The 57,671-nt window shown below is 39.8% G+C and carries 32 protein-coding genes (1 of these 32 running past the window's edge); 12 read left to right on the top strand and 20 right to left on the bottom strand.

The features are described from left to right. From I2I13_RS20630 to I2I13_RS20610, 5 genes are all read left to right on the top strand, one after another. Positions 1–2,007 carry the 3' portion of a glycoside hydrolase N-terminal domain-containing protein gene (locus tag I2I13_RS20630; protein WP_195650390.1) on the top strand. It extends 462 nt beyond the left edge of the window, so the window shows 2,007 of its 2,469 coding nt (coding positions 463–2,469); its start codon lies beyond the left edge, outside the window; it ends in the stop codon at positions 2,005–2,007. Between the two features lie 13 nt (positions 2,008–2,020). Then, positions 2,021–3,226 (top strand): glycoside hydrolase family 105 protein, encoded by a 1,206-nt coding sequence (locus tag I2I13_RS20625; protein WP_195650384.1) that lies wholly within the window; start codon positions 2,021–2,023, stop codon positions 3,224–3,226. A gap of 116 nt (positions 3,227–3,342) precedes the next feature. Continuing rightward, the gene (locus I2I13_RS20620) at positions 3,343–4,809 is read left to right on the top strand and encodes a glycoside hydrolase family 140 protein (RefSeq protein WP_195650383.1); all 1,467 of its coding nucleotides are present in this window, start codon (positions 3,343–3,345) and stop codon (positions 4,807–4,809) included. A 114-nt stretch (positions 4,810–4,923) separates the two neighbouring features. Beyond that, on the top strand, positions 4,924–8,790 hold the full coding sequence (locus I2I13_RS20615) for a family 78 glycoside hydrolase catalytic domain (RefSeq protein ID WP_195650382.1): 3,867 nt from the start codon (positions 4,924–4,926) through the stop codon (positions 8,788–8,790). A 112-nt stretch (positions 8,791–8,902) separates the two neighbouring features. Next, positions 8,903–9,790, top strand: a complete 888-nt coding sequence (locus I2I13_RS20610) for an SDR family NAD(P)-dependent oxidoreductase (protein ID WP_195650381.1) — start codon at positions 8,903–8,905, stop codon at positions 9,788–9,790. Between the two features lie 98 nt (positions 9,791–9,888). Here I2I13_RS20610 and I2I13_RS20605 read toward each other — a convergent pair whose 3' ends face one another. The 12 genes from I2I13_RS20605 to I2I13_RS20550 form a co-directional block, all read right to left on the bottom strand. Beyond that, positions 9,889–10,668 carry a patatin-like phospholipase family protein gene (locus I2I13_RS20605; protein ID WP_195650380.1) on the bottom strand — a complete coding sequence of 260 codons (780 nt, stop codon included), beginning with the start codon at positions 10,666–10,668 and terminating at the stop codon, positions 9,889–9,891. A gap of 229 nt (positions 10,669–10,897) precedes the next feature. Beyond that, a complete protein-coding gene (locus I2I13_RS20600) occupies positions 10,898–12,862 on the bottom strand; it encodes a DUF3826 domain-containing protein (protein WP_195650379.1) in 1,965 nt (654 codons plus the stop codon). Between the two features lie 56 nt (positions 12,863–12,918). Then, positions 12,919–14,253: a glycoside hydrolase family 28 protein gene (locus tag I2I13_RS20595; protein ID WP_195650378.1), complete on the bottom strand. Its 1,335-nt coding sequence runs from the start codon at positions 14,251–14,253 to the stop codon at positions 12,919–12,921. Positions 14,254–14,346: 93 nt separating this feature from the next. After that, a complete protein-coding gene (locus tag I2I13_RS20590; RefSeq protein ID WP_195650377.1) occupies positions 14,347–17,169 on the bottom strand; it encodes a glycoside hydrolase family 78 protein in 2,823 nt (940 codons plus the stop codon). Positions 17,170–17,291: 122 nt separating this feature from the next. Continuing rightward, positions 17,292–20,612 (bottom strand): glycosyl hydrolase family 65 protein, encoded by a 3,321-nt coding sequence (locus I2I13_RS20585; RefSeq protein ID WP_195650376.1) that lies wholly within the window; start codon positions 20,610–20,612, stop codon positions 17,292–17,294. 32 nt (positions 20,613–20,644) lie between these two features. After that, complete coding sequence (locus tag I2I13_RS20580) at positions 20,645–21,568, bottom strand: glycoside hydrolase family 43 protein (RefSeq protein WP_195650375.1); 924 nt, start codon at positions 21,566–21,568, stop codon at positions 20,645–20,647. A 205-nt stretch (positions 21,569–21,773) separates the two neighbouring features. Next, a complete protein-coding gene (locus I2I13_RS20575) occupies positions 21,774–22,442 on the bottom strand; it encodes a DUF3826 domain-containing protein (protein ID WP_148366779.1) in 669 nt (222 codons plus the stop codon). A 60-nt stretch (positions 22,443–22,502) separates the two neighbouring features. Next, positions 22,503–24,242, bottom strand: a complete 1,740-nt coding sequence (locus tag I2I13_RS20570) for a thrombospondin type 3 repeat-containing protein (protein ID WP_148366780.1) — start codon at positions 24,240–24,242, stop codon at positions 22,503–22,505. Positions 24,243–24,444: 202 nt separating this feature from the next. Next, complete coding sequence (locus tag I2I13_RS20565) at positions 24,445–26,658, bottom strand: RagB/SusD family nutrient uptake outer membrane protein (RefSeq protein ID WP_195650374.1); 2,214 nt, start codon at positions 26,656–26,658, stop codon at positions 24,445–24,447. A gap of 12 nt (positions 26,659–26,670) precedes the next feature. Further along, positions 26,671–30,057 (bottom strand): TonB-dependent receptor, encoded by a 3,387-nt coding sequence (locus I2I13_RS20560; RefSeq protein WP_195650373.1) that lies wholly within the window; start codon positions 30,055–30,057, stop codon positions 26,671–26,673. Positions 30,058–30,087: 30 nt separating this feature from the next. After that, positions 30,088–31,611 carry a DUF4992 family lipoprotein gene (locus I2I13_RS20555; protein WP_195650372.1) on the bottom strand — a complete coding sequence of 508 codons (1,524 nt, stop codon included), beginning with the start codon at positions 31,609–31,611 and terminating at the stop codon, positions 30,088–30,090. 179 nt (positions 31,612–31,790) lie between these two features. Then, positions 31,791–32,678 carry a sugar phosphate isomerase/epimerase family protein gene (locus tag I2I13_RS20550; RefSeq protein WP_165860939.1) on the bottom strand — a complete coding sequence of 296 codons (888 nt, stop codon included), beginning with the start codon at positions 32,676–32,678 and terminating at the stop codon, positions 31,791–31,793. A gap of 36 nt (positions 32,679–32,714) precedes the next feature. Between I2I13_RS20550 and I2I13_RS20545 the strand changes: the two genes are divergently transcribed. Next, complete coding sequence (locus I2I13_RS20545) at positions 32,715–32,885, top strand: hypothetical protein (protein WP_165860938.1); 171 nt, start codon at positions 32,715–32,717, stop codon at positions 32,883–32,885. Positions 32,886–32,978: 93 nt separating this feature from the next. Here the strand turns inward: I2I13_RS20545 and I2I13_RS20540 are convergent, their stop codons facing one another. The 8 genes from I2I13_RS20540 to I2I13_RS20505 all read right to left on the bottom strand — a co-directional run bounded on the left by I2I13_RS20540 (position 32,979) and on the right by I2I13_RS20505 (position 47,239). Beyond that, positions 32,979–35,252 (bottom strand): GH92 family glycosyl hydrolase, encoded by a 2,274-nt coding sequence (locus I2I13_RS20540; protein WP_148366784.1) that lies wholly within the window; start codon positions 35,250–35,252, stop codon positions 32,979–32,981. A 7-nt stretch (positions 35,253–35,259) separates the two neighbouring features. Beyond that, positions 35,260–36,228, bottom strand: a complete 969-nt coding sequence (locus tag I2I13_RS20535; RefSeq protein WP_117933585.1) for a 1,4-beta-mannosyl-N-acetylglucosamine phosphorylase — start codon at positions 36,226–36,228, stop codon at positions 35,260–35,262. 20 nt (positions 36,229–36,248) lie between these two features. Beyond that, positions 36,249–37,574: an MFS transporter gene (locus tag I2I13_RS20530; protein ID WP_195650371.1), complete on the bottom strand. Its 1,326-nt coding sequence runs from the start codon at positions 37,572–37,574 to the stop codon at positions 36,249–36,251. Positions 37,575–37,672: 98 nt separating this feature from the next. Next, entirely contained in the window at positions 37,673–39,856 is a 2,184-nt protein-coding gene (locus I2I13_RS20525; protein WP_195650370.1) for a DUF4838 domain-containing protein, read from the bottom strand. A gap of 158 nt (positions 39,857–40,014) precedes the next feature. After that, positions 40,015–41,148: a DUF1735 and LamG domain-containing protein gene (locus tag I2I13_RS20520; protein WP_148366787.1), complete on the bottom strand. Its 1,134-nt coding sequence runs from the start codon at positions 41,146–41,148 to the stop codon at positions 40,015–40,017. A 31-nt stretch (positions 41,149–41,179) separates the two neighbouring features. Beyond that, the gene (locus I2I13_RS20515; RefSeq protein WP_148366788.1) at positions 41,180–42,316 is read right to left on the bottom strand and encodes a glycoside hydrolase family 18; all 1,137 of its coding nucleotides are present in this window, start codon (positions 42,314–42,316) and stop codon (positions 41,180–41,182) included. Between the two features lie 25 nt (positions 42,317–42,341). Then, on the bottom strand, positions 42,342–43,913 hold the full coding sequence (locus I2I13_RS20510) for a SusD/RagB family nutrient-binding outer membrane lipoprotein (RefSeq protein ID WP_195650369.1): 1,572 nt from the start codon (positions 43,911–43,913) through the stop codon (positions 42,342–42,344). 14 nt (positions 43,914–43,927) lie between these two features. Next, positions 43,928–47,239 carry a TonB-dependent receptor gene (locus I2I13_RS20505; RefSeq protein WP_195650368.1) on the bottom strand — a complete coding sequence of 1,104 codons (3,312 nt, stop codon included), beginning with the start codon at positions 47,237–47,239 and terminating at the stop codon, positions 43,928–43,930. Between the two features lie 377 nt (positions 47,240–47,616). On the opposite strand from I2I13_RS20505, the gene I2I13_RS20500 reads away from it, so the two are divergent. The 6 genes from I2I13_RS20500 (at position 47,617) to I2I13_RS20475 (ending at position 57,323) form a co-directional block, all read left to right on the top strand. Beyond that, positions 47,617–48,852, top strand: a complete 1,236-nt coding sequence (locus I2I13_RS20500) for a site-specific integrase (protein ID WP_148366791.1) — start codon at positions 47,617–47,619, stop codon at positions 48,850–48,852. A gap of 764 nt (positions 48,853–49,616) precedes the next feature. Then, positions 49,617–52,418 carry a SusC/RagA family TonB-linked outer membrane protein gene (locus I2I13_RS20495; RefSeq protein WP_229128685.1) on the top strand — a complete coding sequence of 934 codons (2,802 nt, stop codon included), beginning with the start codon at positions 49,617–49,619 and terminating at the stop codon, positions 52,416–52,418. Between the two features lie 17 nt (positions 52,419–52,435). Continuing rightward, a complete protein-coding gene (locus I2I13_RS20490; protein ID WP_148366793.1) occupies positions 52,436–53,986 on the top strand; it encodes a SusD/RagB family nutrient-binding outer membrane lipoprotein in 1,551 nt (516 codons plus the stop codon). Positions 53,987–54,013: 27 nt separating this feature from the next. Continuing rightward, positions 54,014–55,147: a glycoside hydrolase family 18 gene (locus I2I13_RS20485; protein ID WP_195650367.1), complete on the top strand. Its 1,134-nt coding sequence runs from the start codon at positions 54,014–54,016 to the stop codon at positions 55,145–55,147. An 8-nt stretch (positions 55,148–55,155) separates the two neighbouring features. Continuing rightward, positions 55,156–56,346, top strand: a complete 1,191-nt coding sequence (locus I2I13_RS20480) for a DUF1735 and LamG domain-containing protein (RefSeq protein WP_148366795.1) — start codon at positions 55,156–55,158, stop codon at positions 56,344–56,346. A 23-nt stretch (positions 56,347–56,369) separates the two neighbouring features. Beyond that, complete coding sequence (locus I2I13_RS20475) at positions 56,370–57,323, top strand: DUF4999 domain-containing protein (RefSeq protein WP_195650366.1); 954 nt, start codon at positions 56,370–56,372, stop codon at positions 57,321–57,323. Positions 57,324–57,671: the final 348 nt, after the last annotated feature.

Genomic DNA, 57,671 nt, shown 5'->3' with positions numbered 1-57,671 from the left:
GTGCGTTATGAAGTAGACGGAGTGCAATATCAACGCGAAACGATTACTTCATTTACCGATCAGGTAGTAATGGTGCGCCTGACAGCCAATCGTCCCGGACAAATTACATTTAACGCTCAACTGACTTCGCCTCACCAGGACGTAATGATCGCTTCTGAAGCAGGAAACTGCGTAACTCTTTCAGGAGTATCCTCCTTGCATGAGGGGTTGAAAGGGAAAGTGGAATTTCAAGGCAGATTGACTGCTAAAAATAAAGGTGGAGAAATAGCTTGTGCCGATGGGATACTTTCTGTTGAGAAAGCCGACGAAGCAATCATCTATGTATCTATTGCGACTAATTTCAATAATTATCAAGACATTACCGGTAATCAAGTAGAACGGGCAAAAAACTATTTGGAGAAGGCAATGGTTCATCCATTCATCGAATCGAAAAAGAGCCACGTTGATTTCTACCGGCAATACCTGACACGCGTTTCTCTCGATTTAGGAAAAGACCAATATGCAAATGTGCCAACCGATAAGCGTGTGGAAAATTTCAAGAACACCAATGATGCTCATCTGGTTGCCACTTATTTCCAATTCGGACGTTATCTGTTGATCTGTTCTTCCCAACCGGGAGGACAGCCCGCCAACCTGCAAGGAATCTGGAATGATAAATTATTCCCTTCCTGGGACAGTAAATATACCTGTAACATCAATTTGGAAATGAATTACTGGCCTTCAGAAGTAACGAATCTAAGTGAGTTGAATGAACCGTTATTCCGCTTGATAAAAGAGGTTAGCAATACAGGAAAAGAGACGGCTAAGGTTATGTATGGAGCCAACGGATGGGTATTACATCATAACACGGATATATGGCGCATCACAGGGGCGGTTGATAAAGCTCCTTCAGGTATGTGGCCCAGTGGTGGTGCATGGCTTTGCCGGCATCTCTGGGAACGTTATCTATACACCGGAGATATTGAGTTCCTGCGTTCTGTTTACCCGATACTGAAAGAGTCCGGACGTTTCTTTGATGAAATCATGGTGAAAGAGCCGGTACACAACTGGTTGGTAGTCTGCCCCAGTAATTCACCGGAGAATGTACATTCGGGGAGTGACGGAAAAGCCACTACAGCTGCCGGATGCACCATGGACAACCAATTGGTCTTCGATCTTTGGACAGCAATTATATCTGCTTCTCAAATACTGGACACAGATCAGGAATTTGCCACTCACCTGGCCCAACGTCTCAAAGAAATGGCTCCTATGCAAGTAGGACATTGGGGACAATTACAGGAGTGGATGTTCGACTGGGATGACCCGAAAGATGTACACCGCCACATTTCTCATTTATACGGACTATTCCCCAGCAATCAGATTTCTCCTTATCGTACTCCTGAATTATTCGATGCAGCACGTACTTCTCTGATTCATCGCGGCGACCCGTCGACCGGATGGAGCATGGGATGGAAAGTTTGCCTCTGGGCTCGCTTGCTTGATGGTGACCACGCTTACAAACTGATTACAGATCAGTTGACTCTTGTGCGCAATGAGAAGAAAAAAGGAGGCACCTACCCTAACCTGTTCGACGCGCATCCACCATTCCAGATCGATGGAAACTTCGGTTGTGCCGCAGGTATTGCAGAAATGTTGATGCAAAGTTACGATGGTTTTATTTATCTGCTTCCTGCACTTCCTACCGTCTGGCAGGAAGGTTCTATCAAAGGAATTATTGCACGTGGAAGTTTCGAACTTGATTTGAGCTGGAAAAACGGGAAAGTAAGCCGTCTGGTTGTGAAATCTCATAAGGGAGGTAACTGTCGCTTACGTTCACTCAACCCATTAACAGGCAAGGGTCTGAAGCGTGCCAAAGGTGAAAACCCGAATCCTCTTTATGCCGTTCCCACTATTCCCGAACCATTGATTAACGAAAAGGCAAACCTAAATAAGGTGGAAATTGCAGAGACTTATGTCTATGATCTGCCTACCAAAGCAGGACAAGAATATGTATTGATTGGAAAATAATAACTCGACCGATATGAACAAAAACTTATTAAAACTGATGGTAGCTTGTGGAACGACTTGTTTTCTGGCATGCACAGCACCTCAAAAAGTAGAAACGGAAAAATGGAGTGAACGCATGGCACGCTCCGAAATGAAACGTTTCCCCGAACCCTGGATGATTGAAAAAGCTAAGAAACCACGTTGGGGATATACCCACGGACTAGTAGTGAAATCCATGTTGGAAGAATGGAAACATACCGGAGACAGCACATATTATGATTATGCCAAGATCTATGCGGATAGCTTGATTGATGCCGACGGACGTATCAAAACCATGAAATATCTTTCATTCAATATTGATAACGTCAACGGTGGAAAGATTCTTTTCGATCTTTATGCACAGACCGGAGACGAACGTTATAAAATTGCCATGGATACCTTGCGCAAACAAATGGCAGAGCAGCCCCGTACCAGTGAAGGAGGGTTCTGGCATAAATTGAGATACCCTCATCAAATGTGGCTGGACGGAATCTTTATGGCTTCTCCTTATCTGGTTCAATATGGGGCCACTTTCAACGAACCGGCTTTATTTGACGAAGCAACGAAACAGATTCTTTTAATAAATAGTAAGACTTATGATCCTGCAACAGGATTGTATTATCACGGATGGGATGAAAGCCGGGAACAGAAATGGGCAAATCCAGAAACGGGTTGCTCTCCTAATTTCTGGAGTCGCAGCATCGGATGGTACGGAGCGGCTATCGTAGATGTACTGGACTTCCTGCCACAGGAAACTGCCGGACGCGACAGCATTATACAGATTTTGCAAGGATTGACAAAAACGCTTGTGAAATATCAGGATCCTCAATCCGGAACCTGGTATCAGGTGACCGATCAGGGAGCACGGGAAGGTAATTATCTGGAATCATCTGCTACTGCCTTGTTTGTCTACACTCTCGCCAAAGCTATCAATAAAGGATATCTTGGCAACGAATATATCGAACCGACAAAGAAAGCCTTTGATGGAATGGTAAAGACATTCACCCGTCTTGAAGAAGATGGTAGCTATACAATCACTAACTGCTGTGCAGTGGCAGGATTGGGCGGAGACTCGAAAAGATACCGTGACGGCTCATTTGAATATTATATCAGTGAACCGATCATAGAGAATGATCCGAAATCGGTCGGTTCATTTATTCTGGCTGCCATTGAATATGAGAAAATGACAGAGAAAAAATAATTTTTAGACACGGATTACACGAATTTCACGGCTTTTGAAATATGACTAGCAACAGCGTAATTTGTGTAATCCGTGCCTAATATTCGAAAACAATAAACTAAAAACGATAAAATACAATGAGAAAATTCAAGATTCTTCCTCTCTTATTGCTGTTGCTAACTTTAGTTATCCCGGCAGCGGCACAGAAGAAAACGCAAAAGACGTACATTCCCTGGAACAACGGAAAGCTTGTAGTTTCCGAAGAGGGACGTTACCTGAAACATGAAAACGGTGCTCCTTTCTTTTGGTTAGGCGAAACGGGATGGTTATTACCCGAACGCTTGAACCGGGATGAAGCCGAATATTATCTGGAACAATGTAAACGCCGCGGATATAATGTGATTCAGGTTCAAACATTGAATAATGTTCCGTCTATGAATATCTACGGACAGTATTCGATGATTGACGGATACAACTTCAAAAACATCAATCAAAAAGGTGTATACGGTTACTGGGATCACATGGATTATATTATCCGTACAGCAGCAAAGAAGGGTTTGTATATTGGTATGGTCTGTATTTGGGGAAGTCCTGTGAACCGGGGTGAAATGACTGTTGACCAAGCAAAAGCATACGGTAAGTTTCTGGCAGAACGTTATAAGGACGAACCGAACATTATCTGGTTTATCGGCGGAGACATCCGTGGCGATGTAAAAACCGCCGAATGGGAAGCTCTGGCCACTTCTATCAAAGCTATCGACAAGAATCACCTGATGACATTCCATCCGCGTGGAAGAACAACTTCTGCTACTTGGTTTAACAATGCTCCTTGGTTGGATTTCAATATGTTTCAAAGCGGACACCGCCGCTACGGGCAACGTTTCGGAGACGGTGATTATCCTATTGAAGAAAATACGGAAGAAGATAACTGGCGTTTCGTAGAGCGTAGCTTGGCTATGAAGCCAATGAAACCCGTGATTGACGGTGAACCGATTTACGAAGAAATTCCTCATGGCCTGCATGATGAGAACGAATTGCTCTGGAAAGACTATGATGTACGCCGGTATGCTTACTGGTCGGTATTTGCCGGTTCTTTCGGACATACATACGGTCATAATTCTATCATGCAATTTATCAAACCGGGTGTAGGTGGTGCTTATGGCGCTAAAAAGCCTTGGTATGAAGCACTGGATGATCCGGGTTACAATCAAATGAAGTATCTGAAAAACCTGATGTTGACTTTCCCGTTCTTCGAACGTATACCCGATCAGTCTGTCATCGTAGGACAGAATGGAGAACGTTATGACCGAGCTATCGCTACACGTGGTAATGATTATCTGATGGTATACAACTACACCGGACGTCCGATGGAAGTTGATTTCAATAAGATCAGTGGTGCGAAGAAGAACGCTTGGTGGTTCACTACGAAAGATGGCAAGCTGGAATATATCGGCGAATTTGATAATGGAGTGCACAAATTTCAACATGACAGTGGTTACTGCAGTGGAAACGATCATATCCTGATTGTAGTGGACAGCTGTAAAAACTATATGGAGAAGGACTGGACAGAGTTACCGGATGCACAACAAAAATGGAATAAATAATTATATTATGAGGCACGGATTACACGGATTTCACGGTTGCTTTGCGCAATCATAATTCTAAAAGCCGTGTAATCCGTGTAATCCGTGCCTAAATTTATAGATGAAAACCTACTTATGAATAAAAGAATATTTATATTATTCCTATTTTCCCTTCTGCTCTTTACCGGGTCCATATACGCAGCCATAGGTATCACTGACCTGCGAACAGAACAGTTGAAAAATCCGGCAGGTATCGATGTGCGCCAACCTCGATTGAGTTGGCGCATCGAATCGGATGGACAGAATGTGATACAAACTGCGTATCACATTCTTGTTGCATCTTCCCCAGAGCTATTGGAACAAGGGAAAGGGGATATCTGGGATTCAGGAAAGATTGAATCTGACGCTTCCCAATGGATCGCTTATCAAGGAAAAACGCTAAAGCGTAATGCTCCCTACTATTGGAAAGTGAAAATCGACACCAACAAGGGGACAACAGATTGGAGTACTCCGGCTTTCTGGACTACAGGACTGTTTAATGAAGCAGATTGGCAAGGGCAATGGATTGGTTTGGATAAAGCCGCTCCCGGAGACAGCGAAACACAATGGAGCCGCTTGGCAGCCCGCTATCTCCGCAAAGAATTTGCATTGAAGAAAGAAGTGAAACGTGCCACAGTACACATTGCCGGAATGGGATTGTATGAACTGTTTATCAACGGACAACGTATCGGCAATCAAGTTCTGGCTCCTGCTCCTACCGACTATCGGAAAACGATTCTGTACAACACCTATGATGTCACATCGTTGCTTCAAACAGAGAATGCTATTGGAGTAACTCTCGGAAATGGTCGTTTCTATACGATGCGCCAAAACTATAAACCGTATAAGATACCGACTTTCGGCTATCCTAAACTTCGGTTGAATCTGATTGTGGAATATGCAGACGGCAGCAAAGAAACGATTGCTACAAACACCACTTGGAAATTGACAACTGACGGTCCTATCCGTAGCAATAATGAATACGATGGTGAAGAGTACGACGCCCGTAAAGAGTTAGGAAACTGGACTCAAACCGGGTATGATGATAAAAGCTGGATGCCGGCACAACGTGTGAGCATTCCTTCGGGAACATTGCGTGCGCAAATGATGCCCGGTATGAAAGTCACAGAAACGTTGAAACCTGTTTCCATTAAAAAGCTCGGCAATAAATATATCTTGGATATCGGCCAAAATATGGCGGGTTGGGTACGTTTCCGAATCAAAGGACAGGCTGGGGACAGCATTCGCCTCCGTTTCGCAGAAAGTCTGCAAAGCAATGGTGAACTTTACACCAGAAATTTTAGGGACGCCCGTTCTACAGATGTATATGTTGTCAGTGGACGTGAAACAAAAGATGCTACCTGGGCACCTCGTTTTATCTATCATGGATTTCGCTATGTAGAAGTTAGCGGTTATCCGAATGCGAAGGCTGAAGATTTCGTTGCTGAGGTAGTAGAAGATGAAATGGAGCATACCGGAACTTTCAACTGTTCTGACGAGACTCTGAATAAGATTATCCGTAATGCATTCTGGGGAATCCGGAGTAATTATAAAGGTATGCCGGTAGACTGTCCACAACGAAATGAGCGCCAGCCATGGTTGGGCGACCGTACCATGGGGTGTTGGGGAGAGAGTATGCTTTTCGATAATTATGCAATGTACACCAAATGGACGCGTGACATTCGCGAAGCACAACGTGAAGACGGCTGTATTCCTGATGTGGCTCCGGCATACTGGAATTATTACTCGGATAATGTGACTTGGCCTGCCGCTTTACCTATGGCCTGCGACATGCTTTTCACTAACTTTGGAGACAAACGTCCGATCGAGGAGAATTATCCTGCTATCAAAAAATGGGTATCTCATATCCGCGAATACTACATGACAGAGGAATATATCATCACCAAAGATAAATATGGTGACTGGTGTGTTCCACCCGAATCACTGGAGTTGATTCACAGTAAAGACCCATCCCGCAAGACTGATGGAGATTTGATCGCAACCGCTTATTATCTAAAGGTACTGCAACTGATGCACCGCTTTGCAAGTCTGCAAGGACTGGAAGCTGACGCAAAAGAATGGGAAGATTTGGAACATCGCATGAAAGATGCATTCAACGCCCGTTTCCTACACGTAAAAGAAAGCACCTCACTCGTGCCGGGACATGCCTTATATCCGGATAGTATTTTCTATGGCAACAACACGGTTACTGCCAATATTTTGCCACTTGCCTTCGGACTGGTTCCTAAAAATCAGATCAATGCGGTAGCCCAAAATGCTGTGGCTTCTATTATTACGACCAATAAAGGACATATAAGTACCGGAGTAATCGGCGTACAATGGTTATTGCGTGAATTGAGCCGCCGTGGACATGCCGATGTAGCTTATTTACTGGCTACCAATAAAACATATCCTTCTTGGGGATATATGGTTGAAAAAGGTGCTACCACTATTTGGGAATTATGGAACGGTGATACAGCCAATCCTGAAATGAACAGCGGTAATCATGTAATGCTTTTAGGCGATTTATTACCTTGGTGTTTCAATAATCTGGCAGGTATTCGTGCAGACCGCTGGAAGTCCGGTTATAAACATATCGTTTTCCAACCGGCTTTTGAAATCCAGGAGTTAAGCAATGTGGATGCATCATACATGAGCATCTACGGGAAAATAACCAGTCGGTGGGCAAAGACTCCTGCTCATTTGGAATGGGACATCGAGCTTCCTGCCAATACAACAGGTGAAGTGCACCTACCGGATGGACGGAAGGAAAAGATCGGATCGGGAAAATATCACTTCAGTGTAGACATCCCCACCCGGAATACGGCTATTCTAAGTGATGAATTCCTGTACGAGAAAGCTTCTTTCCCCGAATGTCACGGAGCTACGATTGTAGAATTGAAGAACGGTGATCTCGTAGCTTCTTTCTTCGGAGGAACCAAAGAACGCAATCCGGATTGTTGCATCTGGGTATGTCGTAAGCCGAAAGGTTCCAAAGAATGGACTGCCCCAAAGCTTGCCGCTGACGGTGTGTTCTTGCTCAAAGATTCACAAGCTGCATTGGCTGGAATCGATTCAACTTGTACACCTGTGAAGGATGAGAAAGGAAAACTTATTGCCCGCAGAAAAGCTTGTTGGAATCCGGTTCTTTTCCAGATTCCCGGAGGTGACTTGATTCTGTTCTATAAAATAGGTCTGAAAGTGAGTGACTGGACAGGATGGCTGGTTCGTTCACGTGACGGAGGAAAGACTTGGAGCAAACGCGAACCGCTTCCGGAAGGTTTTCTTGGACCTATTAAGAATAAGCCGGAATATATCAATGGGCGTATCATCTGTCCTTCCAGTACGGAAGGAAGTAACGGATGGCGTATTCACTTCGAGATTTCCGATGATAAAGGCAAGACCTGGAAGATGGTAGGTCCACTGGATGCCGAGTTATCCGTCCCCACCCAAAACCGTAAAAAAGGTGGCATGAATGTGGACGATCAGGAAGGAGGAGAAGCGATCAGAGGAGAAGGAGCCAAACCTGTTTATGCGATACAACCTAGTATTCTGAAGCATAAAGACGGGAGATTACAGGTACTCTGCCGTACACGTAATGCACAAGTAGCAACTGCATGGAGCAGCGATAATGGTGATACGTGGAGTAAAGTAACGCTGCTGGATGTTCCGAATAATAATTCCGGAACGGATGCTGTGACAATGAAAGACGGCAGACACATACTTATCTACAATAATTTCTCTACATTACCCGGAACTCCGAAAGGTCCGCGTACTCCGCTTTGTGTAGCCGTATCAGAAGATGGTATCAACTGGAAGCCTGTTCTTACATTGGAAGACAGTCCGATCAGCCAATACTCTTATCCTAGTATTATCCAGGGAAAAGACGGAAAACTGCATGCCATTTACACTTGGCGTCGCCAACGAATTAAATATGCAGAGATAGATCCGACGAAGTTTTAAATTGAACCGTCATCTGAATAAAATCGACCGCTCCTTTGTCCGCAAAAGAGCGGTCGATTCTTTGTATTTATCCATTTTATATTTTACATTTGCCAATAAATAAAAAAGAACGATGGCAGATAATTATATAGAAAGACAACAGGAACAATATGAAGCCAGAAAGGCTGCTTGGAAACAAGCACAGAAATATGGTAAGAAGAAATCTACAACAGTTCATCCGGCTGAATCGGCTTCGTGTACTCCAATGACCTCCAAATCAGCCCCCTCCAAAAGAAGAGTATTTATAACAGGAGGAGCGGAAGGAATAGGCAAGGCAATGGTAGAAGCTTTTTGCCTGTCCGGCAATCAAGTCGCTTTTTGTGATATAAATGAAATAGCGGGACAAGAGACTGCAAAAGCAACCGGATCTATATTCCATAAAGTCGATGTCAGCGATAAGGATGCACTTGAAAGTTGCATGCAACGTATTCTTTCCGATTGGAAGGATATTGATATCATTGTCAACAACGTCGGTATCAGTCAATTTTCGTCGATCACCGAAACGAGCGTAGAGGATTTCGACAAAATTCTTTCTATCAATCTACGCCCTGTATTTATCACCTCCCGCCTGCTTGCCATACATCGTAAAGAGCAGTCTTCTCCTAATCCATACGGCCGGATTATCAATATCTGCTCCACACGTTACCTGATGAGTGAACCGGGAAGTGAAGGTTATGCAGCTTCGAAAGGCGGTATCTATTCTTTAACTCATGCATTGGCTTTATCATTATCCGAATGGAATATCACCGTCAACTCTATTGCTCCGGGATGGATACAAACTCATGATTATGACCAACTCCGACCGGAAGATCATTCACAGCATCCTTCGCGACGGGTAGGCAAACCGGAAGATATTGCCCGTATGTGTTTGTTTCTCTGTGAAGAAAACAATGATTTCATCAATGGAGAAAATATCACGATTGACGGAGGAATGACGAAAAAGATGATTTATCCGGAGTAACTTGAAATGAAGTCATCACCTCTGTAACAGATATAATAATATCTATTATTGCCCAATATTATATTTATCAGATACAATGATATGTCTTTATCATATCATTAATCACCATGAGACTCTTGCAACACGCTTCGGGTAACTTCCACTCCTGTCTTCACTATCGAAGCTGCATGATGAAACTCCAACATATCATAGGTATCGCCGGACATCTGAATTAAGATATCCGGCTGACAACGCTCTATCTGGTAACGAGTGATTTGTTGCATCATCATTCTTGAAGATTCTGTCAATAGATTATAAGGAGATATTTTCTTTTTCTTTCCGGAATCGAGGGGTGCATTCACATCGACAGCTATCAGGATATCTCCTTCAATGCGTTTTACATGAGCCAATGGAAGAGGATTCAGAATGCCTCCGTCAATCAGAACCATACCGTCTTTTCTCAACGGACGGAAAAGCATGGGGATGGAAATAGATGCACGGATAGCTTCATGTAAGCTCCCCCTGTCAAACCTCACTTCCTGATCGCGGACAATATCCGTAGCCATTGCTACATAAGGGACAGGCAGGTCTTCAATATTCATGTCCGGAATAATCAGTTTCAGTTCTTTGATAAAACGGTCACCTTTCACCAATCCATCCCGGCTTAAGGTAATATCCGCCAATTCCCACATCTTACGTTTATCCCAACTATATAGCCATTCCTTACATTCTTCCATCTTTCCTGAAGCGTACATCGCCCCCACCATAGCTCCCATCGAGCTTCCTGCAATAGAAGTGATCTCAAAATTGTGACGGAGCAATTCTTCAATTACTCCTATATGTGCTATCCCACGTGCTCCTCCCATAGAAAGGACCAATGCTACTTTTTGCTTATCCATATCATCTACATTTCAAATAGTTATCTACAAAATAACACATTTTCAGCGAAAAAGATGTTTAGTAATCGCGAAGAAATAATTTATAGCAGCGTTTTATGAGAGCTAAAGCTATGCTTTAGAGATGATAAAGCTATGCTTTGTCTGTTGCAAAGCATAGCTCTATTATATTCTTCTTAATTGTCCCGGATTATACTCCGATATATAGGAAGGAAAAAGGTCTTACCCCTATTTATTTCTTTTCTTGGGCCTTTTTTTCTGCGTTTCGCTTATTCACATAATCCTTGAACATCTGACGCCAGTTACGACCGTGCTCATTGAAATACTGTTCGCATTTGGTTTTATAAATTTCGAAGATAGCAGAGATCTGCTTCATATTCTTATAGTCAATAGCCTGTTCGCGAGCCAGCTTCAACTGTTCCAGGATGTAAGCAGTTTCCTCCTCTGTCATATTGGGCACAATGGCCTGATAACCTTTCAAGGTAAAAGCAACTTTACCTACCGTATATTTATCGAGGATTTGTTCTATCTGTTCTTCAGTCAATACTCTGCGTAACTCTTTCATTAGCCTTTCATGTACTTCTTTCGGCATAGCAGAATCTGCAATCATTTCACGGTCGAGCTTGGAAAGCGGCTTGCCTGTAAGAGGATTGATACCCTCGGGAATTGTTGTATAGGGATGCTCATTGTGCCAGTCGCGAACTTTACGAAGATGGTTATAAATAGCTGTTGCCGCAAAACCTGCCTTTTTCTCATCATCCAACTTTAAAGAAGCTACCCAGTCCATAGCTTTCTTTTCAAGAGAAGCATCTGATTTTAAATCAGCAAAGGCCTTCTTGTCAAAATAGGCGGCTACCTTGTCAAATGACCGGATTGCACCTTCGGGAAGCAAAGCTCCTTTTTCTCCAAAACTATACATCGCAGATTCCGGTTCAATGGTAACTTTGCTTTCGTCCAGCATCTTTTTGTCCAACTTAAACACGTCTGCGAAGAAATCATAAACGGCATTCCGTTTGTTCGGACCAAAGTCATGTTTCTCTTTGGGGAGATGTATATTCGTTACTTTGTCTTTCGCGTTATAGAATCCATAAATTCGTTGCAAATAAGGAAATTCAAGAGTAGGAACACTAGCCGTCCAGTCGCCACCATCAGATACAACGAGTTGTGGACGAGGGGCAAAAGTAGCAGCTAGTTCCGCATTACAGGTTCCTCCCGCAGAAAGTTGAATGGGCATTCCGCTTTCACACGGACAGCCACCGTCAAAGTGAGAAGCAAGGCTCACCACGGGAGCAGAAGCGGCAAAACGATCATCTAATACACTCAATAAAACAGTATGAGTGCCCCCTCCAGAACCACCATTCGTACCGATACGACTGGTATCAATATCCTTACGGGAAGCAAGCATAGACTCAAGAATCAACAAGCCATTCATTGCCTGAATAGTGTGCGCCGCACTACTACGATGTGCCGCACTGCCAACTTGTAAAGCCGACTCTCCCCATCCGAACAAATCATAATCCACACAAATAGCTCCCATACGTGCTAAAGTGCCCATACGTTGTTGCTGGTCCTCGCGATAACGTCCGCCACCAAAATGTCCGTTAGGACAAATAATCAAGGCATGTTTTCCTTTTGATTGAGGCGTGTAGATAGAACCGCAAACATATAGGCCGGGAAGTGTTTCAAGTGCAAAATTCTGCACTGTATAGCCATCAAATTTACGTATCTTCGAAAGAATAGGTTTGGATTTAACACATTGAGCTAGTAAAGTATCGATACCTAAACGCTGACGCACTTCTTTTTTCAAAGAATCAGCACGAAGTTCAAAAGCCTGTCGATCCGCATAAAGAGTATTCAGATAAGCCAACATCTTTTCTCCGTCTGCATCCGTACGACGTGGATATTCATACGCTTTTAGCTTATACATATTTCCTTTCTGTTTGACAAATTTATAATCGAAAGGTGCCAATACATTCGTCAGGGATTCTTCTACAGAATAAGGACGAATACGAAAGTCGGCATAAGGCAACACTTTTCCTACCGTATCAATATCATATTTCAGACGGACTCCGAAACGGTTTTGAATATCCGTCAGTACTTCATTCAAGGGACGGGCAAATTCCGTCTCGTATGTTTGTGTCTGCGCTTCAGCCGAAAGAGATGCGGCAAGAAGCATGGTAAAAAGGATTCGTTTCATTTTTAATTATTTGATTCTAAGTAAGTCATCATAAAGACACCAGGTGCAGAGCAGGATTACATTTTAATCTCTTCACCATTGACAATCACATCATCCATCGTGATACGCTCACAATTTTCGAAGATACATTTCTGTTTTCCTCCCTGAATATGAATATCACGCAAAACAATGTCAGATATCGGTGCTTCTTCCAAACCCACCATTTTGATTGGAGTCTTTACATCTGTCACAGTCATTCCACTGATATGTACGTTACGGAAGATCGGAGTGCGTTCACTCTTTGGTTCCGCAGGCATTTTACTGTATTTCAAATTCAGCACGACCGCCTCCTGTTTAATATTGCTCATAACAACGTTGCTAACGCGAATGTCTTCAACAACTCCTCCCCTTCCACGGGTTGATTTGATGCGGATTCCACGATCCGTTCCATCAAATACGCAATTGGAAATAGTCACTTTACGCACACTCCCACTCATCTCACTGCCGATAACAACGCCTCCATGACCCGAAAGCATGGTACAGTTGGTTATGGTGATATTTTCGCAAGGTACTCCCAAACGACGGGCCTGCGCATCTCTTCCGGACTTGATGGTTATGCAATCGTCCCCCACTGATATATGGCAGTCACTGATATGCACATTGCGGCAGGATTCCGGATTAACCCCGTCTGTATTTGGTGAAGGGGCATTATCAATAGTTATCCCCTTTATTATTACATTATCGCAAAATTCAGGATTCACCGTCCAGAAAGGAGAATTGATAATTTTCACTCCTTCAATCTTTACTTTCTTACAACGGACGGGCTGGATAAACGGAGGACGGAAAAAGCGACGCTGCAACGTAGTTACATAATCCTTATTCGTTTCAGCATAAATCGCTGTCGTATCGTTTGCTGCATCCCACATCGGCTGATATTTATTTATATCACGCATGCCGTTATCTTTCAAATCAATCATGACACGAAAGAACTCCATCCACCATTTCTTTCCCTGTCCGTCCAAAGTTCCTTCTCCTTTGATGGTAATATTCTCGGCATCTACCGCATAGATCAAAGGCTGGAAACTTTTCATCATCACTCCTTCGTGACGAACCTCAACAAAAGGAAGGTAGTCATCGAAGTTGTCAGAAAAAAGCAAAGTAGCTCCGGCTTCCAACTCCAGTGTAATGTTGCTTTTCAGATGGATACTTCCTGTCAGGTAAGTCCCGGCAGGAAAGAAAAGAGTACCTCCGCCACCACGGTTCAAACGATCAATCGTTGAATTGATTAGCTTTGTATTAAGAGCCTTACCATTTGCTTTTGCACCGGCCTTCAACATATCCACACGCTCGGCACGAAGAACTGTGGTTGCACAGAAGCAAAGAAAGACGAGAAGAATTGTCCGTAAATTCATAATCGATATTATTAAATTATATTTCATCATTGCCTTCTAAAAAATCATGAATACATTGTTTTTTAATTCTACAAATATATGCAAAAGGTTCTTTCATTTTGCACAAACCAATTGATATGTTCCACTCTGTATCTCTTTGGGTTCTTTTTCTCCCGGAAGATAAACAACAGCCGTAGTATTCACCGGAACAGATATGTTTAAAGTGAAAGTTCCATTCTGGCTAGTCCAATCCACAACAATAGTACCATATAAAGTTTCATACGATGCTTTGACATATTTCAAATCTCCTACAGGCTGGGGAGCGATGATAAACTTTTGATAAGTAGTAGATGGACGAATACCGACCAGTGAATTAAAGAACCATTCATCAATCTGTCCCATCATAAAATGATTCCAGGAAGAACCTTGGCGGGGATCCCATTGCTCGGTTAAGGTTGTTGCACCGAATTTCAACTGGAAGCCATATCCGGGAGCTTCTTCGTGGTTGAACATCTTATAAATAAGTTCGTGCTGACCATTACGCGCCAGTGTCTGAATCAGATAGCGGTTACCCACATCACCGGTCGTTAAGCGATTGCCATGTGCTTCCACATCTTTAATCAGATTCATAAGTACTTTCTCATCCAACTTTGCATCCGGTTGATAACTGCCTTGTTCATCTGAATCCTGCGTCATCTGGAGGAATAACGGAAGTGCATTACTACATTGGCTCCCTGTACCATACTGTGCTGTCTCTTTATTGAGAAAACATTTATTAAATGCGGCAAGTATTTCATGTGCCAAAGAAGTATAATAATGAATGTCAAAGTCATTGCCAACCATTTTCGCAGCTTTTATTAAATACATTACTGTCATATAATAATGCGCGGTAGCCACCAGGGGAACCGGTGTGTTCCTAGAGAATCCGGCACGAAAATCTCCATAATCATACCAATCTCCCAAGCCGAAAGAAAGAATACCCATCTCTGCACGAGTCTTCAAATAATCCACATAACGGCGCATATTCGGATAATATCTCTTAATCAACGAGTCATCTCCATACGTCTCATAGTACATAAATGGGAAAATAACCAGAGAACCACCCCATTCCGGAGATTCGGCAAAAGCATCCATACCCGGACCTTCAAAAACCACGTATTCCGGAGCAGTTGTCGGCATGGCACCGTTGGTATGTTGCGCATCTGCCATATTCTGCATAATCTGCGGAGCATAAGCTGTCAAATCATAGTTGTATAATAACCCAGGACCATTCAGATGCACCTGTTCCAGCCAGCCTAGCTTTTCACGATGCGGACAATCTGTAAACACAGACTGCATATTGCTACGCACTGCTTTTTCGATCAATCGATGGGCAGCATTAAATATCCGGTTGGATGATTCGAAAGTGGAAACTTTCTTAGCCGAATTAAATACGAAACAGGATTGAATATTCTTCAACACAGGCAACTTCTGCGGATTCTTTTGTCCTTTTAAGACAGCTCCTTCGACTTGAATATATCTAAAACCGTAATAAGAGAAACGAGGATGCCAGGTTTCGTCACCTTCACCTTTCAGTGTATATTCATAATAGTGTTGACGTCCCGTTTGTCGCTGATTACAGGCACCTTCATCCGTCAATGCTTCGGCTACGAGCAGAGTCACTTTCTGTCCACGTTTACCACGTACTGTTATTTCCGGAAAGCCAGCCAGATTTTGCCCCATATCCAACACGAAAGCAGAAGGATCGACAGTTCTTTTAGTCGATTTAGAAGCTGAAGCAACCTGTTCCGCATTTAGTTTGGTTACCTTTTGAATATCATATCGTTCCATGATTTTCACCGGAGGAGCCATCTGTGGACGTAGTATTCCTTTAGGAGCTTCCTGTATAACTACCGGACGCCAATGACTATCATCAAAGCCAACCTGATTCCATCCTTTTTGCTCACGACGTGCATCATAATCCTCACCTCCATATATGCAATTGAAGGTCACCGGACTAAAATCATATTTCCAGTCATTGTCAGAACGGAGTGTAGTAGATGTTCCGTCTTCGTAATTAATAACCAGTTCAAATAAAAGTGTAGGAGGCCCAAAACTTATCTGTAATTTGCGATAACGTCCTCCCTGCACATTATAGAATCCATTCCCCAATAAGATTCCCACAGCATTCTCACCATGCCGTAATTGTTCCGTTACATCATATGTGTTATAGTAAACAGTTTTATCATAATCACTCCACAGCGGAGCAAATTCACTGTTGCCCACTTTCTTGCCATTCAAAGAGAATTCATAGAATCCCAAGCCACAAACGTATGCGGTTGCCTCTACTATTTTCTTGCTTGATTGACGGTTTGTATTCCCTTCTGCCTTATCTCCCACCTGGAATGTTCTTCGCAAACAAATACTTTTCTTTGCTAAAGTATCCACTGCTTCCCAAGCTGCCTTTACCTCCGGTTTCTTCAACTCTCCACCGTGAAACTTGCGTCCTTCCGGTAAATGAGCATTCTGGCGAGTGATAGCTCCAATCCATTTTCCTTCGGAAAGTCTTGAGGAAGCAGAGCGGAACTGTGCTTCACGGCTCCATTCAGAGGGTGCATCTGTCTCATCCCAAACACGAACACGCCAACTATAATTGAACGGATTATCAGGACGTATATCTGCTCCTTCTATAGAAACCAATTGGCTCTGTGAAGAATAGACTTTTCCACTATTCCAAATTTGACGTCCTGTAAAAGCTTCCCGAATGTCAATCTCATAAGCGGATTGTCGCGTTCCATTTTCCGGCGATTCCATCACCCATCCCAAACGAGGTGCCCCCTCAACTACAACCAAACCTTCCTGCATTTCACAAGTAAGACGGCTGATTGTTATATTCTTCGCCTGCATGAAACATGGCAGACAAAGCAGTACTAAAAGAAAATAATTTCTAAAATTCATCTTTCATATATCTTTATTTGATAAACGATAAATCAGGCACGGATTACACGGATTTCACGGTTTTTAGAAATATGATCGCGTAAAGCTACAGCGTAATCCGTGTAATCCGTGCCTAAAATTTATCATTCAAGAACATTTGCACAAACGATTCTTGTCAATGTATCTGAATGACCGACTTCTTTACCATCCACAAAAATGCGTAAGCCTTTTCCACAATGATAACGATCGCCGTTCTTATCCCAAAGAATCGTCAGATTATGACCGTGATATAGTACATTATCCAAGCAGAACCAATCCCATTTGTCGGCAGGGATCAATGGATTTACTTCAATTGTATTATCCAGACGCGGACGAAGTCCAATCAGCCCTGTAATCATCAGATCGTTGAAAGTAGAATGATTATAGTAACGGCTACGTTCCTGATCCCCTTTCAACCAATAACCGGTCACTTCATCCAGATATTCGCCAATGTAAGGACGACCACGGTGATACTGTGATTCCACATACAATTCCATCTGACGGAAATATACACTGTCAGACAATACGGTCTGCGGATAATTATTCATAAAGTTAGCCATTGCTGTCAATGTCTGTGCAGAAGCAAACGGCCAGATAGCTCCGTCCCACTCACACTTACCCACTCCACGTGTACGGAATTCCGGATGACGACGTTCTGCAGTAGTTAATCCGTAAGGAGCAGAGAAACCTTTTTCATCCAGAATCTCTTTCCAGGCAACTTCATATTTCTTTGTCGTATCCGGCAGGTTGAAATACCAGGGAATATATCCGATTGCTTCACGGACATTTGCTGAAGAGTCTGTACGCATCGTTTCAAAAAACTGGTGACGGGTATTCCACAACTCATTTTCTACCAGATTTCTTAACGTGTCTGCTCTCATACCATATTTCATAGCCATCCCCTCGTCACCGGAAAGAATTCCCATACATGAAAGTGCTTTGGCATTGCCATACATATAACTATTGATTGTCGGGCGGGCATATTTTTTCTTCCGTCCACCACTGATAGATTCCTCCATACCATCCTGTACATCCCCCTGCCAGTACAATCCATTCTTCAAACGGTTCGTACGTTCCCAACGTTGATATTCAGTTTCCAGATCTTTTTTCATATCCAGCATAAAATCTTTATCCCCATCTACCATATAACGGGCCAATACAGCATCCGCATTCCATGAGCTGAACTTATCCATTTTCTTCATCGGACCGCCGTCATTGCCACGATACCATGTATGAATAATCTGATCCAGATATTTCGGGTCACGTAACCAACGGCTCTCATAAATATGATGTCCGATCGCACAAGCGATCAGGTTATATTTATCAGAATAGGAACGCTGAACGAGGAACTCCGTCATACCATATCCCACAGGAGTCTCTTTGATATGCTTGCGTAATGACCACCAACGATAATAATACATTTCTTCAAAATTATGTTGCGGGCATTCAAACAAAGGTATATTTTTCTCCATCCATTCCGAAGCTTTTGCATTAGGAATGGCCTGAATGATGTTCTCATCTTCCATACTGTTGAAATAGTCGGCATAATGACTGAAGTCGGCATACTTTAAGAAAGCAGAAGACGCGTCTTTATCTGTAGAAGATGTTTTCACATTGGCAATACCATATTCTGTCAATGAGTCTTGTGCACCTGCATTTGGCAGATCATAAGTCTGATCGGCAGGAGTATCTACAGTCGGGAATGTACGAGGCGTACCAGTACGGAATACGATCCGTTCAATAGCAGCCACAGGTGCGTAGAACATACGCAGCCCTACTCTTTTACCATCTACATATACTTGAATATTACGATCGGCAGTAGAAAGGACCGCTTCTACATGATAAACCTTTCCTGCTTCATATTTCATCATGTTGGCAAACCGCGAGCCACCTTTCATTCGGAAAATTCCATTATCAGTAAGTTCCATACGGGAACATGCTATTCCGTTCTCATCCAGGAATTCAATCTGAAGGATGCCTTTATCATTTTGCCCGGCTTGCAAATCGAATGAGACTTTCAACTCTTTAGAAGCCGGTATTTTACGTTCCACTTTAGCATAATCAAACGGGTCTTTATCTTGCAGTTTCAGCCATTGACCTTCCAGAGAAACCGGAGCCCAAACCGGAGAATAAATATTCCAGTCAGTCAGTTCTGCAATTGATTTATTGTTTGAGAAATCATCGTCCGCATGTGCTGAAGCATTTATCTCTACCGGAACAGGAATGCGGGAAATCCACATATCTTCCTTATTCACACTGTAAGAAACCCATAAATCACCATCTGCAGGTATTCCATTACCTTCCTGAATACCACGTGGATATTGGGGACCGTATGATTTATAATTTCCTCCATAGCGCATGGGAGTGATTTCACCATGTACCAAATTTAATGTCTTATATTCCAATCCATCTTTACTCAAAGAGATGGCTAGCGGCCAACGAAATTCCGACGGATTATATACGGTAGCATACGTTCCGTCACTTAGACGTTGTCCCCAGATTTTTGCATTGCTATTGACAAAACCTTTTGCACGAAGCACCGGTTCCGCCCAGGTATGTCCGCCATCCTCACTGATAGAAGTAAGTGCGTGTTTCCAAAGACTGGCAATACGTCCATCCGGCAATGTATAGCAATTGAATGCTTTATATCCTTTCTTCAGCGGAATGATAAGATCTTCACGGTCGGCTTCTTCCACCCACTGCATCATATACAGCGGATTATCAAGAATTTCCTGACAAGCTTTTACAAACTCACGATCCTTACTTTTTTTAAAATATGGATAATCGGTATTCTTTTCATTAAATCCATGATTATAATAAATGAAATAGATCGGTCCGAAAGAGCCGTCTTTCTTTATTTCACGAACTACGCGGCCAATACCGTTTCCATCATTGGGGTCATCCTTTTTATCCAAAGCAACTCCATAATTCCCCATTGTAATCAGTTTGCCGGATTTAGAGACATAAAATCCAACACGTTGGTGCATAATGGCAATCAGATCTTTGGCCTGCACACCCGGACGAGACTCTTTGGTATATCCATCGGGCACTTTATAAGGAGGAAATACAATTTCCGGATTCGTCCAGTGATATCCATCCTTCGAAGTCATCAGAAAAGTCTGTGAAGGCGGTACGTGCTCATCAGAAGGATCTGCCAGATATTGATAGAAAAATTGCCCATTCCAATAAGCGAGCATCGGTTGGTGATTATAAGTCCATCCATTACCGTTCGAAGCATCCGGATGTTCGCGATTAGCACGCACCAATTGAATATTATGTACTCCGACTACCGGAGACAGTTGCCCGTCGTGATAAGCAGGATTCGATAATTCTTTTCCTGTATAATGGATTCTATCTTGTGCAAAGGCTGTAGTAGTCAACCATCCGGCAGCCAGTACAAAAAGAATTTTAGCAGAGTTGTTCATGATTTATTTCTGATTTTAAATTAGTTCCGGATTTATTTCTTTTCTTCCAGCAATGCCTTTACTACTGATTCCGGAGCTTTGAATATTGTTCCATGCTTATGCCCCACAGGGATGCTTACTTCTTCTGTTACGTCTGTAAAGTTCCGGAAATCCTTTGTACGCATAGCACCATATATTTTTTTCTTATACACATCAAAATAGATTAAATAATCATCGCCCAACTTCTCTACAGACGGTCCTTCTACAAAGGATTCTGTAAAAGGCTGTGATGCCGGCGAATAAGGTCCGGTCATAGAATCGGAAAAAGCGATTTTCAGATTGCGCTCCGGACGGGTATTATTCTTAAGCACCATGACATAGTCATTCTTCGCCCGTTTCACGATGACAGCATCAATGGTGCTGAATCCCGGGTCGTACAGAAGTTTTGCTTTCGAAACTGTCTTAAAATCTTTTGTAGTGATATAGTATAAACGATGATTGTTATTCTCTTCCTCTATCCCCTTTTCAAAACGCCCGGGGACACAAGAGGCCCATACAACCATAAACTGTTCACTCTCGTCGTCATAGAAAATCTCCGGAGCCCATACATTAATGGTAGTCGGTTCGTCTGCCATTACAGGAATCATCTGTTGCTCCGACCAATGAATCAGGTCTTTGGAATGTGCGTAACCAAATCCCAAATCGCCTTTCCAACTGGTAGTCCAGACCAAATGGTAGGTTCCATCCGGAGTGCGCACCATTGAAGGATCCCTCATTAGTTGATGCTGCCCCAATTCCGGTTTCAACCAGATTCCCGGAATACTGTCCCAATGTATTCCATCCTCACTATATAAGTATCTCAATCCCTCATCAGCCGGTTCATGAAATGAAGTGAACATATAGTAGTCTTTGTTACCTCCACAAGAAGCCAAAAACAGAAGACTTATTGCAGCTAATGTATTTCTTAACTTTTTCATTTCTATATTCTATAATTGTATCCTTTATACAGAGGAGACGATAATAAGTCTAATTTGTACTCAAATATAACAGAAGAATCATTAGATTCAAAATTTATATATGATAAAAGGGCGACTCTCCGAGCCACCCTTTCCACCATCAAACAAACTAACCATTTACAATGGGAAAGAATTTCGCTTCTTTTTATAGTATCTTATTTTTTTATTATAGAGAACCTCCACGGGCTTTTACACGTTTATACCATTCCTCACGTTCTTTCTTCAGATCATATCCACGTTTAGCCAGATAATTATTGATACGTCCTTTGTACTTTCCGAAAGCAGCATGTTTCTTGTTCGAATTTTCGGCATCCAATGCGAATTCACGTGCCTCTATCAGCCAAGCATATATCTGGGCTTTTTCTTCTTCTTTCAAAGTCGGAATCATGTCCAGATGTGAGTCATAAGTCACTTTCACCACTCCATAAGTCATGCCATCCTTCACTGCCTCTATTTGCTTTTCATCAAGAAAGAGGGATAAATCGGCAGGAAAAGCGAAATGTGAACGGTATAATGCCGCATCTTTTTCATTTTCGGCAGCTTTCAGTGCTTCATTTTTAGCATCACCGGTCAACCCTGAATCTTTTACCTTCTTGACTTTTGCATCCCGTACTTCATAAATATCATTTAATTCGAAGTAACGATTGGCTATGATATTCCGAACGTCTTCGGCAATTTTCGCATCTGTAAGCCCAAGTTTATCAACGATCTTCTGTGACCGACCGACAATAGACTTCACATATTCAGGATCACGATTCTCTTTATTTAAGTCGACTGTCTGTGCGGACATCCAACCGGAAATAAAAAGCAATGATAGTATCAGTATCTTTTTCATTGATATTGTTTTTAAAGCAAGATGCCGAAAGAAAACTTGGCTCCGGCACCTTACCTGCGATTACATTAATTTTCCTTTTTCAGCCAATGTATCGTAGTTGTTCTTCATATCTCTCCAATCTACTTTGTGCTTTGTGCTGATACCGTTGATATATTTTTCAATATTAGTATATCCGTCACCTGTACAATCCTTATTAGCATCACTCGGATCATTCGGATTCAAGCCATTGGCAATTTCCCATTCATCCGGCATACCGTCACCGTCTGTATCTACATAAGGAGTACCTTTATATTCAGGGAATCCACCCATCTGACGGATATCAGTAATAATACCCTGCTTATAAGAATCTTTAGGCAAACGGCGATACTTAAATTGTCCGTCTTCACCCATTGATTTAGGAGACAGACCGGTTAGATCGCCATAAGCATCTTTCGGAAGTTTCTTTTCATAATAAGGGATGCCCGTTTTCACTTCTTCAATCACACGTTCATCTACAATATCACGACAAGGGATAGTTGCACCTGCATGTTTCAATACATAATCATAGGCATCATTTGCACCCATAATATTAATATACGGCATTTCAAACGGTTGATAGCTCCGTATGTTTTCAGTATACCCGTCAGTATTTGATTGGTCTTCAATCTGAATACCACCTTTCCAATTGTCTGCTGTAATGGCAGGATAACCTTCCATGATGTTTCCATCAGCATAAACTCGTCCGTAGACGTGATGATCCAGTTTGCTGCGTCCTGATTCCGGCTTCAAAATACGATGTCCTACATTGGAATCTTTAGGAGTAGCAGGTCCCGGTTTGTAGTAGTTATTAATCATATTGAACATAGCGGTATAATCACCACCATCAGAAGAACGGTGAACCCAGTTGAACACTACATTATTGACAAAGTTGAATATTCCATTCCAGCCAATAGAAGGGTTACGTCCTGCATTACTAGCCCATAGGTTACGGGCAAATGCACAGTTTTCACCTCCCAAAGTGCTACCAAATGCATGGTTGTATGTATCCAATGCTTTTGCAGAGATTGTATTCTGAATAGTCACATTTACAGTAGGAAGTTTTAAATCTTTGCTTTCATATTGACCTTCACTAGGATCATACATATGACGGTAGAAAGATATATTTTCATCCAACCCCCACGTACAAGAACAGTGGTCAATCATAATATTACCAACCGGATTTCCTCCGAAAGAGTCATCACGATGCCAAACCTTTGTTTCTCCACGGCGGAAACGCATATGGCGTACAACAACATCATGCGTATCTACCCAAAATGATTCGCCGGCAATGCAAACGCCATCACCGGGAGCTGTCTGTCCTGCAATAGTAACATAGGGAGCACGAACTATAATCGGAGATTCCAGACGGATAATACCTGCCACATTGAACACGATAATACGAGCGCCCCCTGTTTCACAAGCTTCACGGAAAGAACCGGGTCCACGATCATTCAAATTAGTCACAGTAATAACTTTACCGCCGCGACCACCGAAACTATACATACCGCCACCTTCTGCTCCAGGAAATGCCGGAATATTCGCTTGTGGCAAATCACATGGACGGCTAGCCCAAGGAATATAAGGACGTCCCTCCTTTGCTTCTTTCTGCACTATTGGCAGTGCCTTCGCCCATGCTTCATCAGAGCGCTTCCGCTCTTCAGTCATCATCTTTTTATAGTTTTCTTTGGCTTCGTCGGTTATTTGTGGGTATTGAGCCCATGCAACAGTCGGAGTCAACATTGCAGCAGCAAAAGCTGCTAATAATACATGTTTCTTCTTCATTTTTATTTGGTTTAGTGAAGTTGTTAATTCAAAAATACAATAATAAGACGAAAGAGAAAAAGATTTGTAATCAGTAGAGCAGAAATTATTATTCAAAATATGTTTTTCTACATAACTCAAATCTTTATAAAAGAATAACGTCTCTAATCCTCCTATTCAAGAGGTATTAGAAACGTTATTATATAAATTGGAGATTATGAACTTATTCTGCTAATGGATCGAAAGTACCATTAGCACCACCATTGTTATAATCTGCCCAACCAATAGTTTGTGGCAATGTTTGATTAGCTTTTTGAGCTCCTTCTGCAAAACCCAGGAAATAATACCGAGGAAGGAAATTCATATATTTCGGTGTATGATCAGTAGTATATGCATCTCCCTTCTTCATTTTACGTGTTAGATAAGTATTATAAAACTCAACTAACTTATTCTGTTGACTTGAAATATCCGCCTGTCTCAAATCTAATGCATCCGGACGTGTTACATCTTTTAATGGATCTGGATTTACCCCATTTATTTCCCACGATGTACCACCAAGTCCTTTACTCTCATGAGCGCTGCTTACACGGAATTCAAGATTATCGCGACGCTGTCCATTTAGTTGTTTAAAACCTAAATAAGTACAAGTATTTCCATTCCAACCAGATGGGAGCCATGTGTCAGGTGCTCCTTCTGCTCTTTCCGCACCACCATCAAACAACATCCAACGACGTAAGTCATCAAAACGTTTACCTTCATAAGCCAACTCAATCTGACGTTCATACAAGATGGCGGCAAAACATGCAGACTGATCACTTGACAAATTGGTTTGCAGGCCAAAATTATTTGCTGATGTATATCCCACACGAGCACGTATCTTCTTCAACTGTTCAACAGCTACTCCCATTTCACCGGCACCACATGCTGCTTCCGCATAATTCAACAACACTTCAGCATAACGAATTTCCAAATATGGACTACCACTAAATTTAAAGCCGTTTGCTTGGCTAAATTTGTATCTGGCATTTGAATTTACATCTAAATCATCCGAACGTTTACGTATATAAAAACCTTTGGCATTCGTCAACAGGTTATCTGCACCATATGTATTGGAACTACTAGCTTCCTCATTATCTCTATCATTTTCATTAGCATACCAAACATAGTTCCACAAATTATACTTATCTCCTGTATAAGGATTATTATTGCTTGAGTTCTTTGGATCACCACTGAAAGCCCAACGTACTCCCGGAAAAGCAAATGTCCTATAAAAACGAGGATCACGATTAGCAAACGGAACATTTTTATCATAAACGATAGAAGATTGCTCTAATGTAGTATAAGTATTGCATGTAGAAGGTCTCTTACCATCAGCCATAGGGAACATATCAACCATCATGGCTGAAGGAGTTTTACCACCTCCTCCCATAGCATTTGATGGTCGAATACCATGTTCCCATGAATTATTTTTGCTAAAATCAGGTACTCCCCCCGTCGCTATGTCATTATACAACGTTACAAATACCGCTTCTGTATTACCATCAACCATAGAAAATACATTCGCCCAGCCTGAAGCATTCGTTCCGACATTACTTTCATTAACTAAACCATAGCCACAAGCATTTATTCTAGGTAGATCAGTCGTAATTTCATTATAAGCTTTCCTCCAGCGTTCTACGTCATTTTTACGATTAAACAGTGGACTTGCATATAACAAAAGAGCCCGTCCTTTCAATGCAAGTGCTGTACCAGAAGTAACACGTCCAAAATCGCTAGAAGGCCATCCGCCATTTTCTGTAAATGAAGCAAGTAACTGTGCAGAACGTTCCAAGTCTCCACAAATAAAATCAATACAAGCTTTTGTCGTAGAACGAGGAACAATAGCTCCTGCCACTGGCTCCTGCACTTCCGTAATTATGGGCACTCCACCATACCACTTCACTAAATTATAGTAACACCATGCACGAAAGAAATAGACCTGTCCTAATAGTTCATTCTTTTCTTCTTCTGAAAGAGTACTATTCTCTATACCATAAATAACATCATTGCAATTACGAATACGCCCCCAAACACTTGCCTGAATATTATTACCACTATTATGGAAATAATCAGGAACCGTATTATTTCCACTTTGGCTAGTCATCGGAGCATCAGGATCTACAAATGATCCAAACCCACTGTACTCTTCTGTAGACTTAGATTGGAGATCAGCTGCTCCTGTACTGTTATATTTCCAGCTTGGTTCTGAACTCGTATTAGGCAAGCACCAAGCATATATATCATCCACACGTGCCTTTGCGCCACTAAATGTATTATATGTACTTGCATCAACATAATCGTAATTTTTTTTATCTTGTAGAAACTCATCACTACATGAAGTGAAAGTGCCTATTGCCATTAAAGCAACACTGAAAGCTATTATATTTTTTCTTTTCATCGCTATTTCTTTTTAGAATGTCACATTTACACCAATAGTAAACTTACGCAAAGTAGGATAACTACCATAAGAAGTCATTGGATCTATAAAATTATCAGGATAAGGATTATAGAAACTAAATAAATTCTGCCCCGTCACATTGAAACGACAACTTTCAATACCTATTAATCTTGTAAACTTAGATGGTATACTATATGCAAGTGTCAAACGATTCATACTAACACGAGTTCCACTCACTCTCCAATATGTAGAATTCACACTATTAACACTACCCCATCTTAAGTTTGGATATTTTGCATTGCGATTAGCTTTTACAACCACATTCCCTGACGCATCAACTACATCATTATAAACGAACATATTATCTGTGTTCCAGAAAGATGGCATATTGGTATATTCCAAATCTGTATAAGAACTCGATCCAGAGCCGACCATATTGCCGATCTTAAGTGCTGATGTTGGAATAAAACTATATCCTCCCCAACTTGCGCTTATCTGTGCAGATAAAGAAATTCCTTTCCATTCCGCACTCAAATTGGTAGTGAAACCATAAGGGTTATTTCGGTTTGATAAACGAACTTGATCATTTTCATAACTTACAACTCCATCTGGTCCGGCATAGGTTCCATCAGTCTGTTCTGCACCACGAATATCTTTATAGATCAACATACCAGGCTTTACATTATCTTTGGTCATACCCATATATGATGTAATATTATATTTAGCAAAATATTCATCAATATCTTGATAACTGCGAAACATGCCAAGACACTGCATTCCCCATGTTCCCATATCCGTACGACTTCCCTCATGAATCTTCATATAACGTTGATTGGTTTCCCAGTCCATCATAAGCACTTTATTATCCGTATACCCTGTATTAACAGACACCTTATATTTAAAATCTTTCCCTATTCTATCTCTCCAAGTCACAGACAATTCCATACCATATGTATTTAACTCTCCGTAATTAAAATTCGCTGACTGTGTTCCTACCGTACCTGGAATAGAAGCAGAATATGGAAGTAACATTTCTCGATTCCACTCATAATAACCATCAATATTGAATGACAAACGATTATTCAAGACGTTGAAGTCCAAACCAAAATTTGCCTTATATGACTTATCCCAATGTGCATTACGGTTAACAGCAGAAATCTCCTTATTAATTGTTATATGATTACCAGCATTTGTTGATGTGTTGACACCAAATATAGGTCCTTTATCTTTATCAACTGCATAATTTTGCATCCATTGCCATGCTTTCGTATTATCTCGACCTGTCAAACCAAACGAAGCACGTACTTTCAAATAGTCGACCCACTTCACACTCTTCTTAAACCATTCCTCTTGTGATATTATCCAACCAGCAGAAACGGAAGGAAAAACACCCCAATAATTTTCAGGAGCAAACTTGGTTGATGCGTCTGAACGAAGCAAGAACTCTAACAAATACTTGTCAGCATATGCATAGTTCACACGACCAATATATGATAATGTTCCAGACTCCGCACGCTTGAATTCAGTAGTAGATGCACTATTATATTGAACAAGATTGGATTGTCCATTTGTAAATTCATAAGGATTAGTAACCTGTCCTACCAAATATTCACTTTCAGCCTCCGACTTTTCAATAGAGAATAAAGCACCTATATGATGATTACCAAAGTCACGGTTATAAGTTGCCGTAAAGTTCATCTGATAATTATCGGCACGACTCATCGTACGAGATAAATAGGGATCTCCACTGGCATTATTGATAGCAGAACCATTATTAGCAAGTAAGAAATTATTTTCTCCCAGTAACTCTTCATATAGAGATTCCTGTCCTTGAACAGGTGTATATAAATGATTTCCACTTCCTGCACGTTTGGACATATAATAAAGTTCATATGATGAACCATATTGATTATTTTTTGTTGAATTGATACTCTTTGAATAAGAGAATTTCAGTTTTAATCCTTTCAGCCATTTATTCCATCCAAAATCATATTCCAAACCGGCATTAATATTCATATTCGATGTTTCTGTCCTATTATAATCCCCTGCATTCTGAAGTAGAGAAAATGAATAATTCTGTGAAGAACTTATTTGCGAATTACTAATACCATAAGGCACAATTGGAATACCATTTACTTCTTCAGGAATATAATACGGACGAACTAATAAAAGATTATAGTCTTTCTCATCATTACTACCTCCTACCTTTACATTCGGTTTGTTTTTCTTTCCATAATCACCAGAAACCTGAAGACTTGCTTTTAACCATTTACTAATCTTCACATCAACACCAGCACGATAGTTCCAACGGTTATAATCCAAATTTCCTAGATTACCATCTTGATCAAAATAAGATATTCCCCCAAAATAATTAGCTCTTTCCGAACCACCGGTCATATTAATACTATGCTTTTGTGTCAATGCTGCTTTCCAATATTTATCCAACAGGTCGTAATTCAGCCCTCTCATTGCATTCAACTCATCTGCCTGAAATAAATCATTCTGCAAATTAATAGATACGTCAGTCGGATCAGCCGCACGCACGGCATTCCAAAGTTGACCATATTGATAAGCATTCAACATCTTAGCACGCGAAACTTCATCCACAACGCCAAAAGTTCCACTATATGAAATCTTAGGTGCACCTTGTTTACCCCTCTTTGTGGTTACCAATATAACACCATTAGCAGCACGGGCACCGTATACTGCAGCTGCAGCATCTTTCAAAACTGAAATACTCTCAATTACAGATGGGTCTAAATTATTAAATGCTGTTGCTCCCAAGTTTTCTGTCACATCACCAATCTTCACTTCTACCGGATAAATATACCCATCGATAACATATAATGGTTCTGAAGCTGTTCCACCAATATCTGATAAAACATCATTCTGACGAATGTTAATCCGTGCATTTTCACCAGGGCGTGCATCTCCACCACTAACACTTAGTCCATTTACCATACCACTCAATGTACTTGCCAAGTTACCAGAAGCAAGGTCCTGAATATCATCCATTGGCACAGTAGCAATGGCTCCTGTTAAATGCGCTTTTTTCTGTGTACCATAACCGACTACCACTACCTCATCCAACTGTTGAGTATCTTCTTTCAGTTCAATCTTAGTCTGCTTAAAATCTGATAATACCTGCGTTATATATCCTATATAAGATATTTCAACCTGTTTCCCTGATGGAACAACTACCATAAATTTACCATCCAAATCAGTTATTGTTCCAGTAGCTGTTCCTACCACTTTCACAGAAGCCCCAATGATAGGTTCTCCCGTCGTATCTACTACTACCCCCTTGAATGTCATGTTTTTCTGGGCCAAAGCAGGTAAAGCTATCACAAAAACCAGAAATATGCCAAGACACAATTTGATTATGTTATTATGTTTCATTATTATAGCATTATAATTTATACTTTATATTTATTTATACCAACGAGGATCACCACTTTTATTTTTTACAGCTTCTGCACCCTTAGGCTCAAAATTAACACCACCGTTAATTTGTGATAAGTCCAATTCCTGTAAGAAAGGACCTACGAACTCTGGGTCTTCAAGTGTAGCAAACGGATTTCCATTATCATCTTTTCGTCCTCCTGTATCATTACCGTTAGGAGTTCCACCATCAACTCCCCAAATAGTATTACCAACAGTTGATTTCTTATTATTACTTTGAAGATATTGATATAAACGATATACATCATAGAATATATTATATTCAACCTTCTGGGTTATTGAAGTCTTATCATTAGGTATATTATTACCAAAATCTTTATTTGAAAATGTTTTGCAAAATGTATTATTAATAATAATATGAGTTGAAGTATTATCGCTCTTTCCAAAATATTTCCAAGGTTGTGAGTTGTTTTGATAACGAATAAAATAAGCTGAACTATTTTTTACTAAATTATAGAATGTACAGTTCTTTATTGTCATATCTTTAATTGTACCTGTAGCACCATATAAATTAATAACCCCATTAGAACCAGAATTATTCATTTGTACGATACAATCCGTTATACGGAAATCACGTAAAGTCCATGGTTTCTTATTGCCATAAAGCAAGCTATTTTGTAGGTTTTTGATATTACATTCTTGAATAATTACAGGTTTATTGATGATATAACCATCTTGATTAGCTTCATCCTTATCATAACCTAAGCTCTTTATTGAGATCGTTTCACTTGGTTCCCCACTAAGAGTCAAAAAACCAGCTCCAGTCATTTCCGAGCAATCAAAATTGATAAATTTAATTTTCAATCCAGCTTGCGTTACCAATCCTCCATTAGCACCAATTTTTACTATTGGTCGATTCTCTTTATCAGTACTACGAAGCGTTATCACATTCAATCTAAAATCAACTACACCATTCAGGACATAAGCTTTACCAGCTTCTAAAGCAAAAGCTTGCTCTTTATCACTATCTTTCAATTGATTATTAATATACTCTGCTATATCTTCCCCTACAGGAATTGTTGTAGCAGGTACCAATGCTACATATTTAAAATCAGTGCTCTCTTGCGCTTCCTTATTATTCAGTTTTTCATTTCCAAGAGTCTTAATCTTTATTTTATAGGTGGCATCTTCCGTTTTCGTAAAAACGACAGACGAACCATCTACAATACTATCCTGCATCACAACTATAGGATTTTCTGCAGTTACTGTAGGATCTGCCGGATCTTCTATAAGAGATACATTAAGCAAATATCCTCCTGCTCCCATAACTACTGGCCATGTTATCTTTACACTTTCCGAGCCATCAGAGTTTGTCAAAGTTGAAAAGCTATTATCGTCGAGAATGGGCGATTCTAACTGTGTATTTGTCACACCTCCAGAAAAGGTTTCATTATCGTTAAAACCTTTAGCACAAGAAACAAATAAAAGAATTGCTGATAAGCCCCATAACTTCCCGGCAATCTTCATTTTAATCTTCATCTTACTCTTCATAGATTAAATTTTAATTTAAACAAAAATAATATATTATATCTTCAAAATCCAAAAGTTCTTTTTAAGGAAAGACGTACAATCAAAAAATATGTAATCACTTAAAAGGATAAAAAATAGATTTTGCGCTTTTTTCTCTCTCTCCTTGTAATATTAACTATATCATAATCATCCTCCTATCTTTACTGAAACACTTCTTTCAAATACTTAATATTCGTGCCATAATTCTTCTTCACGTTTCGTACATCATCCTTATCACGTGAACGTTCTACTACTAGCCATCCACTCCATCCCATCTTGTCCAAAGTCTTTTTCACCTTATTCATGTCCAATCGTTCATTAAAAGGTAGAGTCACTCCATCTGTATCCGTACAGTGAATCTGGCAAATATTCTTTTTCCCCAGAATTTTCAATTCCTTACATAAATCCCTTCCATTCTCCAATGCATTTTGAAATTTAAAATAGATCTTGATTCCCGGAGAATTAATTTCTTTCAGCAGTTTCACATCTCCTTTAGCATCCAGTTGAGTTTCAATGCCGATAACTACTCCTTCAGAAGCAGCCATATCTCCCATCTCCTTCAAACGTTTTACAACTTCAGTTCGAAGTGCCGGATTCTTTTCCCATCCAGTTTCGATTCCCCCCAAAGGAAGAAAAGCTACTTTAGTATTCATTACTTTCATTGCATGAAGGCAGTCTTGAACCAACTCTTTATAATTAGCACGTTCCAGAAAAGACTGCCCGTAGAAACCGGACATAGCAATGGAAGAAACCTCTAATTGATATTTTTGAGCAGTTTCACGAAACAGTTGCTGAAAATGAGGTTCCCGCAATTTGTTATCAAACATTTCTCTCTTGCCAAGGCCACCCATATCCAACTCAACGCCGTCACCATTCAATTCGTGTACCAATTGAAATGAACCGATTTTCTGACGCTTCAAAATCATCCAGTCACATACAGCTATTTTATAACGTTGTTCCTTTTGCTGCGATCCGGCAATCGCTAATAGAGGGAAACACTCTGCAAGTATTAATATCCAAAGGATATGTTTGAATAAATTTCTTCTTATTTTCATCTTATTGCCTACAATTTACATAGTAGACGTATGAAAGAGATTTTTGTAATCACCTATAAAACAGAGAATAACTATAAATGTGGCAGAATGTGGCCTAATGAAAATAAGATAATGACGGTATCCGGAAGAAATAGTGACGCTATCATAGCCGGATACCGTCACTATCCCGAGCATATGGCGTCGCTATTTTCCGAGAAGTAATAATAAAAGTAAATGTAAAAAAAATAGGCTGCCGGACCATAAAAGTCCGACAGCCCTGTCAACCCAAAAACGATACCTATGAAACACTGTGTGTTATTTCAATTCAAATTTTAAATATTTGCCGTGAACAAGTTCATCATGTGTGATATGATATTTATTGAACTTTTTGCCATTCAGCAGTACCTTATCAATATATAAAGTTCCTGGTTGAGTGCGATTAGCTTCAATAATTAACTCTTTCTCTTTATACCATTTCGGATCTAACCGAATCGTTACCTTATTAAAAACCGGAGTCGTCAATGTGTATTCAGGCAGTCCGGGACAATCAGGATAAAAACCAATCATATTGAAAATAGCCCAAGAAGACATCGTTCCCGTATCATCGTTTCCCGGGATACCATCAGGTTTGGTAGTAAAGTACTTGTCTATTAAACGTTGCGTCTCTTTCTGTGTGCGCCATTCTTCACCTTTAAAGTATGAGAATAAATGGGCATAAGCAATATCCGGTTCATTTGCCGGGTCATAAAGCCCTTCGTCAAAAACCATTTGTAGCTTATCAATAAAAGGTTTCTTCCCACCCATTAGTTTTGCCAGACCATACACATCATGTGGCACATAGAATGTATAATTCCAGGAATTACCTTCATGGAAACCGGGATTCGGTTCAAAGTTCTCTCCTTGTCTCGGATTGAACGGACTGTAAAATGTTCCATCAGGAAGAATCGGACGGAAAGTACCAAATTCTTTGCTATAATAATGTTTATATCCTAAAGAACGCTTGTAGAACATCTCTGCATCTTTCTTTTTGCCTAAAGCCTCTGCAAAACGGGATAGTGCAAAATCGGCAATATAATATTCCAATGCATGAGATACAGAATTGTCATACTGTTCGCGAAGGGGCACATATCCCTTGGACATATAATCATCATTATCGGGACGCATCAAGTTTTCCGCTCCCGGTAACGTAGCAGACTTGTACATTGCTTCATAAGCCAGATCAACATCAAAATCACGCAAACCTTTCATCCAGGTATCTACAATCACCGGAATACTCGGGTCACCTTCCATTGTCAATGTTTCCCTGCCATATAACTCCCACTTAGGCAACCATCCATGTTCACGATACATATCAAGCATTGTACGTACCATTTCCATCTGACGTTCCGGATAAACCAAAGTCAACAATTGATGAACATTGCGGTAAGTATCCCAAAGAGAAAAGACAGTATAGCGATCTCCTTTTGTTGTCAGAATCTTATCACTTTCCATTGCCGGATATTCTCCGTTTACATCCTGCAAAATATTAGGATGAATCAGCAAATGGTAAAGTGCTGTATAAAATACAGTCTTTTGAGCATCCGTACCACCTTCTACAGTTATACGTGATAAGTCATCATTCCATTTGGAGCGTGCTTCAGCATGAATCTGCTCGAAATTCTTTCCAGCCTGTTCACGATTCAGATTCAACCGGGCATTTTCTATACTTACAAAAGAAACTCCCATTTGTACTTCTACCTGTTCACCTTCTTCTGTGTCGAAGGAGAAATAAGTACCGATGTCATCTCCTGCTATTTCTTTTCCGTAGCGAGTATAAAGTTTATATTTTCCCTGATCCGGATCCCATTCAGCCTCAACACCCGTCATCGCACGTTGTTTCTTCCAATACCCTGTTGCAGAAGGGCTCTTTTTAACTCGTAATACAAAGTAAATAGGAAATACAGCTTGAGGGTTATAACAGAATGTACCAAGCAATTTGACTCCTTCCACCTCACAATCGCTTACACGACGAAGCATGGCACCACTCTCATTCGTTAATCCTTCACCTAAATTCAACAATATATGACTTTTTCCTTTTGGAAAAGTAAAACGGGCAATGCCGGTACGCGGAGTAGCCGAGACTTCCGTTTTTACATTATATTTAGTCAGATAATTAGAATAATAACCCGGTGAAGCCTGTTCATCCTTATACTTACTACCATATTCTTTATAATCCACATTCAATTCTCCGGTAGTAGGCATCAGTAATAAAGAACCTAATTCCGGACAACCGACTCCACTCAAATTCACATGAGCATATCCGGTAAAGAAACAGTTTGTATATTCATAAGGCGTAGACCACCACCGGGCGTCTTTATCATAGGTATTTTCAGAAGATCCCATCACATTGAAAGGAACCACAGACATCATACCATTCGGACAAATCGCTCCGGGATTGGTAGTCCCGAAATTAGTAGTTCCGATAAAAGGATCTACATAATCTATCAAAAGACTTTTATCCGTATTTTTTAGGGGAGGGCTTCCCCCTTCCCCCGCATAAGCGGAAAGAAGGGAAAAAGCAAGTGTGTAAGTTAATATAATACGTTTCATATCTTAATTAAATGATACTCGTTCGTTTAGTAAAATCGATAATCTCTTTTATATATCCGAAAGCCATACCTACCACCGTATCTGCTGCACCATAATAAACAGCCACACGTTCACCATCCTGCAAAGCAGCACAAGGGAATACCACATTGGGAACATCACCTTGAAGTTCATAAGGAGCAGCCGGACCAATCAGGTATTCACGTGTACGGTAAAGGACTTTTTCCGGATGATCTTTATCTAGTATAGCAGCTCCCATAGCATAACGGAAACCGTTGCAGGTAGTAATAACGCCATGATAAAACAGCAACCAGCCTTCGTCAGTGAGGAAAGGCACTGATCCTGCACCAATCTTCGTACACTGCCAAGCACTTTCCGGGAAAGGAGTCACTTTCATTACACAGCGATGTTCACCCCAATATTTCATATCCGGGCTATAACTGATATATATATCACCGAACGGAGTATGTCCATTGTCACTCGGGCGACTTAACATCGCATACTTGCCATCAATTTTCTGTGGGAAAAGTACGCCATTACGGTTGAAGGGCAGGAATGCATTCTCACATTGGAAAAATTCCTTAAAGTCAAAAGTGTATGCAATACCAATTGTAGGACCATGATAACCATTGCACCAAGTCACCCAATAGCGATCTTCAATCCATGTAACACGGGGATCATATTTATATTCCGACTCAATCATTTCTGTATTACCAGCCTTAAACTGGATAGGTTCATGATTGATATCCCAATGAATACCATCCTTACTGAAACCTGTGAAGATATTCATTTGCACCGCTTTGTTATCACAACGGAATACACCGGCAAAACCATCCTCAAAAGGAACAACAGCACTATTGAATATACTATTAGATGAAGGAATATGATAACGTCCGATAACCGGATTTTGTGAGTAACGCCACATAACGTCCGTACATCCGACAGGACGATCTTCCCAAGGAATTTGAATTTTATTCATAATCGTTATTTTTTATATTATTATTTTTTTGAATCATCATACGTGAAAGGGATGAAATAAGTAATCAGGAAAGCTGGAATAGTTGCAATTAATACATAAATAAAGAAATTTCGATACCCAAGCAAGTCGCTAAGATAACCGCTCACCATTCCCGGAAGCATCACTCCCAGGTTCATGATTCCTGAAGCAAATGCATAATGCGACATTTGATGTTTTCCTGGAGCAATCTGTTGCATCATAAACAACGTCAGTCCGACAAAGCCAAAACCATAACCAAAATATTCCATTGTTATACAAGTTCCGATTAGATATACATTAGTAGGCTGTGCAACTGCCAAAAAAGTATAGGCTACGAACGGAAGATTAAAAATACAACAGAGAGTGAATAGTGTCTTTTTTAGTCCGAACTTAGAGACATAAATTCCTGCCAACAATGAACCTAGAACGAAAGCTGCAGAACCAAAGATACCATTCAGCGTACCGATCTCGGTTAATGACAATCCTAAACCACCTACATCTCTTGAAGCACGCAAAAACAGCGGAGCTATTTTCATGATAAATCCTTCTGCCAGTCGATACAAGATAATAAAAGCGATGTAATAGAAAATATGTTTCTTAGTAAAGAAATTCCCTATTACTGCTATCAATTCTTTTTTTATTTCCGAAGTCGTCTTTTTAGTTGTTACGGGCACTTGTGTAGAAGGCAAGATTCTGATATGATAAATACCGATCAGTACCATTATTGCAGCAATCACGCCGAAAATAATCATCCATGCAGATGAATATGCCCCTTTATTAGCATCTATTGAAGCACCTTCTATCGCTCCAAAATGTTCTGCCAATGCTCCTGCCATAGCAACCAATCCTCCATTAGCGACCAATTTGGCTACATTATAAAAAGCACCTTGCACTCCGATATATTTTGCCTGATCTTCTTTGTTCAATTCAGCCATATATACACCATCACAAGCAATATCGTGTGTGGCTCCACTAAAAGCTATCACTGCCATCGTAGAGATACTTATAGCGAAAAAATAATCGAAGAACAAAGAAAAGGCTACTACTCCAAACAGTACACCGCTCAACAATTCTGTAATTAATACGAAGAATTTTTTCGTTTTATACATTTCAAGAAAAGGGCTCCACAAGAACTTCAATGTCCAAGGCATCATAATTAGAGAAGTCCAGAATGCAATTTGCGTATCCGAAATTCCCAGATCCTTAAACATGAAAACGGAAACCAAATTAATAGCAATAAAGGGAAGTCCCATTGCAAAATAAGCGGTAGGCACCCAGCAAGCCGGGCTAATAGTGTTTCGTTGAGAAGCAGTTTTATTCTGTTGCATAAATCATAGTATATAGATGAAAAAATCCATTTTTCTAACCCATCTATATATAATACAACTAAAAGGGGGAAACTACTAACGTCTCCCCCCTACTTTTTTTATTTTATTATCACTTCGTCTATAAAGAACCACGAAGGATGTCCTACACCGTAATGCCAAGTCGGGCATTCTTTCGTCCCGGTAACTTCTACTTTTACATAACGAGCTTTTACCGGTTCAACTGACTCTGCCTTGACTCCACGGAATTTCACCTCCCCCGTACGCTCTTCCGGCAAATCAATCGTTTTCCAATGTGTATAATGCTCACCGTCATCAGTATACGAATAAACCACCTTTAAAGGGAAAAGAATCCATGCCCCTATTTGATGAAGAAAATCCGTTTCCACACTACGTATTTCTTTCGTTTCACCTAAATCTATAACAAATGCACCATCCGTTCCTTCCCAACCAATCCAACTATCAACAAAGGTTGCTCCACCAAACAAACCGTCAACCAATGCAGTCTTTCCTAACGCTGCATATTTTCCGGTAGGGGGAGTTATATAAGTAACCTTTGCTCCCAAAGCCAGACTATTCTCCTTTTGTGGCATGTAACGTTCCCGATACAATTTACAGTAGTCTATCGGTGAATTGGAACGCTCATTCAAGGTCGGGACTTGAAACTCTTTCACACGTTCCTCAAAAAGATCCAACTTCTTATTTATATCTGCCAAGTCTTTTTCAGTCTCTGTCCGTGCGATCTCCAGTTCTGAATACTGAATTGGCAGACGCGCCCGTTGAACTCGCTTCAAGAAATCCGGCTCTGTTGCGACAGCCTTTTCGGCCAAATCAAATAAATGATTATAACGACGCATCAAAGCAGGCTTCAACATGCCATATTTATGTGATACAGGAGAATCATAAATCCATAATCTCTGTCCGCTACCTATTAATGCACCTTCCATAACCTTTATGTATTGATAAAGATGTGGCGCAGCTTCACCATAATATCCATGTAGGAAATGTTGCATCAAAGAATCTACATTAGCTTCGGGATTCCACATTAACTTCGATACTAAATAGGCACGAAGTTCGGCAAAATCTCCTCCCCTGCTCCCCGCTATTTGAGAGAAATGCATAGTGGCATGATTCTTCTTGAAAAGACGGATATTATCCTGTAAAATATGGAAGTTAGGAAAAGGGGCCAGATAATTATCAAAATTAATACCATAATCCCATACGAAAATATTATTGGTTATTTTAGACCATCCCTCCATGGCTTTCACAAATTCCTTTCCCGAAGCATTCTCTGTCAAGGTTACCTCACGATCGCAGTCAATATCACACAACATAATATTCACATTCGGCAAAGGCTTCACATGCTTCGGTGGATTCATCGTATACAGATAAGCCAATGTAGAAAACTCCTTATCCGGAAAACGAGCTGCCAACTTATTCAGAAAAGTAATCACACTTCCCGATAGTGCCCCTTCATAATCATCAATTGCCTTACAATCATCACAGGTGCAATTCGTATAATTACCATCATTCTGACTAACGGACATGATATGTTTATCGGGATTAGCTTTGAAAATAGAGTCAACACGTTGAGCTACAATCTCAAAAACTTCCGGATTACTCAAACACCACTGACTGGCTTTTCCCGGATGACGTTTTCCTTTAAAATAAGAATAATACTCCGGATGTTCTTTCCCATAAACAGATGAAGGCAGAAGCTTGTCAAATGTATGTACCCAATAACCGGCAGCAAATACTTCATTTGGTTCCTCTAAACGATTCCACCACTTATAAATAGAATCTGTACGGATAGCATAACATTGTGTCTGACGATAACGAAAGGCCGGGTTTTCGACTTTATTAATTAGAGGCAAGATCACCGTCTTTTGAGGAGTAAAAGAGTATTCATTCTCTCCCCAATAATCAACTCCCAGATATTGTTCCAACAAAGTGACAACTCCATATACAACTCCTTTTTCTTTTCCTGATATTCTTAAAATACCGTCTTGAGTAGAGATAGAGAAACCATCTTCCGTCACTGTTTGCGGAGTTTGACCGCCAATCAGTATATCTCCTTTCCGAGGCGTTTTATCATATTCAATAGGAAGCCTGCTTTTCGAAATATGATAGAGAAAATGTTGTAAGAGCTCCGCTGATGTCTTACTATTTGGCATTTTGTCCTGCACAATGATACGAGCATTACTCTTGCCATCTTTTACTAGTGTTATTTGTGCTGAAACAGTACTACATACCATCAGCAAAACAGATAATAACCAATGTTTCATGTTTGTTAGAAATTAAGTTTATACGAGTATTTATTATAAATACAGTTCAGAAGAATAAAGTTCTAATAATTTATGAATACTTTAACATATAAAAAAAAGGATATGCCCTAAACTGGACACATCCTTCTCTTTTATATAAATTATTTACCTAGTACATTCTATTTATCAAATCTGATATTATGTTCCCACTTTTGAAGAGCACCATTAGAAGTTGCATCATGTCCGTTGCCTGTTGCATCTCTAAAGGAAGTGCCATCTCCTTCATCCATTGGCCAAAGAGCTATCAAATTCGGATTCTTAGGATTTACCTCAAAATACATATTGTTCACGATCTCCGATTCTGTACGCGCTACTTTCCACAGACGAACCTGGCTCATAGCACAATTATTACGGAAATAGCTACCACTATCAACTATTTTCATAAAATCAAAACGAACGTTTCCACCTTTTGGTGCAGGAGGATCAAAGAATGTATCTTGTTTTCCATTTCTATAAATAGTAAGTGTTGTTCCATTATAAACGAAAGCCCAATGATACCAAGTATTTGCCTCCAAATCACTAGCTGTTTGTTTCTGTCCTCCCAAGGACTTTATCTGTAGATAATTGTATGGTCTATTAGCATCCCCAAAACGGATATAAATTTCATGATCATTACTGCCGGATGTGAAAATAGCTTGGTTATTTATACTATAACCATCCATACGTACCCAAGCTTCCAATGTCCATGCATCCACCGTAATACCCCAATCTGTTTCAGGCAATGTTGTTACATTTCCGGCATTACCACGTAATACTGGAACGGAAACATTCAAAGGTTTTGCCAATACATAAATGAATCTACTCTGAACTTTTGATTTTGGAATATCACCTTTTAGAACATTTCCTAATGTGAGAGGAATGGCATAAGTGATACCATTAGTCACAAAATCATCTACATGAAGTCGATAACTGGCACTAATTTCACCTGCCGGAATCGTCACTGTAGCATTCTTCGGAAGCATATTTTCGGGCAACACTTCATATTCTGTACCGCTGGTTTCATTGTACTCGGCCAATAATTCAGGAGAGAACTGAATTTCCACTTCTACGTCTTCCTCAACTTTTTGGGCCAAACGCACGACAACGTTAATGTCTGCACCGTCATCCATAGTAACAGTAGTGGCAATGTCTGTACCAGCTGCATCTGTTATGTAAAGACTATTTGCCTGTACCTTGTATTCTGCATTCTCACATCCTGTAAGAAAGAATGCTGACAATACAATCATAAGACTTGATAAATAGATATATTTCATAATTTTCATTCTTATAAAATTCATTTAATCATTATTCCTCACTAACCGCATTCATGCGATCATAGAAATTTCTGTATATATTCGTAATTCCCTGGCGTAAGAAGTAATATTCCGGTGAGCCATCATAATCACCCTTACCCTGTGCATAGTCAAATCCTACCCTATAAAGACCACATCCGCCAATCAATTGATCTATCTCATAAGGTTTTCCATTAACAGTATAAGTACTTTTATATACGTAATTTGACATACCGAGGAATCCTCCTCCAGAATTGGCATAGGATTCAAAATTTTCGGTTGCTATGGTTCTGCGGACAATTTCATCCGGAGTGATAATCCCTTGCTGTATCCAATCATCCATATCACGTAACACTCCCGTCATTCTGTAATCTGCCATTCCACCATAAGCCTGCAATACAAAATAGTCTACATAATATGAAAGCCATTCTTTATCCATACCGGTTCGGATTCCGACCTCACCGTCAATTAAGAAAAGGAGACGTTTCTCTGGCATAGGACGGTCTCCACGATCGCGATTAGGATCCATAGCACCATGTCCAAACCAATAAGAGAGTTCCTCTACAAAGATGGTTCTCTGTACTTTATTTGACCAAAGCGGACCTACTCCCATTCCACCACCCGGTTCATAGTCCCAATCATAGCCATCATAGCCACATTCGAGACAAGCTCTGTAAAGATCTTCGGCATAGGCTTTAATTGCAGGTCTTACTTTTTCCGGATCACTGCTAGTTCCGGCTTCGTGATAAATTTCTTTATCCGGAAGGTCATCGCCAATGTTTTGAGAAAATAAAGTAACGACCACCTTTGTACCTTTCACTTTTTGCACATATTCCATATCAGCCTTTCGTTCCGGAGTCAATTCAAATTTCGGATGTCCCCCCCAGTTGGAAGCAATGGTTACGGAATCAGGCAAACCTCTCAAGCTATTTTCACCGGTAGGAGAAGTTCCCGTCCAATTGTCGAACCATACAAACACTTGTGGAAGGCCCGGTGTCTCTTTCCATTTACGCAAAGCAGCAAAATATTCATCAGTCTTGACGGTTTGATTCAAATCAACATCATTAATAGATTCCACATCCGTACATCCAACGAAGAATGTTGCGGCAAATGCAAATCCTAATGCATTCTTTATATGCTTTATATTCATATTCTATATTTTATCAGGTTAAAAATTAGTTCTTTTTTGCCCACCACAAATCCGTAGCTCCAGTGTCCGGACCACCTAACATCGTTGCAATAGCTGCCGATACATTAGCAGAATTACTGGATTTTTCTGTTGTAGGATATGGCAAACGGCGAACCATACGTTTACTATCAATGTCACCTATATAGCCAACAGAGCTTAGATTGTCACGTGCAGTGAACAGCTCAGGATAGCCGGTACGACGATAATCACACCAAGCTTCAATTCCCAATGGATAGTTGGCAATCCATTTTTGAGTAATAATCTTCTGGAGCTTATTACTTCCGTTTTCCCACGCAACAGTAGGTACATCAGTAAATGAAATATTGTTTTGAGAATTCCATCGATCTGTATACCCTTGAGGAACAACTGTGCTTGAAAGGTAATCACCAATCTCTACACCATGTTGATTCATTGAAACCTGAATGCCCTGTTCATAGTAACTCTTAGCCGCTACTGCTCCACCTGCAATCCATCCCTGTAAAGCTGCTTCCGCTTTCAAGAAATATGTTTCTGCCGCATAGAAAACCGGCATAGGAGAAGCTTCTGTAACAGCTGGTTTGGAATACCTTGCGGCACTACCTTCAACACTTTTACTTGTATCTTTAATGCCCATACGTACACCACGATACTCTCTATATGAAGTCGAGGTATTCATATATTTGCTAATACGCGGATCATTATATCCATTCATGTATGCGGAAAGTGTCGCATTGATAGCTAAGTCACCCCAATCAGAAGCGATCCAGAACGGATTATATGGCATAGAGGGGAAAAAGGCATTATCCTCATTAGATTCTATTACTCCCCCGTTAATCGCTTCCGCCATCATTTGTTTAGCATATTCCGTATCTTCAGTATTAGAGGCAATACGCACAGCCATGCGAAGTTTCAAAGAATTAGCATATTTGATCCATTTGCTAAAATCACCATTATATATGATATCATATTCGGCAACAGGCACTTCTTTTCCTTCATTTTCTTGAACAAAAGCCGAAAGCACATTAATACTACGTGTCAAATCATCAAACATATTATGATAGAGTGTTTTCAAATCATCGTATGCCACCTGAAATTCTCCTTTTCCCATTTCTGAATAAGGAATAGGACCATAAATATCGGCAACACGAAGCATAACGCCTACCCGAAGAATAGATGCCCACGCATAAATATACCCGGTACCCCCGGTAGATTCTTTTATTGTCTGGAAATTTGGATAAAATTCCGTAAACATATCTTTGTAAGGAACATCTACCCAGTCGGCACTAGGATTGAATGTTCCGAAATTAGTGCCATTCCAAGGAGCAGTTGTCGCGAAATACCCGCCATACTGTCCCACCATTTGTTCGGTGTGCTGACTGTTATTTTCCTGGCAGGCATTCAATAAACGAGTCATAGACACAAACAACGTACCTACCCGCTCTGTCGGAGTCATATCCTCTGGATACACGTCCGTTGGATGTGTATTTAATTCATCAAAGTTTCCCGTACACGAAGCGAATAGCAGAGTAGTAGTAAAAGCTGCCACGCTTACAGTCTTGATTATCTTGATTTTTTTCATTATTCGTTGCTTTATTAGAATTGTACTTTTATACTAAATCCCATGTTTCTCAAGCTAGGCTGCATGAAATAATCCACACCAGTATAGAAAGTGCTGGTAGATGACGCAACCAATTCAGGATCGAACGGTGCCTTGCAATATATCATAGCGAGGTTGTTTCCAATTAAACCTAATGTCACATCAGCAATGTTATATAACCATTTTTTAGGAAGTGTATATTCAAGACTAACCTCCTGCAAACGGATATTGGTTGCTTCGTACACATAATGGTCACCTTCACCAGTACCAGCCGCTACTATACCCAAATAATCTTTAGCAGACACATTTCTGTTGTTGATCATTACACCTCCAGCCTGACGAAGTTGCGCGCTATATTCGGAAACGCCACAACGGTCAAGAAACGCTTGTGTATTAGACACAACCAAACCACCAAAACGTCCACTTAACAATACATTCAGACGTATACCTTTATAAGTAAATGAATTTCTCCATCCTAAATTAACTTTTGGAAGCAATGAACCAATTTTCCGATATTCAGTCTCCACCATACTCGGCAAACCAGTCTTGGCATCCAAATAAATATAACCATTATTATCGCGTTTGAAGTCACGGTTGATATACAAGTCTCCCATAGAACCACCCTCTGTCAGACGTACTACCGGTGAAGTTGATCCTCCTAATCTAGCTTTGTCTACATAAGGCATTTCAATCGGTTCACCTGTTATTCTATTAGTTACACCATCTGCCAGCCTTTTGATTTTATTTTTATTATAAGTAAAAGTAAAATTACTGGACCAACCAAAATCACGCCATTCATTTTTGTATCCCAAAGCCATCTCTATACCCTGATTCTGTACACTACCTGCCTGGATGTTGACAGCTGTATAACCAGAACTTGCCGGAAGAGGTGCAGCAAACGTTTGGTTACGCGTATCAGAGTTGTAATAGGTAATATCAAAATTCAATGTATTTTTGAAGAAACGCATATTCAATCCCGCCTCATAAGATTTGGTAATTTCAGGTTTCAAATCAGAGTTCGGATACAGGGATTCTGCTTTGTATTGATCTAGTTGGTCGTCATACGTATAACGCACCTTTGTTAAATATGGATCATAGGCATTACCCACAGAAGTGAAAGAGAAACGCGCTTTCAAGAATGAAAACCATTCGGGCAAATCAATAACTTCACTCAAAATACTTGAAATACCGATAGAAGGATAGAAGAATGGTTTATTTCCTCTTTCAGAAAGAGCTAGAGAAGAATCCCAGTCAGCACGTCCGGTAAGACTTAAGTAGAGAAAACTTCTCCATCCAATTTCCGCATTGGCAAAAACTGATTGAGTCTGACGCTTTAAACCATCAGCATTTACTTTATAATAACCGCTGCGTGTCAGATTTTCGATAGTAAAATGGTTAGTCACATTATTCAAGTCTCCATGTAAAGAAGTCAATTCCATACGGAGATCTTTAATAGAAGCACCCAAATTGGCTGTTACATTAAACTCATTGAATGTTTTGTTGAAGTTCGCCAATACATCCGCATAAACTTGTCTGTCCAGACGGTTTTCTTCTTTATATCGCCCTTTCGAACCAGCAAAGTTACCAACTGTACCAGCGTGGAATTTTTCTGTATATTTACTTTCGGTATTATCAATGCTCACACGTCCTTGCACATTTAACCCATCAATGATGTTATATTGTAGGCTGGCAGCCAACTTATAACGTCTTCTATCATTCTCACGGTTCATGCGATTCATAATCCAATAAGGATTCTGAGATGAAACACCTCCTAAATCACCATATGGCCAATACTGTGTATTTACCCCCGATAAATCATCATAACGTTCATATACAGTTACATCAGAAAAGTCTTCACCACGTGGAAACAAATACAAAGAAGTAAGCGGGTTGAAATACTGTCCTTGAGATACCATATTCTTATCGTTTTGAATAATATAGTTGGCACTTGTATCCAAAATAAACTTATTATTCAGAAAATTGGTAGTATTACGAAATGAGAAATTATATCTATCGTAGTCATTATTAGGCATAATGCCTGCTGCATTAGTTGTAGCTACAGAGATATAACTTTGACTCTTATCATTGCCAGTGGAAAGAGAAAGTGTATTAGATACATTACTTCCTGTGTTAAAGAACTTTGCAGGATCGTATCTCTTATCCGTTTCCAATCCCCAGCTCATCACTTCCCCCGTCATATTACCATAAGTATTCTGAAACTTTGGCATCATCATAGGATCGCTGAATGTAGTATTATTACTATAAGTCACAGTTGTCTTGTCAGCACGCCCTTTCTTAGTAGTAATTAAAACAACTCCATTAGCCCCTTCATATCCATATAACGCAGCTGCAGAAGGTCCTGTCAGCAATGACATACTTTCAATATCATCCGGATTAATGTCAGCAATTGATTCACTGCCCGGTTGCGTTGCCATCGCTCCATCACCACCAGAAGAAGCGCGATTGTACATTGGAATACCATCAATCACATAGAGTGCATTATTGTTTTGCGTGATAGATTTAGCGCCTCGCATTACCACCTTTACACCACCACCAGGACCTGAAGCACTAGAATTAATCTGCACTCCCGCTGCCTTACCAGCCAGTGCTCCCATAAAGTTTGTACTTTTTACAGTTGTAAGTTCATCCCCTTTCACCTGTTGTACATTATACGTCAAAGCTTTCTCCGAGCGCTTGATACCCAATGCAGTAACAACAACTTCATCCAATACTTGCGTATCTTCTCCTAAAGTTACTTTCAGAGGTTGAGCATTGGCAAGCGTGATTGCTTGGGAGGCATAACCGATATAAGATACTTCAAGTACATCACCTTTGGCAGCCTGTATTTTGAAATTTCCATCCATATCAGTGATAGTACCATTTGAAGTTCCTTTTACCAGAATACTAACTCCGATCAATGGTTCTCCTTTTGAATCGGTAACAGTACCACTCGCCATAATTGGAGCTTTTTTCTGCTGATCTTCTTTATTACTCTTTGCAGAAAGTACAATATGATTATCTACTATTGAAAAACTGACATTAACTCCTCTGAACAACTGATTCATTACATTATTCAGAGATTCTTTTGTTACCTTGATGGATACGATGCGATTTATATCGACATCATTTGTGTTATAGACTACTGACATTGAGGTTTGTCTCTCAACTTCTTTCAAAGCAGTATTTAAGGGTACTTTTGATAGATTAAGAGTGATCGTTCGTTCTTGCCCATAAACTGAAGCAAAACACGAAGCCAACAAAAGGAAGAATAACAAGTATGAGAACTTGTGTTTTATAATTTCTTTCATCTTATTCTTTTTAATTAGAAATAGTTTTTAGGGAGTTTAATTAGGAACGGTAACTAAAATTACCGTTTTCACACAAAGGTTTCATGTATCTCTGTTTCTCATAATTAATAAATTTAAAGGTTACACTTAAAATAAATTCCATAAGCGCTTATTCAATAGTAATACATTCTATGTTGTAACCTTACTAAACGAAGATAGGATTTTTTTTGAAAAAAAATAATAGAAGCAAATTCCTAATTGAAAAATAAATACTCAAATATTTGATAAATAGAATCTTATACACTTATTGAAATCAGGCTGATTTATTATATTTGCATACATTTTGCATACAAATCATGTATATTTCAGTTAATGTATAGATATAAACATTCATTTTTATGTTCAAATATTCAAGAGATGGAGTCTCTGTATTAACCATATTAGATACCAGAAGAGTGAAAAAGAGCGGGTTGTTTCCTATTAAAGTTCAAGTGGTATTCAGAAGAAAACAAAAGTATTACTCAACAGGAAAGGAACTTTCAAAAGAAGATTGGAACAGACTGCTAAAAGCGAAAAGCAGGTTATTGACAGAGATACGAAGTGATATAGAAAGTAGTTTTTCTAATGTAAAACGGCACATTAATGAACTAATACAAAAGGGTGAATTTAATATTGAGACTTTAAGTATTAGGTTAGGAAGACAAATGAAAGATATGAACCTGCATAGTGCTTTTAATCTGAAAATGAAAGAACTAAAAGACAATGAGCAGGCAAGTACTTATCTAAGTTATCAGAGTGCACTAAAAAGTTTAGAGAGTTTTGGCGGAACATATATTCCTTTAGAAAGAATTACAGTAGATTGGCTCAAACGATGTGAGCGTTTCTGGCTTTCAAAAGGTAAGAGCTATTCAAGCATTAGTATTTATTTCAGAGCTTTAAAGTGCATACTAAATCGTGCTATACAAGATGGCATATTAAAAGAATCATCATTTCCTTTTGGAAAAAATAAATATGAGATTCCTGAAGGCTGTGGACGTAAATTAGCACTCACTCTTGCTGATATAAAAAAAGTAATGTCCTATCAAGATGGAACAAAAGATATAGAAGAGTTTCGAGATCTATGGGTATTTTCTTATTTATGCAATGGTATCAATTTCATGGATTTACTATTTCTTCAGTATTCAAATATTGTAGATGGAGAGATATGCTTTGTACGTTCTAAAACTTCGAGGACAGCTAAACATAGTAAAGAAATACATGCAATAATAACTCCGGAAATGTGGAATATCATTCATAAATGGGGGAATCCTAGAATTAATCCACAAACATATATCTTTAAATACGCTGACGGAACAGAAAATGCGTTTGAAAGAGTTAGGCTAGTGAGGCGTATTGTTACTAAATGCAATAGAAGACTCAAAAAGATAGCTCAAAATACAGGGATTTCTCAATTAACAACCTACACCGCTAGGCATTCATTTGCAACAGTTCTAAAACGTGCAGGTGCTAAGACTTCTTATATTTCAGAAAGTTTGGGGCACTCCAATTTAGCTGTCACAGAAAACTATCTAGCCTATTTTGAGAAAGAAGAAAGAATAAGAAATGCTCAATTGCTTACCGACTTTAATATTTAAATTAGAATAGTGCATGCAAATTGTATGTACATTCTTTATTTTCTCTAGTTTTTCAATACAACAATTTGTGAAAAAACAGAAGAGATAAATGGACTTTTCATATTTATTTTTAATTACAGGAAAATTATGTTATATATCAATTAGACAGTTTTACGTCAAATTTTATAAATATGCCATTTGCATGATGATAATGTTTATAAAGTCTATAAGTATCTGTTCTACATTTTACTTACTTGAAGCATAGCTTTAGGGAACGAAAAGCTATGCTTTAGGTAGGCTAAAGCTATGCTTTGGAGAATTGGTAAAACAATATTTGATTTTCCTACATATATGTTTTTTTCTATCCCCTTCACCTTTTTTCTGAACACCCGGTGACTAGGCCGTTTATGGGTGAAGGGGGACTCTTCATCGTTACATTCATATCGAAAGAATGTTGTAACAGTACTTTCTAAAATCATTGCGTTAATTGTAAAAAACACTGTGATGTTTTTTACAATCATCCCAATGTTTAAAAAAAACATCCCAATAAAAAATAATCTATGAGCATATTTCATTTCCAAGTAAGGTGAAAGAATCGCCTTTCACCCGTAAACGTCCTGTTTATCGGGAGTCCGGAAGAAAGGTGAAAGATAATAAATATTATTGGTGGTGATGAATTGTAGAGACAAGACACTGCAATCATATGCATAATGCTGTTTAATTTTGAACAATTACTTATTGATAAATAATAAAGGTGTTATATATTTTATTCCCTAATCATAATAATGCACAGTTTCTCCCAAGCAATCACGCTTGCCAATGCTCAACCTCTGAAAGTAACTTTAGGAGAAGATACGCAAGTATTGGATGAAGTTGTTGTTACTGCATTGGGTATCAAGCGTGCAACAAAGGCATTAAGTTATAATGTACAGGAAGTAAAAGGTGACGAATTGACAGCTGTAAAGGATGCTAATTTTATGAATTCACTATCAGGAAAGGTTGCCGGTGTTCAGATTAATAGTGGTGCAACCGGTGCTGGTGGTGCCACACGTGTTGTTATGCGTGGAATGAAATCTCTGACTAAAGATAACAATGCATTGTACGTGATTGACGGTGTACCTATTTTTAATACAGGGAAAAGCGGTGGTGAAGGGTTATTCGGAGACATGGGAGGATCAGATGCCGTTGCTGACTTAAACCCGGATGATATTGCTAGTATCAGTATGATGACCGGTCCTTCAGCGGCAGCATTATATGGTTCTGCTGCGGCAAACGGTGTTGTTTTAATTACTACTAAAAAAGGCCAAACAGAGAAAACTACCATAACAGTATCCAACAGTACTACCTTTTCTAAAGCATATATTATGCCGGATATGCAGAACCGTTATGGCACAAGTTCCGGATTATTCAGCTGGGGAGAATTGACAAACCGTCGATATAACCCATCTGACTTTTTTGAAACAGGATCCAATGTTATCAATTCGGTAGCATTATCTACAGGAAATACCAAAAACCAGACCTATCTTTCTGCTTCTACAACTAACTCTGGTGGTATTCTTCCGAACAACTCCTATAACCGTTATAATTTTACGGCACGTAATACCACCCATTTTCTAAATGATAAGCTTACTCTGGATATCGGTGCACAATATATCGTTCAGAACAACAAAAACATGGTTTCTCAAGGACAGTATTATAACCCTCTCCCATCACTGTATCTATTCCCTCGTGGAGACAACTTTGACGAAATTCGTTTGTATGAACGTTATAATACTAACTACGGCTATATGGAGCAATATTGGCCTTATGGTGATGCAAGTTTGTCATTACAAAATCCATATTGGATACAAAATCGTATCAACCGTACTTCCAACAAGAAACGTTATATGATGAACGCTTCTTTGAAATGGCAGGCTACAGATTGGCTCAATGTTGTCGGTCGTGTCAATCTGGACAACTCCGACTACCGGAATAAAAACGAAAAATCAGCTTCTACATTAACAACATTCTGTGGTGTAAGCGGTGGTTTTGAAGATGCTATGCGTCAGGAACGTTCTTTATATGCCGATTTCCTGGCCAATATAGATAAAACATTCGGTGATTTTCATTTAACAGCCAATGTTGGTGCTTCCATATATCATACTTCAATGGATCAGTTATATATTGCAGGCGACCTGGTTATTCCCAACTTCTTCCAGATCAACAATATTAATTTCTCCGCCAACTATAAACCGGACCCTACCGGATATGAAGATGAAATTCAAAGTATTTTTGCCAGTGCTGAATTAAGTTGGAAAAATCAACTGTATTTAACTGTAACCGGACGTAATGACTGGGATTCAAAACTCGCATTCTCCAAACAGAAATCTTTCTTTTATCCGTCAGTCGGTTTATCGGCTTTATTATCAGAAATGGTTAAACTACCAGAGGTGATTTCTTATGCTAAAATACGCGGTTCGTATACAGTGGTAGCCTCTTCCTTTGATCGTTTCCTTACTAATCCGGGTTACGAATACAACAGCCAGACACATAACTGGGCGAATCCGACCGTATACCCGATGGACAATATGAAACCTGAAAAGACTAAATCCTGGGAAATCGGCTTGAACTTGAAATTCTGGGGAAATCGGTTTAATTTAGACGCTACTTACTATCGTTCTAACACATTAAACCAAACATTTAAGGTGGATATCCCCTCTTCTTCCGGATATAAACAAGCGATTGTACAGGCCGGTAACGTGCAAAATCAGGGTATTGAATTAGCTTTAGGATTCAGTGATAAATGGGCAGGATTCGGATGGTCTTCTAATGCTACCTTCACTTTAAACCGTAACAAGGTGAAACGACTGGCAAGCGGCAGCGTGAATCCTGTGACAGGAGAAGCTATCCAAATGGATGAAATGAATGTGGGTTGGTTAGGTAAAGAGAATGTAGCTCCCCGCGTCATCCTGACAGAAGGAGGTTCCATGACCGATATCTATGTATACAACCAACTGACAAAAGACAATAACGGTAATATAAAAGTCGATCAGAATGGTAATCTGGGTATCACTTCATCAAACACTCCGGTAAAAGTCGGTAATCTGGATGCTGATTTCAACCTCGGATGGACCAATCATTTCAATTACAAAGGAATCGACTTGGGAATTGTATTATCAGCCCGTGTAGGCGGATTAGCTTATTCGGCTACTCAAGGTATTTTAGATTATTATGGAGTGTCGGAATCATCTGCAACAGCTCGTGATAATGGTGGTATTCCTATTAATAACGGTAAAGTTGATGCCCAAAAGTATTACCAAGCTATCGGTACGGGTGAAGGTGGCTATGGCCGTTATTATCTATATAGTGCAACCAATGTACGTTTGCAGGAATTGAGCTTAAATTATACACTTCCTAAAAGATGGTTTAAAAATGTGGCGAATATTACTTTAGGTGTTGTAGGACGTAATTTATGGATGATCTACTGTAAAGCTCCATTCGACCCGGAATTGTCTGCCTCTACCTCCAGTAACTATTATATGAATGTAGACTACTTTATGCAACCCAGCTTGCGTAACTTCGGTTTTAATGTGAAAGTTCAATTCTAAAAGAAAAAGCTAATGTTATGAGAAAATATTTAAGAAATATCACAGTCGGTGCCGCTCTATTGTTACTGGCAGGAAGCTGTACCGATAAATTTGAGGAGTATAATACGAATCAATATCAAATTCATGATGCAGACCCTGCTACTTTGATGAAGTCTATGATTGAAACAATTGTGAATATTCAGCAGAATGACTCTCAAATGCAGGATCAGATGGTGGGACAGTTAGGTGGCTATTTATGCTGTTCTAACACATGGAGTGGTACAAACTTCAGCACATTCAATCAGAGTGACGCCTGGAATGCCACCCCTTGGAACACTCCGTTTGAAAAAATATACGGAAACTTTTTCCAGATACAGGAAGCAACTAATTCTACCGGACACTATTATGCTTTCGCCTGCATGATACGTGCCATAACGATGCTTCGCGTTGCAGATTGTTATGGACCGATGCCTTACAGCCAAGTAAAGAAGGGGAATTTCTATGTATCTTATGATACCCAGGAACAGGTCTATACTAATATATTAAGTGATTTAGCCAATGCAGCTGATGTTTTGTACAACTATTATGTAGAAACAAATGGTAATGCCCCATTGGGAGCCAATGATCCGGTTTTCGATGGAAATTATTCAGGCTGGGCTAAGCTAGCCAATTCAATGCGTTTACGTGTTGCAATGCGAATCAGCGGAACATGGCCAAGCATTGCTCAAGAGGCAGCTGAAGCAGCAGTAACACATAAGGCAGGATTGATTGAAAGTAACTCGGATAATGCTATGCTTTCTTGTGGCACACAAAGTAATCCATATCAACTGGCAGCTGTAAGTTGGGGTGATCTGCGTGTGAATGCAAATATTGTAGACTATATGAATGCATATGACGATCCACGTATGCCGAAGTTCTTTAATAAGTCTACCCTTACCGGAAAAACAGATGAATATGTAGGTATGCGTACTGGAGATGCTGATTTTAAAAAGGCAGACGCAGCGGGATTCTCTATTCCTGCATATACGGCAACTTCTAAATTAATGGTTTTCTGTGCTGCAGAAACGGCTTTTTTACGTGCAGAAGGAAAATTGCGTGGTTGGAATGTCGGTTCTAAAACAGCAAAAGCCTATTATGAAGATGGCATTAATTTGTCAATGGAACAGTATCAGGTTTCAGCCACTGAATACTTGAAGATTGACGAGGCTCCTGTCGTATCACATGAAAGTGATGCTGTGCAAAATGCTACTGCTACAATTACCAATACAGTAAGTGTGATGTGGGATGACAACGAGGCTGATAACGTAAATGGAAAGAATTTCCAACGTGTCATTACTCAAAAATGGATCGCCAATTATCCATTAGGATTGGAAGCATGGGCTGAATATCGTCGTACAGGTTATCCGGAACTTTATCCTTGCATTGACAATTTATCTGATTGTGGTGTGAGCAGCCAACGCGGTATGCGTCGTCTAAGCTTCCCTTATACAGAGGCACAAAACAATAAAGCCAATTATGATCAGGGAGTAGCAGAACTTGACGGTGCTGATAATGAAGCTACTGACTTGAAGTGGGCTAAGAAGAACTAATTTATATAATGCATAAAAAGGACTTTTATGAAGAAAATTTATTTATTATACATTGTACTCATATCACTGGCAACGACCTCATTGATCGGTTGCAATGACTGGACGGAGTCGGAAGCAAAAACTTTTCCCGAATCGATCGTATCAGATGAATATTATGCGGCCTTGCGTGCCTATAAGCAAACAGATCACCAAGTTGCCTTTGGCTGGTTTGGTGGCTGGACAGGTGAAGGTGCTTTTATGAAAAGCTCTCTAGCCGGTATTCCGGATAGCGTAGATATTGTTTCTATTTGGGATAATGGAACAAATCTTTCTGAAGCTCAACGCAAGGATATGGCTTTTTGCCAGAACATGAAAGGTACAAAAGTTATATATTGTTCAATTATCGGTGGTGTGGGAGACAAACTGACTCCACAGAATATACTGGATAATTGGAAAGAAATGGGATATAATAGTAAACAGGAAGCTATTAATGATTTTTGGGGATACCCGTCAGACGAAAGTAATATAGAAGCAGTAGAAACTTCAATCCGCAAATATGCAAAAGCGATTGTAGATACTTTAAATCTATATGGCTATGATGGATTTGATATAGATTACGAACCAGTGGCCGGCCCCTACACCGGAAATATTGTCGATTCAGATGAACATTTGTTTTTCTTTATTGACGAATTAGGCAAATATCTGGGACCGAAATCCGGAACTGGAAAACTATTGGTCATTGATGGTGAACCTCAAAGAATTACTACCAAACCTGAAATTGGGACTTACTTTGATTATTTCATTATTCAAGCTTATAACCCGGGTGGTGATTCTAATTTGGATGGAAGACTTATTGATGGTAACGTATGGGGACCGGCATTAATAGCTACTTTTAATGGGGTGATGAGTGAGGAAGAAATCACCAGAAGAACAATAATGACTGAAAATTTTGAAGCAACTGATGCTGCTATGGATGGCGGATATGATTACAAAGATCGTTATGGTAATAAAATGAAATCTCTCGAAGGTATGGCACGCTGGCAGCCTAGAAATGGTTTTCGTAAAGGTGGGGTAGGAACTTATCACATGGAAGCAGAATTTGGTACTTCACCGGAATATAAGAATATACGTCGTGCCATCCAGATTATGAATCCATCATCACATTCATTACTTAAAAATTAATGTAAACTATGAAACGTATGAATTATATAAGAACTTTATACTTCTCTGCAATTATAGCAGGCTTAGGAAGTATGGTAAGTTGCGGAGATGCGAAATATGATGCTTTAGACACACATGCTTATATTGAAGAAGCACTTTCAAGTACAAGCCAAAAAGTAACTGTACAAGCCTCTGGCGAAAGTTTTACTACTCTAAATGTGCATCTTAGCAATCTTTCTTCTACAGACAACCATTATAAGTTGGTCACGGACCAATCTGTATTGGATGCTTATAACCACATTAATGGAACCGGATATATAATGTTGCCTGAAGGATATTATACACTACCGGAAACTATTACAGTGAAAGCCGGACAGTATGCCACTGATGCCCTCTCTATTGCCTTGAAAGCTTTTAGCCAGGAAATGATGAAGTCAGGAGAATCATATGCGCTGCCTGTAAAACTTGTATTGCAGGATGGAAGCATTTCACCAATGGAAAATACCGGAACTTTTGTTATTTTAGCTGAAAGTATTATTGAGTTTTCAGCCCCGATGTTTACCGGTTCTGCTAATTTAACTTCTAATAAATATGCAGAATCATCTGAAACGTATGCACAATATACGATAGAGGTTCGTTTTCAAGTAAGTAATATGAATAATCGAAATCGTGCTATTTTTAGTAATGGTAACGGTGATGCCCTGAATAATATCTTGTTGCGTTTTGAAGACCCACAGTCTGATAATGAAAATTTCAAGGCTCATTCATTAGTACAAGTTGTGGGTCGTAATAGTCTTTATTTGAATCCAAGCAATTCTTTTAAGCCTAATGAATGGCAACATCTAGCTCTAGTATGCGATGGTTCATCTTACCGTCTTTATATTAACGGAATAGATTCAGGTGTCTTGAGTATTCCATCGGGACCCACTATTTTTTCCAGTATAAGTTGGTTTTCTGCCGATACATGGTGGAGTGGTTGTAAGATTTTGATGAGCGAAGCACGTATCTGGTCTGTAGTTCGTTCCGCTTCTCAAATTCAGAATAACATGACTCAAGTTAGCCCAAAATCTGTGGGTCTGGAAGCTTATTGGCGATTCAATGAAGGACAAGGCAATGTATTCGAAGATGCAACCGGCAAAGGTCATACTTTGACTACTTCTGTTACTCCTACCTGGATTGACGGTATTTTATCTACAGATAAATCTACCGAATGGAAATAGTAATAATTTAATCGTATGTACATATGAAAAATATATTTCAATCACTATCAATAGCAACTCTACTCGGCTTGTTTGTACCGTTCATTTCGTCCTGTAGTGATGATGAAGAAGTTTTTAACGAGTGGAATGCTACGTATGTGTCTCTACAGAGAAATGACTATTTATCGGGGAATGTAAAAAAGTTCAATCTGACTCATGATGCGAATGGAATCGGAGGAGATGAAATTAAGATGGCTTTTACTGTAAAAACACAGAAAGCAGTCTCTACAGATATCGTTATCACATTAAGTGCAAAAAGTGAAACAGAAGGGCTTGATGCAAGCCAGATCGTTTTAAGTTCCTCACAGGTTATTCTCAAAGAAGGACAGATGACTTCCGAAGAAATCACAGCAACGGTTGATCCGACGATATTTGCCAGTATCATGGAAAAAACAAGTTTCTCTTTCAGTGTCTCAATCAGTAATGTAACGACCAATGATAAGAACACTGTTATTAGCAGTAGCTTAAGTACATTACCTGCCATTATTAATAAAGCTGCCTACTGCAATCTAAAAAGTGGTACTCCTGACAATAGCCAACTTATCAATAATCGTGCAGGTTGGATTATTAATGTAGAAGAAGGAGTAGAAGGCGCACCCAATAATTTAATCGATGGCAAGACTGGAACTGACGTTGCTCTAAATAATAAAGGATTCTGGTTTACCGTTGATTTAGGAGAAACTAAGCTTTTAACAGGTATCAAAACGAATCATTGGGGATATGCATTTGCTCCTAGAGAAGTGGAAATATTACAGTCTGAAAATGGTACGACATGGAAATCATTGAGTTCATTAACAATACCCAGTAATAGTACACAAAATATTACGTTCATCTCTCCTATTACTACGCGGTATCTGAAATATCAGATTATCACTATCTCTACAAACGGTCGTACGGATGTTACAGAATTTAATGTTTACGAACCCAAAAGTGAATAAACATAATGAATAGATAACATAGAAATGATAGAATAAAGGGTAACCCATTGGATTACCCTTTTTCTTAGAAACATACCTCACAAACATACAGGTCAGTCCGAAAACCACGCTTTAGTTCAAACCCGTACCAGATTTGAACTAATTCATTGTATAGGAGTTTAAACTAAACATTACACAATGAAAAAACGATCTATCATACTATCATTTATTTTAGTAATATTCTAATTATCAAAAGAATAAGTATGATAGATAACTCTAAAAAAATGTATCTATCATACTTTTACCAGTAAAAACGGGTTATCTATCATCTACAAAATAGCCGTATAAATATTCTATAATAAGCATAAG

Source organism: Bacteroides sp. D55t1_190419_B8, from assembly GCF_015558905.1.
Classification (GTDB): domain Bacteria; phylum Bacteroidota; class Bacteroidia; order Bacteroidales; family Bacteroidaceae; genus Bacteroides; species Bacteroides vicugnae.
Note: the sequence above shows the minus strand (reverse complement) of the source record. Positions and strands in the feature narration are given on the sequence as shown.

Coding starts and splice junctions, on each gene's coding strand:
- I2I13_RS20585 (WP_195650376.1), bottom strand. CDS start 20,612: ATGAACAACTCTGCTAAAATTCTTTTTGTACTGGCTGCCGGATGGTTG.
- I2I13_RS20505 (WP_195650368.1), bottom strand. CDS start 47,239: ATGAAAGAAATTATAAAACACAAGTTCTCATACTTGTTATTCTTCCTT.
- I2I13_RS20570 (WP_148366780.1), bottom strand. CDS start 24,242: ATGAAGAAGAAACATGTATTATTAGCAGCTTTTGCTGCTGCAATGTTG.
- I2I13_RS20560 (WP_195650373.1), bottom strand. CDS start 30,057: ATGAAACATAATAACATAATCAAATTGTGTCTTGGCATATTTCTGGTT.
- I2I13_RS20545 (WP_165860938.1), top strand. CDS start 32,715: ATGAAAGAGATTTTTGTAATCACCTATAAAACAGAGAATAACTATAAA.
- I2I13_RS20615 (WP_195650382.1), top strand. CDS start 4,924: ATGAATAAAAGAATATTTATATTATTCCTATTTTCCCTTCTGCTCTTT.
- I2I13_RS20565 (WP_195650374.1), bottom strand. CDS start 26,658: ATGAAAAGAAAAAATATAATAGCTTTCAGTGTTGCTTTAATGGCAATA.
- I2I13_RS20495 (WP_229128685.1), top strand. CDS start 49,617: ATGCACAGTTTCTCCCAAGCAATCACGCTTGCCAATGCTCAACCTCTG.
- I2I13_RS20555 (WP_195650372.1), bottom strand. CDS start 31,611: ATGAAGAGTAAGATGAAGATTAAAATGAAGATTGCCGGGAAGTTATGG.
- I2I13_RS20520 (WP_148366787.1), bottom strand. CDS start 41,148: ATGAAATATATCTATTTATCAAGTCTTATGATTGTATTGTCAGCATTC.
- I2I13_RS20485 (WP_195650367.1), top strand. CDS start 54,014: ATGAAGAAAATTTATTTATTATACATTGTACTCATATCACTGGCAACG.
- I2I13_RS20605 (WP_195650380.1), bottom strand. CDS start 10,668: ATGGATAAGCAAAAAGTAGCATTGGTCCTTTCTATGGGAGGAGCACGT.
- I2I13_RS20600 (WP_195650379.1), bottom strand. CDS start 12,862: ATGAAACGAATCCTTTTTACCATGCTTCTTGCCGCATCTCTTTCGGCT.
- I2I13_RS20475 (WP_195650366.1), top strand. CDS start 56,370: ATGAAAAATATATTTCAATCACTATCAATAGCAACTCTACTCGGCTTG.
- I2I13_RS20525 (WP_195650370.1), bottom strand. CDS start 39,856: ATGAAACATTGGTTATTATCTGTTTTGCTGATGGTATGTAGTACTGTT.
- I2I13_RS20535 (WP_117933585.1), bottom strand. CDS start 36,228: ATGAATAAAATTCAAATTCCTTGGGAAGATCGTCCTGTCGGATGTACG.
- I2I13_RS20610 (WP_195650381.1), top strand. CDS start 8,903: ATGGCAGATAATTATATAGAAAGACAACAGGAACAATATGAAGCCAGA.
- I2I13_RS20510 (WP_195650369.1), bottom strand. CDS start 43,913: ATGAAAAAAATCAAGATAATCAAGACTGTAAGCGTGGCAGCTTTTACT.
- I2I13_RS20580 (WP_195650375.1), bottom strand. CDS start 21,568: ATGAAAAAGTTAAGAAATACATTAGCTGCAATAAGTCTTCTGTTTTTG.
- I2I13_RS20490 (WP_148366793.1), top strand. CDS start 52,436: ATGAGAAAATATTTAAGAAATATCACAGTCGGTGCCGCTCTATTGTTA.
- I2I13_RS20530 (WP_195650371.1), bottom strand. CDS start 37,574: ATGCAACAGAATAAAACTGCTTCTCAACGAAACACTATTAGCCCGGCT.
- I2I13_RS20625 (WP_195650384.1), top strand. CDS start 2,021: ATGAACAAAAACTTATTAAAACTGATGGTAGCTTGTGGAACGACTTGT.
- I2I13_RS20515 (WP_148366788.1), bottom strand. CDS start 42,316: ATGAATATAAAGCATATAAAGAATGCATTAGGATTTGCATTTGCCGCA.
- I2I13_RS20500 (WP_148366791.1), top strand. CDS start 47,617: ATGTTCAAATATTCAAGAGATGGAGTCTCTGTATTAACCATATTAGAT.
- I2I13_RS20590 (WP_195650377.1), bottom strand. CDS start 17,169: ATGAATTTTAGAAATTATTTTCTTTTAGTACTGCTTTGTCTGCCATGT.
- I2I13_RS20620 (WP_195650383.1), top strand. CDS start 3,343: ATGAGAAAATTCAAGATTCTTCCTCTCTTATTGCTGTTGCTAACTTTA.
- I2I13_RS20480 (WP_148366795.1), top strand. CDS start 55,156: ATGAAACGTATGAATTATATAAGAACTTTATACTTCTCTGCAATTATA.
- I2I13_RS20595 (WP_195650378.1), bottom strand. CDS start 14,253: ATGAATTTACGGACAATTCTTCTCGTCTTTCTTTGCTTCTGTGCAACC.
- I2I13_RS20540 (WP_148366784.1), bottom strand. CDS start 35,252: ATGAAACGTATTATATTAACTTACACACTTGCTTTTTCCCTTCTTTCC.
- I2I13_RS20575 (WP_148366779.1), bottom strand. CDS start 22,442: ATGAAAAAGATACTGATACTATCATTGCTTTTTATTTCCGGTTGGATG.